Genomic DNA, 57,671 nt, shown 5'->3' on the forward strand with positions numbered 1-57,671 from the left:
GGTGGCATAAAGGCAATAGAAATTCGCGGGGAATGCCCTTCTTCCTTGCGCAAGCTACTCCAAAAAGCAACATCAATAATCTCTTCAATAATTTTTTGATGAGGTCTTGAGGCTAAATCTACTTCCCCCTGCGCCTCTGCGGCATAATGAAGTTTCTCAAAATGTTGCTCAATAGTTGCCGCAATGGTATGTGCTGCTTTGTAGGTAGGCCTGTAACTCATGTTCCGAATTTAAGCCGAATATTTTAATTTTAACGCACCAGAAAGGTTTGATTTAGGTAAAATATTTGAAAACTTAACCCTTTAAAATCAGCCGGTACCCGCAGGCTTTTGCAAAAAACTAAGCCCTGGTTGTTGTTAATCCTTAAAAAAGTTTATTTTTGTTTCAATGAGCAATAACAGCCTTCTATTAGTCAATCCCAATTTCAAAGCTGAAACATCAGAAAAGTGCCATCTATTGTTAAAAATAACAAACGATAGCTTTTCTTATGCTGTAGTGGATAAAGAATCGGAAGAGATTAACATTGTTTTTGATAAACAAGGCTGCGAAGATGTAACAGAAGCAATTAAGGCTGCATTTGAAAATGATGTGCTACTCTCCAAACCTTATGCGGCAATAAAGGCGGCTGTACATACGCCGAATTTTATTTTCATTCCTGACGAGTGGTTTGATGCAGATAATTTATCTGTATATACCAAATTCATAGGTTCATCAGCTAAAATAAATACCAGGCACAATGCATCACAGGGATTTAATACCCTTTTCTGCCTTAATAATAAGGTAGAAGAAAGGTTACCAGAAGCGACGTATTTATTCCCTCAGTCCGAACCCCTCATTGCTTTAGCAAATCACCTATCTGATACAGCTATACTTATTGATTTTACCGCTTCCTCTTTCAATATTCTATATATAAAAGATAAGAAAATCAACTTTCAAAATCATTATGATGCAGAAACACCAGAAGAATTCAACTACTTTCTGTTGCTGATGATAGAGCAGTTAGGCTTAACCGAGTCAATTCCCGTTTACCTGCAAGGCATCATTAATGAAGACGACGATCACTATAATTGCCTTTTGAAATATTTCAATCAATTGTATTTTTTCCTGCCTGCCGGAAAACAGGATAGTGAATTACTGGCCGATATGCCGAAACATTACTTCAGTGGCTTACTTGCTTTAGATTTATGCGAATAATTGGAGGTAACTTAAAGGGAATCCGTTTGCAACCGCCAGCGAATTTACCAGTAAGGCCAACAACAGACATGGCCAAAGAAGCACTTTTCAATATCTTAAATAATAGATTTGATCTGGAAAGCTGCAGCGTGCTGGATCTTTTTTGTGGCACCGGAAATTTAACTTTTGAGTTTGCTTCCAGAAATTCAACCAGTATTATGGCCATTGATATGGACTATGGTTGTGTAAATTGGGTAAAAAGCACCGCAAAAAAACACGAATTTAATCAGGTTGAAGTGCGTAAAGGAGATGTTTTCAAGTTACTTAAGCAAATGACGGGTGCTTACGACCTCATCTTTGCCGATCCTCCATATCACCTTCCAAACATTCCGCAAATCCCTGTTTTAGTAAAGGAACAACAATTACTTAAACCCGATGGCCTATTGATTGTGGAGCATCAAAGTAACATGAAATTGAACAATCTCCCAGGTTACACCGAAACGCGCAAATACGGAAATTCATCTTTTAGCTTTTTTGAATTTAGTTAAATCTTTTTCACCTATACCTTTCTATCATCCAATCGGCTGCTCTTCTTTCTTCTTTGCTCCTCAACTCGCTACTTTTTACTTGATACTTGATACTTTCTACCTGATACTAAATACTCCCAACCCCAACCCCAAACTCCCAACTCCCACTCCAAACTCTATACTTGCTACTTGTTACCCGATCCCCTATATTTGAAACATGAAGATAGCGCTATTTCCAGGTTCATTTGATCCGATTACCATTGCTCATGTTAACATTTTACAGCGTGCAACACCATTATTTGATAAAATAATAGTAGGCATCGGCTTAAACAGCTCCAAACAGAATTTCTTAAGCGCCGATCAACGCGAACTTATTTTAAACACCGTTTTTTCAGGCTATAAAAATATTGAAGTGCAAACTTATGAAGGGCTTACGGTAGATTTTTGCAGAAAAATAAATGCAACATACATGGTTCGGGGTATTCGTTCTGCAGCCGATTTTGAGTATGAAAGGGCAATTGCCCAGATTAACCAAACCATGATGCCTGAAGTAGAAACCATCTTACTCCTAAGTAAACCAGAATATTCAGCCATCAGCTCTACCATTGTCCGCGACATTCTAAGAAATCATGGCGATGTAAGCCCATTTGTTCCCGCTGAGGCCCTCGAATTTCTATAGATCAATAGTCATTATTAAATATAATTGGTTTCTCCTCCCAACCAATGAACCCATGCCTAATACCCAATGAACTAATACCTAATGACCAATGCCCAGTGACCAATGACCATAAAAAAAGCAAAGCTGAAATCTTTGCTTTTTTTATGTAACATTTTCTGCAAGCAGATACTAATGGATTAAATTAGTGATGACGTTCAAATAAATATCAGATGATTAGCGCTATTAAAACTGGGTATTTCAGCAACACGCAACTGTATTTCCTTGACAAACCAAGCTTAAGATGACACCAATCAATCAGGAACAAGAATTTCTTAAGCTTATTGAGGACAATAAAGGCATTATCCATAAGGTATCAAAAATGTACATGGATAAATCTGATGACCGGGAAGATTTATTTCAGGAAATTATTTTGCAGCTATGGAAGGCTTACCCCTCATTTAAAAATAAAAGTAAGTTCTCAACCTGGATGTATCGTGTTGCATTAAATACAGCATTGGTATTTTTCAAAAAAGAAAAACGTAAGATAGATAATACCCCGCTAAATGAACAGGTTGATATCGCTGATTTTAGTGACAGTACCGAGAAAGAAGAAAAGCTCAGCTATTTCTACAGAGCAGTACAAGAGCTGAATGCTATTGAAAAGGCGCTTATTTTCTTGTTTTTGGAAGATCAGTCACACAAGGAAATTGCACACAACCTCGGTATAACTGAAGTAAATGCCCGGGTTAAACTCAACAGAACCAAAGAAAAATTACAATTTATCATAAAAAAGAACGGCTATGAATTTTGATGATTTAAAAAGCGAATGGAATAACGAAAAAACGCCAGAAACTAATATCCCAGGTAATATATTAATGATTAAGGAGGCCAAAACACCTATCGACAGGATAAGAACCAAAATGAAACAGGAGTTCTTTGTTCAGGTGGTAGCTTTATTGATTATGGCGGTAAGTCCAAGAATATTTGGCTTCTCAGCAGAAATGAAACAAGTGTTCTTAATCTTTTATGCGGTTACCTGTGGGTTCACTTCCTATTATTTTTTCAAATTCTACATTTTTTACAGGCATTCATACGATTTAAGCCTCGACACCCGAAAAAACCTGTTATGGTTCTATTATGAAATGAAGTTAAATATAGAACTCTATAAAGCCTTAACTTACATTATAGCCTTTATTTTCTTATCTTTTATTTCCGTATATCTTTTCATGAACCAGGGCACCATACTGCATCAGTTGGTTAATAAAATATCAACTTTTTACATTGTGCTCAACTGTTTTGTCATGATTTTGGTTATCGGCGTGATTACAGAACTTTGGGCGAAATTTTACTATGGGGCAAATTTAGAAAAGATAAAAGTGATTCTGGATCAGTTAGAGGATGAATAAAAACTTTGATCTTCAAGCGCTTTATAACCTGAAGATCAATAATATCAGGCGATAACGCTGCCAGCTTTGAGCACATCCATAATGGAGGGATAAGTATTGGCTACTACCGGAGCAACCTGATTTTTATGTAGCCAAACCGCTTTATCTATCCCCTCTTCTTTTTGAGGAATTAATTTTGGCTCACCTTTTACGGTCATTTTATACCAGTTAGTTTTTTTAATCACCATTTTAGTCCCCAACGGATAAACATGATAGGTTTTACACAGCTTTTCTTCACGTTTTAAAACCTTTATACCACACTCCTCTTCCACTTCTCTAACAGCTGCATCCTTCATATTTTCATCATCTTCTAACTTTCCTTTTGGCAAATCCCATTTTTTATTTCTGAAGATAAAAAGGAAATTTCCATGGGCACTTTCTACCAATCCACCCGCCGCCTTAATGATCTCACAATCCTTCTTCAGCTTCTTAAATGTTTCTTTAGGAGATTTCGTTAAAAAAATGTAGCTTTTTTTAGACCCATTTTTCAGTTTTTTGTAAAATATTTTTAAATCAAAATCCTGAATTTCAAGCTGTTGAATTTTTTCCTTCTGCTCAGGCAAAACATCTGATATAAACAAAGTGTTATCGTTAATATAAATTCTGTAATTTTGGGCCATGTATAATAAAAGTGATATTGAATTAAAGGTAGCTGAATTTTTATTACAAATAAAGGCAATTAAATTACAACCTAATAATCCTTTTACCTGGGCATCTGGTTGGAAATCGCCAATTTACTGCGATAACAGGGTTACCCTTTCCCATCCTCAAGTTAGAACTTACATCCGTCAGAAACTTGCTCAGGCCATTCAGGAAGAGTTTGGGGCAGTTGATGTGATTGCCGGAGTAGCTACTGCTGGTATTCCTCAGGGAGTTTTGGTTGCACAAGAGCTGGGTCTTCCGTTCATTTATGTTAGATCTAAGCCGAAAGAGCACGGAACAGGGAGCTTAATCGAGGGCGAAGTAGTAGAAGGACAGCGTGTAGTGGTAATTGAAGATCTGATCTCTACCGGAAAAAGTAGTTTACAAGCCGTTGAAGCTTTAAGAGCTGCTGGCTTATCTGTTGCTGGTCTTGCAGCCATCTTTACTTATGGTTTCGACAAAGCCGATGAAAACTTTGCTGCTGCGAAGTGTCGCTACTTAACACTTTCTAACTATGGCGCTTTAATTGATTATGCTGCAGAGCACAGTATTATTGCTAAAGGCGATATGGAAATGTTAGGAAAATGGCGTTTAAACCCATCAGAATGGGGACGCGGAGAAATATTGAGCACAGAGTCTTAATCTCTGGTTCGAACACACAAACCAATATAAAATAATGACGATTATTGAAAGCGCAGTAGAAATTAACAAACCTGTAAATGAGGTTTATGCTTTTCTATCTAATATGAACAATCATCAGCAATTGATGCCAGAAAACATCTATAACTGGTCGTCTACAGAAGATGATGCCCAATTTACAATTCAAAACATGGCTAAATTGGCAATCAAAATTTCTAATAGAGTTGAAAACAAAGAATTAACAGCCATTCCTACTGAAAAGGCACCTTTCGATGTAGAACTAAAGTGGACGGTAGAAGATAATGGCAATGGCGGTACCAAAGCCAGGCATATTATTGCCGCCGATCTTAATATGATGATGAAAATGTTAGCTTCCGGACCGCTTCAGAAATTAGCAGACCATCAAACACAGAAACTTAAGGAAGTATTAGGATAACCCTATCCCGCTATAATTCGAGCGAAATACCCTAAAATATTTGTGGCGAAGAACATTCTTCGCCTTTTTTGTATAACAGAATCAAAGAATGTTATCCCTTAGCTCCATGATGGTACTTTCCCCTTTATACTCAATAGCTGTAACCTCTCACTATTACATCAGCCATCTTTAACTTCCTGATGATGGTTTTTCCAGGAGCAACCTGAGTAAAAATTCCATTGCGCTTCTTCAATAGCTTATTAATTTTGATACCTTAGTTTTGGAATACCCCTCAACTATGAATCTGATCACCTTGCGTCAATCTATTTTCTTTGCCTGTTTTGTAGCCGCTACTAACGGTGTTGCTCAAACCAAGGTTAGCAATACCCAAACCGAATACCTCCAAAATCCAATAGGTATCGATAATCCAAATCCACGCTTTAACTGGCAGATGCACGATAACCGTCAGGGAGCAAAACAAACAGCTTACCGCGTTTTAGTAGATACCGATTCCTTGGCTTTAACACGTACACAAGGAAAAGTATGGAATACAGCATGGGTTAAATCTGCTCAGAATCAGCTTATTTTTTCTGGCCAACCACTAAAACCTTTTACTAAATATTATTGGAAGGTAGATATCGCAGACCAGCAGGGCAAAAAAACTACTAATGGTCCTATTTCAAGCTTTGAAATGGGCATGATGGAGATGAAAAACTGGAAAGGATCCTGGATATCAGATACCGAAAATACTAAACTAAAACCCGCCCCCTACTTCCGTTATGCCTTTAATACTAATAAAAAAGTTAAATCGGCAAGAGCATACATTGCAGTTGGAGGACTTTATGAGCTTTCTATCAATGGAAAGAAAATTGGCAACCACCGCATGGATCCCATGTATACCCGTTTTGACAGAAGAAACCTGTATGTAACCTACGATGTTACTCAAAATGTCATTTCAGGCAAAAATGCTATTGGCGTTTTGTTGGGAAATGGCTGGTACAACCACCAATCTACCGCAGTGTGGTATTTTGACAGGGCACCCTGGCGCAACCGTCCAACCTTTTGTCTGGATTTGAGAATTACTTATGAGGATGGATCTGTAGAAACCATCCGTTCCGGTAAAGATTGGAAAACAGAACTGAGTCCCGTTATCTTCAACAGTATTTACACTGCAGAACACTATGATGCCAGATTAGAAAAAAAAGGTTGGGATAAAGCCGATTTCGATGATAGCCAATGGAAAAATGTCATTTATCGTTCGGTTCCCTCCAAAAACATTACCGCTCAAGCCCTTCATCCTATTCGAAATGTAGAAGAAATTAAAGCTAAAAGTATCCGCAAATTTAACGATACCACTTACCTTTTTGATCTGGGCAGAAACATCTCGGGTGTAAGTAAAATTACCCTCGATGGAGCGACGGGTACTACTTTACGACTAAAACACGGCGAAAGACTCTATCCAAACGGCCATGTAGACCTGTCCAATATTGATGCCCATTACAGGCCTACTGATAACACTGATCCTTTTCAAACGGATATCATCACCTTAAGTGGGCAAGGAAGCCAAAGTTTTATGCCTCATTTTAATTATAAAGGCTTTCAATATGTAGAAGTTACCAGTAATAAACCAATTAATTTAGATGTGAATAGCCTGGTGGGATATTTTATGCACAGCGATGTACCGGTAAAGGGGTCTATTCATGCGTCAGAACCGATTATCAATAAAATATATTACGCCACCAATAATTCTTACCTCTCTAACCTTTTTGGTTACCCGACAGATTGCCCGCAGCGGGAGAAAAATGGCTGGACCGGCGATGCCCAAATTGCCATAGAAACCGGCCTGTACGGATTTGATGGTATCACGATATACGAGAAATGGTTAGCAGACCATAGAGATGAGCAACAGCCAAATGGTGTATTACCCTCTATCATTCCTACTGATGGCTGGGGATACGAGTGGGGTAACGGGCCCGATTGGACCAGTACCATCGCCATTATTCCATGGAACGTTTATCTTTTTTATGGCGACACGAAGATCTTAAAAGATAACTACGAGAACATTAAAAAATATGTAAATCACATCGATGAAGTTTATCCAACAGGCTTAACTACCTGGGGTTTGGGCGATTGGATTCCAGTAAAATCGAAGTCGCCAGTAGAATTAACCTCTACCTGCTATTACTATGCCGATGCAGTAATTCTGGCTAAAACAGCAAAAATCCTGGGTAAAACAGCAGATTTTGAGAAATATACAGCCTTATCCAAAAAAATAAAGGAAGCTTTTAATACCAAATACCTCAACAAACAAACCGGAATTTACGCAACAGGCATTCAGACAGAAATGAGTGTTCCGCTTTATTGGGGAATTGTACCAGCAGAAAGCCAGGCCCTGGTTGCAAAAAACCTGGCCAAACGTGTAGAAGCAGATGGTTTCCATCTCGACGTGGGCTTGTTAGGGACTAAAGCCATCCTAAACGCACTTTCTGAAAATGGTTACAGTGATGTAGCCTATAAAATTGCTGCTCAAAAAACCTATCCAAGCTGGGGATGGTGGATGGAAAACGGGGCCACTACTCTTTACGAAAACTGGCCTATTGATGCGAAATCAGATATTTCAATGAACCATATTATGTTTGGTGAAATTGGTGCCTGGCTATATAAAGGAATTGGAGGCATTAAGCCAGATCAAAATGAACCGGGATTTAAACGCATTATACTCGAACCGCATATCGTTAATGGACTTAACTTTTTCGAGGCCAGTCATACTGGTCCTTATGGCCAAATTATCGCTAATTGGAAGCGTGATGGTCAGAAAATCCAATTCGACATTACGATTCCTCCAAATTCAACGGCCACTTTTCATGTACCTGGAAAAGGGAGCGCCCTGGTAAATGGTAAAGTAACAGATGGTCAGGAAATTAAATTATCCTCTGGAAAACACCTCATCATCTGGTAAGCCTGTTTAAGTAAGAAGCGATGAGCCAGTTTCAGGCTCATTGCTTACTTAATTTTTTCGTTCGGTTAAGCCACATACAGGTAACTACAACAGTACAGCACACTTTACTATTCTTCATATCAAAACCCCTATTTCCATTCACTGGCCTATATCAAACGAAACAGTAAGAAAAAGCAGGGAGGTTTCGATCCCGATTGTAAATAGTCTGATAATGAAACATACCAGATTCAGACAAAATTTCAGTACAAATAGCTAATAATCAGTCATTTATTCAGAAACACCAAAACGATACAGACAAAATTTCCGATTAGAAAAGCAAAATCGATGTGGCATTTGTTTTGACTAAAAGGAAAATATGAACTTCAACAATTTTACAATCAAAGCCCAGGAAGCGATTCAACAGGCTTCTGAAATAGCGCAAGGCAATCAGCAACAAGCTATTGAAACAGCACACCTGTTAAAGGGTTTGCTCACTGTTGATGAAAACGTTGTTTCTTATGTTTTAAAGAAACTTAACGTTAACTTAAACATCCTGAACCAGAATTTAGATAACGAGATTACAAAATTCCCGAAGGTAAGTGGCAGCAATGTTTACCTATCTTCTAACACCAATAGCGTGCTTCAAAAAGCGCAATCCTTTTTAAAAGAATTTAAAGATGAGTTTGTATCAGTAGAGCACTTGCTATTGGGTATTTTAGCTGTAAACGATAATACATCCAAGCTGCTAAAAGAGCAGGGGGTAAATGAAAAAGACCTCAAAAAGGCGATCATTTCCCTTCGTGGAGACAATAGGGTAACCGATCAAAATGCCGAAGCTACCTATCAGGCTTTGGGTAAATATGCCCGGAACCTGAATGAATACGCCGAAAGTGGCAAACTCGATCCTGTTATTGGTCGCGATGAAGAAATTAGAAGGGTGATCCAAATCTTGTCCAGGAGAACAAAGAACAACCCTATCCTGATTGGTGAACCTGGCGTGGGTAAAACGGCTATTGCAGAAGGGATTGCCTTCAGAATTATAAAAGGCGACGTACCCGAGAACTTAAAATCTAAAGTTGTATACTCTTTGGATATGGGTGCCCTTATCGCAGGTGCGAAATACAAGGGAGAGTTCGAAGAACGTTTAAAAGCTGTTGTTAAAGAGGTTACGCAAAGCGATGGAGAAATCATTCTCTTTATAGATGAGATTCATACCCTGGTAGGTGCTGGTGCCGGTGAAGGTGCTATGGATGCTGCCAACATCCTTAAACCTGCATTGGCACGTGGAGAATTGCGTGCTATAGGTGCCACCACACTAGACGAGTACCAAAAATACCTGGAAAAAGACAAAGCTTTAGAACGTCGTTTTCAAAAAGTAATGGTAAATGAACCTGATACCCAGGATGCCATTTCTATTCTACGTGGTTTGAAAGAACGTTATGAGACCCACCACAAGGTGAGAATTAAAGATGAAGCCATCATAGCAGCAGTAGAAATGAGTCAGCGATACATTTCTGACCGTTATTTACCAGATAAAGCCATCGACTTAATGGACGAGGCTGCATCGAAACTGCGTTTAGAAATGGATAGCGTTCCGGAGAACGTAGATGCACTCGACAGGGAAATTATGCGCCTTGAAATCGAACGTGAAGCCATCAAAAGAGAAAAAGACGATAAGAAAGTTCAGGATCTGACTCAGGAAATTGCCAATTTATCTGCGGAGCGGGATGAGTTAAAAGCGAAATGGCAGGGCGAAAAAGATCTGGTTGATAACATCAACAATCAGCTAGAGCAGATTGAACAATATAAATTGGAAGCCGACCAGGCCGAACGGGCAGGCGATTATGGCAAAGTGGCCGAAATTCGTTACGGCAAAATTAAAGAGGCGCAGGATACAGTTGAGAAATTAAAAGCTGATCTCGAAAAGCAACAAAGCAATAGCCGAATGTTGAAAGAAGAGGTAACAGCTGATGATATTGCAGGGGTTGTTGGACGCTGGACAGGCATTCCGGTAACGAAATTAATTGCAAGCGAAAGAGAGAAGTTGTTAAACCTCGAAGCTGAATTGCACCAACGTGTGGCCGGCCAGGATGAAGCTATTGAAGCCATCTCAGATGCTATCCGCCGTTCGCGTGCAGGCTTGCAGGATAAACGTAAACCAATCGGTTCTTTTATTTTCCTGGGCACAACGGGTGTAGGTAAAACCGAATTGGCTAAAGCGCTTGCAGAATTCTTATTTAACGATGAGAATGCCCTTACCCGGATAGATATGAGTGAATATCAGGAAAGACATGCTGTTTCCAGATTGATCGGAGCGCCTCCGGGTTATGTAGGCTACGATGAAGGCGGACAGTTAACTGAAGCTGTAAGACGTAAACCATACTCTGTGGTATTGCTTGATGAGATTGAAAAGGCGCACCCTGATGTATTTAATATTTTATTACAAGTGTTGGATGATGGCCGTTTAACGGATAATAAAGGCAGGACGGTGAATTTCAAAAACACCATTATCATCATGACATCCAATATAGGTGCACACTTAATTCAGGATAATTTTAAAGATTTAAGTGATGAAAACCGCGATGAGGTAATTGCAAAAACTAAAAGCGAACTGTTTGAGGTACTGAAACAAACCATCAGACCTGAATTCCTGAACAGGATTGATGAACTGATTATGTTTACACCATTAAATCGCAATGAGATCAGAGATATTGTGAGCTTGCAATTTAAACATGTACAACAAACACTTGCTGAAATGGGCATTGAAATGGAAGCCAGTGATGAAGCCTTAGATTGGCTGGCTCAATTGGGTTATGATCCACAGTTTGGAGCAAGGCCATTGAAACGGGTAATCCAAAAAAGAATCTTAAACGAGCTGTCGAAAGAGATATTAGCTGGAAAGATAGACAAAGACAGCAAAATTAAGTTAGATATGTTCGATCATCAGTTTGTGTTTATTAACCAAAAGGCTGATTAATACAGATCAAAAAAATCCCGCAAGTTAAATCTGCGGGTTTTTTTTTGTTTCGTTTCATGTAACTAACATGATAGTTAGTTTTGTTGTTTTTGGTCTGAATAATCGTTATTATTGATTACACACAAAAAACACACAAATGAAAACTTTATTATTACTGATGAGGCATCTCCTGCCCCATCCCAGAAATATTGCAGCAATATTTCTACTTTTCTGCGCTATGCAGGCGCATGCTCAAACTGAAAATATCGATGTTTATGTTAGTGATGATGGTGAAGCCAGTGTTGCGCTATACGTGAATGGCATTGATATCGACATCACAAACGGAAGAATTCACATCTACCCTAAACGCAATGTTAGTGTGGGTTATGTAACCTCAAATTTCTATCCACAGATAAAAGGTAAAATTTCTTCTGTTGGAAATGTGAGCATCGAATATATTACAAGCAACTTTTACCCCGAAATTAATGGAAGAGTAGCTGCAATAGGCAGCACCGCAATAGATTATTATACCGGCAATTTTTATCCCGAAATCAAAGGAAAAGTCAAATCTATTGGAAATGTATCATTTGAGTACTATACCGGAGATTTCTATCCGGAGATAAAGGGAAAAGTCAAATCTATAGCATCGCAAACCATAACTTATTATACCGGAGATTTTTACCCCGAATTAAAAGGTAAGGTCAAATCTGTTTCTGGCAGTTAGCGACATTTCTATGTTTTTCCCCAGTTAACCTACTGCAACAGCAGTATATTTTAAATCTTATGCTCATCAACCATGAAAAAGCTATTATCGGTTTTGATTGCTTTATGCATCATAACCCTGCATACACATGCACAAACTGAAAAAGGAAAAGGTTTTATCGGCGGCAGCTTTAGTTTTGGAACCTCCAAACAAAATAACGCTGCTCCCAGCCTGAATACTTTTACCTTAACACCACAGGGTGGATATTTCCTCTCCAATAACCTCGCTATAGGCCTTTCCATACCATTAAACCTTTCCAAACTCAGGGGCTTAAATTACACGGTTTGGGATGACGAACAAGGCTTTTATGTTGACACTTACGGACCTAAAGAATTTAGTTTTGGCATCTCTCCTTTTCTCCGGAAATATATTGATGTTAAACCAAGAATTAAAGCCTTTATGCAGGCTAATCTGTTGATGCAAATTAATACCTTCAACCGGGTAGATGATGCAGGCTATCTCATCCGCACAGATGCCAGGGTTAAAGGCCTGGGCGCGAGTGCAAGCCCTGGCTTTGCCTTTTTTATTAGCCGCCATACCAATCTTGAGTTTTCTTTCCCTGTTGTAACCTTCTTTCACCAAAACTATTATGATGCAGAATCGATGTACAATTTCGACAGGAAGAACAATTTAAGATTCGCACTGGATAATTTCACACCAACCTTTGGTATTAATTATCAGTTTTAAGAGACCAATTAAATACAATATTTTATCAATACAGGCCACTCCAAATCAAGGAGTGGCCTGTACAGTTATTTCTTTCTGGTTTCTATGTTTGGAAGAAATCCGGTCAGTAATCCAATCAATGGTAAAAAGGCACAAATATTAAACACATATTCAATGCTGGTAGAATCTGCCAGTTTGCCTAATAAGGCAGAACCTATCCCTCCCATTCCAAAGGCAAAGCCAAAAAACAAACCTGCCACCAAACCTACTTTTCCTGGGATCAGCTCTTGCGCGTAAACCAAAATAGCAGAGAAAGCCGAAGCCAGGATCATCCCTATAGGCACAATCAACACGCCTATCCAGAATAGACTGGCATGAGGTAAAAGCAAGGCAAAAGGCGCTGTGCCTAAAATCGAAGCCCAGATTACATACTTCCTGCCAATTTTATCTCCTATAGGTCCGCCTAATAAAGTTCCGGCAGCTACAGAAAACAGAAACACAAACAGATATATTTGCGATGTTTGTACAGAAACATGAAACTTATTAATCAGGTAAAAGGTAAAATAATTGGTTAAACTGGCCATGTAAAAATATTTGGAGAAAATCAACAACAATAAAATCACAACTGAGCATATTACTTTTCTCCGGGAGAACTTATTTACTACACTCTGAATCGTCACTTTCTTAGCTCTGGCCGCAACAAAACCCTTATACCAGGTACCTACATAGCTTAAAATTAAAATGGCGAGCAATGCGATGATGGAAAACCAGATTACACTAAACTGACCGTAAGGCACTATAATCCATGCCGCTAATAAAGGACCTAACGAACTGCCGGCATTGCCACCCAACTGGAAAACAGATTGCGCCAGCCCTCGTTTACCTCCTGAGGCGGCGTGAGCCATCCTAGAAGCTTCCGGATGAAATATAGAGGAGCCTATCCCAATAAAACTTACCGAGATCAGCATGGTGTAAAAATGCTGCGACTGCGAAAGTGTAACCAAGCCTACTAAAGTGAAACCCATTCCCACGGCCAAAGAATAGGGCTGAGGTTTCTTATCTGTATATAAACCTACAAAAGGTTGCAACAAAGATGCTGCAAGCTGAAACGTAAGCGTAATTAACCCAATTTGAGAAAAGCTCAAATGATAATTTGTTTTTATAATCGGATAGATAGCCGGAATTAATGACTGAATGGTATCATTGAGCAAATGCGAAAAACTTAATGCAAAAAGGATCGGAAAGACGGTTTTTTCAACCAAATTCTGGGTAGTTGTATTTTCAGACATAAAACATATAATTTACTCCAAAGATAGCCAATTAATTTTTTTAGGCTTTGTAACATGCCTGAGCCAAACTTTTTATTTATTCGTTGGTTTGATGTATATGGAAAGAAACAGAAGAATTGTCGGCCTATGCGGTAGCCTCAGAAAAGGTTCTTATAATGCAATGCTCCTTAATATAGCTGGAAATTTACTTCCAGACGAGATTGACTTCGAGATTGCACATTTCGATGACCTGCCGGTTTACAATGCAGACTATGACTTACCTGCAGTAGAAACACGCCCCGAAAGTGTAACTAAATTCAGGAATATCTTAGCCTCTGCCGATGCTTTTATTATCGTTTCTCCAGAATATAATTATTCTATTCCCGGCGGATTGAAAAATGCAATTGACTGGGCAAGCAGAGGCAAAGACTCTCCTATGCTGCATAAACCAGTAGCCCTTATGGGTGCTACGCAAGGTCAATGGGGTACGGTAAGAATGCAAACCGCCTTTCTCCCCGTTTTTACTTTCTTAAACATGAATCCTGTTTTACAGCCTGAAGTACTCATCGCTCAAGCGCAAAATAAATTTGATGAAGAAGGGAATTTAAACGATGAAAGAACATTAGACATCATCAAAAAGAAACTGGAAAACTTAATTAAAGCTTCCAGGGTGTAAAGTACCCGCCGCATTTGTTATTTTCGTTTTGGCATAACCAGACAGCAACTCCCAAATACTGACAACAAATCTGCCAAAAATGCCCTTTTTCAATCCTGACATTTCTACAAAAAAAGTCAGGTTGTCAATTTGACACACCTAAAAATTAATCACCGCTTTACTTTTTGGTCACACGAAAATAATAATGATTTAACAGTAATTTCTTATGTATTTATGAACGAACGAGTTAGCCAAAATCTGATTTTTTGATGACTTTAAGAAGGTTTTTTGGCACAAGTGTTGACTTTTAGCCAAATATAGTCAGATATTAAAAAAGTAAAAACTGACTATAATATTAACAAATAAATATATAATAAGATGAAAAAACTATTATTATCATTAGTGGCAGTTGCAGGTTTAGTTTACAGTGCAAACGCACAAACAGAAAAAGGAAAAATTATTTTAGGCGGTAACGTTGGTTTCAACTCTACAAAAGTAGATGGTGCTCCTAAAGCAGATATTAATTTCAGCGTAATCCCTAGTGTTGGTTATTTCGTAGGTAACAATTTTGCAATTGGTACAGGTGTAGGTTATACTTATGAGAAATCGGTTAGCGACAGAACTCAAAACGGTGCTTTTGAAGTTGCTCCTTTTGGCCGTTACTATGTTAACTTAACTGATCAGTTCAAATTCTTTGGTCAGTTATCAGTTCCTTTAGCTTTCGGTACTCAAAAAGCAGTTGATGCAAATGGAGATACTGGTGCTAAATTAGGTACAACTACTTCAATTGGTGTTAACGTTGCTCCTGGTTTTGCTTTCTTCCCTACTAAAAGAATTGGTATTGAGGTTTCTGTAAACGGTTTAGGTTATGAGAACTTCCAGGTTAAAAACGAAGCAACTGGCGCTAAAGTTAAAAGCAACTCATTTGGTTTAGAAGCGAATACATTCGCACCAAAATTAGGTGTAATGTTCCACTTCTAGTCTTTAAAGACGATTTTGTCTTTAAATCTACTTGACTTTTTTTACGAGATCGCCCTGCCAGAAGCAGGGCGATTTTGTTTTATTTCTTTTCTCTAACCGATTTAAATTCAGAGCCTTCTTTCCATTTCGGATACAGCTCACCTTTGCTTAACTGATATCCCATATCAAAAAGCAGTCGTTCATCCTCAATAATACCGGATAAATCCCAGGTTTTAGGATCAAAATTATCTTGTGGGGAATGGTAACGTTGCTTAGTAAAATCTGCCACTTGTTTCAAGCCCCAGTTTCTCCCATTTGTTACATTATCTACTCCAGAACCTGTAAACAGCGAAGGGACACCCACTTTGGCTAAGTTAAAGTGGTCTGAGCGATAATATAATCCCGATGAAGGAACCGGATCAGGAACAATTACCCTCCCCTGCTTCTTAGCCGATGCTGCCGCTAAATCTTCCAGTTCTGATTGGCCAAAACCATAAACGACCACATCTTTTGTTTTTCCGGCAATACCCATCATGTCCATGTTAATGTTAGCAACCGTTTTGTCTAAAGGTAAAACAGGATGCTTAGCATAATATTCAGACCCCAGTAAACCCTGCTCCTCTCCGGTATAGGAAATAAAAACAACGCTACGTTCGGGTTTCTTACTTAATTTTTTAAAAGCAGCTGCAATTTCTAATAAAGAAGCAACACCAGTGGCATTATCTACAGCACCATTGTAAATAGAATCTCCCAAAACCTTTTCACCGATACCTAAATGATCCCAATGCGCCGAATAAATGATTGACTCCTTTTTTTTTGAGCTGCCAGGAATTGTAGCTAAAACATTAAAAGATTTAGATTTTTTGATTTGTGTTTTAACGCCTAAAGAAGCAGACAAGCCTAAATCAACAGCTTTGAAACCCTTTTTTCTGGCCTCAGTAAATAAAGCTTCCGATTTTCCGGCGAGTTTTAATAATTTATTAGCTACATCAAGGGTAATCCAGCCTTCTACAACAGCCCTCCCCATGTTATTATCGATTGCTTCTAATTGAAGTTTAGATTTTGTCCAGCCACTCCGCACCACACTCCAGGGATAGGCTGCAGGTTCGGTATCGTGAATAATTAATACACCTGTTGCACCTTGCCTTGCAGCTTCTTCGAACTTATAAGTCCAACGGCCATAATAGGTCATATTCTTGCCCTTAAACAGTGTTGAATCGGCAAAGCCCGGATCATTGATCATCACCACAACAGTTTTCCCCTTGACATCTAAGCCTGCATAATCATTCCATCCAAAAGCTGGCGCCACAATGCCATAACCTGCAAAAACCATAGGAGAATTATTGATGTTCACCTGGTTCTGCACCCTGCGGGTACCGGCAACAAAATCAGTCAGATAATTTAAACTAACAGCACCCGATTTCCCCTGGATCAGCATTTTTTCATCTGGATTGGACTTTATTTCTACCATGGGTACTTTCTGAAAGTAACTGGACCCATTACCTGGCGCTAAGCCTAACTTCTTAAATTCATCTGCCAGATAATTAATCGTTTTGGTTTCTCCGTTGGTAAAAGGTTTCCTACCTTCAAAGTCATCAGAGGCGATTTTAGCCAGATAAGCGCTTAGCGAGGTGTCATTAATACTCCGGATGGCTAATGAATCCGGATCACCGGCACTTTCGGTTGCAGATTGCTTACATGAAGACAGGCAAAAGGCAAATGCAGAGAGATAAAGTATTGTTTTCTTCATTTGGGATAAGTTTTGGATGGTAATTTAAGGTTTTTTACTCATTTAGTAACCCAGGAATCGACGGCTACTTTTACTGAATATTTCAGCATCTTAAGAAAAAAGACGCTGAAATAAATTTTACTTCCTGGCGCTCCGCTAAATTCAAGGCCAGCAGTAGAAAAGCTTTAATCTGCTATCTCTTTGATAAACTTACCATCCGCAGTATACCAGACATTTACATCTGGTGTACCCTCAATATCAACTTTATAAGAAATCTTTCCAGCGGTATTGATCCAATCAACATCGTCAATTCGTGCTTTGGGGTATTTAAGTTTAATGTTTTTGGCAATTACTGAAGGAAGTTTAGCATTGGGAATATCTTTCTCTGTAACCAAAACCCGGCCCTGACCTGAATAAGTTACCTTATAATCGGTATTGCCAAAATCAAAATCGGCTACATAGTTTGCTCCCCTCCGCTCCCAATCTACATCTCTGGCATTGGGATATGATTTATTTAAGGCTTGCCTGACAGATGCGGGAACATTCTTTTTATCTACATCCTGAGCGTAAGTACCGGCCGTTGCTCCAGCCAGGAGCAAAATTGCCATCAGTGATCTTTTAATATCCATAATAAAGGAACAGGCTTCAAACCATTTTGTTTCGGGCTTCCGGTAAACAAAAATGCCTTTCGCTTACGAAAGGCATTTTGAATTATTTACCGTTTTTCTCTATGTCCCGATCCATCTCTGCTACATCCACATCACTGGGTTCTGAAAAGTCACCAATCAGGTATTTGTTGAAGTGATCTGCCAGTTTCCAGAAAGCGTACTCTGTCATATCCCCGAAACCATGGCGTTGGCCAGGAATCAAAAGAAAATCGAAACGTTTACCAGCTTTCATTAAAGCGTTGGCAACCCGGATTGAATTGGCAGGATGCACATTGTTATCTACATCGCCATGCATCAGCAACAAATGCCCTTTCAGGTTCTTTGCCAAATCAGGGTTTTTATCAATGCTGTATTTAAAAGAAGTATCTCCTTTTAAAGAGATGATTTCTTTTACCCCATGGTGTTTTTCGCTCCACCAGCGATTGTAAATGCTATTATCGTGATTACCGGCATTAGAAACCGCCGCTTTAAAGAAATCCGGATAAACCAACATGGCTGCTGTAGACATAAATCCACCACCTGAGTGACCTGTAATGCCTACTTTATTTTCGTCAATAAATGCATATTTAGCTGCCAATTGCTCTACCGCAGTCTTTTTATCAGCCAACCCATAATCACGTAAGTTTCCATATCCGTAAGTATGATACCATTTCGAACGTGATGGATTTCCGCCACGGTTACCTACTGTGATTACAATATACCCAAACTGAGCTAAGCGATCGGTACGGTCCATGCTTTTGCTAAAAGTTTTGTTTACTGCCTCAGTTTGCGGGCCTGGGTACACATATTCAATTATCGGATATTTCTTGTTCGGATCAAAATCAAAAGGTTTATACATCACTCCATATAAATCCGTAATGCCGTCATCAGCCTTTACTGTAAAAGGTTCAGGAAACTTATAGCCTGTAGCCATCAATAAGGATAAATCTGTAGTTTCCAGTTCCATCACCTTTAAACCATTGGTATTATACAAGGTTGCTTTGGGAGCAGTATTTACCCTCGAGTAGTTATCTACGAAATAGGTATTATTATCATTTAAACTTACCGCGTGATCAAAGTCCCCGGCGTTCAATAATTTCAGATTAGAACCATCAAAGTTTACCTTATAAAGGTGAAGGTAATAGGGGTCTTCCTTGCCTTCCCGCCCATTTGCGGTAAAGTAAAGCACCCTGTTCTTTTCATCTATGTTTACGATACTTTCGCAATGGAAAGCACCTTTGGTAATCTGATTTTTCAGTTTACCATTCCCGTCGAACAGATAAAAATGAGCCCAGCCATCGCGTTCACTCCAATGAATTAACTCATTGCCATCATTTACCAATCCCGGACGGTTAACCTCTACATAGGTGTTAAATCGTTCGTCAATCAATGGCTTCACTACATTATTGGTAATGTCGACAGTACAAATATCAATGCGTTTTAAATCACGGCTGGTACGGGAAAAATAGAACTTACTGTTATTCCCCAACCATACCGATGGACGGAACTCATTATCCCGATCCTTATTTAATGAAGGTTTGCTCCAAACAGAAATGCTTTGATCCTTAAAAGCAGCGACATTTAATTTGCGATAAGACTTGGCACCAAAATCGAACAATAAAAGTTCATCCTGAGGGGCTTCAGCCTCACCAGGCATTTGATATTTGTAAGTTTCTAAAGTTGGACGACCAGGGGTAACACTATTGATTACCCATAAATCTTTTACTTTACGAGAATCTGTACGATCTAAAACAAAGTATTTTGAATTTGGCGACCACAATACATAAGCACCACGACGTTTCTTGTTATTCTTCTCATTTTCTATATTATTTTCCCCATCCCCGTTACTTCCATAAGAATAGAACTTTACACCGTCTTTGGTTAACTGATGCTCTACAATGGTACTATCATCTTCGTTTTTAACGGCCTTTTTATAGTTCTCTTTATCCATCCAATAAAGGTTATAGTTGCGTGAAAAGATAATGGCCGAAGAATCTGGCGCTACAGAGCCCCAACCTGGCTTAGGTTTCGGTTTGCTAAAATTTGGTATTTCTGTAAGCTTTGCCGAAGCCAGTTCATATTTAAAAGAAAAGATTTTTTTCTGCATTGAATCCGCAGCTTTTTTATCTTTCCTATCTTTTTTCAATTCATCAATTGTACTTTTCACTTCAAAAGTGATGCTTTTTTCATCAGCACTGAATTTCAGGTTTTCCAGTGGTAAATGTTCTGCATCGAACGGGTCGCGTACCACCAGTGTAATCTCTGAAGCCAATTTAGCGTTATCGAAAATTAACTTTTTGCTTTTGGCAGCGGGATCAACGAGGTACCAAAACTTTCCTTTAGGAGTTTCAAAATTGTACCAGAATCGGTTACTTAACTTCAGCCAGTGCGGGTCTACTGATGTAGCGTACACCATTTTCTTTAATTTATTAGGCGAAAAACGTGCAGCCAGCTGATAATTTGCTTTGGGTTGAGCCTGAACCTGCTCAGTAATGGTAAAAGTTTTGGTTTGAGCTAAAGCAGCCAGGCCCAGGAACTGCGTAGCTGTTAATAGTCTGTAAAATTTATTCATCTAGGGTTGGTTTGAATCGGCTAAATTATTCAAAACCCAAAGATTACAATCCTAATATTTGTAATAAATGCGATAGTTTATCAGATTTTAACGCATTTAAATAATTATCAACACCAATTGTATTTTTCAGAAAATAGTTACGGGATTTTATAGTTTTGTAAACATATATCATAACTATGAAGTACAAATTTTTAAGCATCATATCGGCAGGGATAATTTTATTCACCAGCTGTCAGTCCAAATCGCAGGCAGAAAATGCAAGCGTTCAAGATTCTACCGTTCAAACCGCTCAAAATCAAGCAGAAGCTGGCCCGGCCATCGATGTTTCTAAAATAAAAGTAGCCGATGCTAAAACCATTTTAGCACGCAAACAGGTTCCTATTTTATGTTATCACCAGGTAAGAAACTGGAAACCCACTGATGGAAAAGTAGGCAAAGACTATATTGTTGAAATACAAAACTTTAAAGATCAGATGAAAATGCTGGCTGATAGTGGTTACCACACCATTTTACCTGATCAGCTTTATGCTTACCTGAATACAGGTGCCAAGTTGCCAAGCAAACCCATTATGCTTACTTTCGACGATACGGATATGGATCAGTTCACCGTTGTTCGCCCTACCTTAGAAAAATATGGTTATAAAGCGGTGTATTTTATCATGACGGTTTCCATTGGCAGAAAAGGAAAATTTGTAGACTATATGACTAAAGAGCAGATTAAGCAGCTTTCAGATGAAGGCAATGTAATTGGCAGTCATACGTATGACCACAAAAATTTCAAAAAATATGCTGGAAAAGATTGGGAGGAACAATTAGATAAACCAACTAAAAAGCTAGAAGAAATTACGGGTAAAAAGATGACAGAATTCGCCTATCCATTTGGTTTATGGAACGCTGAAGGTATTCCTGAACTAAAAAAACGTGGTTTTAGAATGGCATATCAATTATCAACTAAACGTGATGAGAAAGATCCCTTATTCACCATCCGCAGAATTATTGCGAGCGGTTACTGGAGCCCTAAAACCTTAAGCAACAGCATTAAAAACAGTTTCTAAATAAACACCCGCAGGTTTACAAGCCTGCGGGTGTTACTCTCCTCCTCCACATGAAAAGATACCTGTATCTTGCCGCGCTACCGCTCTCCTTATTATACGCTTGTCAATCCAATTCGGCCACTGAGAGCCCCAAAGCATCACAAACCAACAACATTGACACTTCTGTTGTTAAAAGTGAACCAGCAGACAATAAAACCATTTTAGCACGCAGGGAGGTTCCTGTATTGTGCTACCATCAAATCAGGGAGGCTACCGGCAGTGACAGTAAGCGGGCACATGATGACATCATATCGCCCAGCAAATTCAGCGCGCACATTAAAATGCTGGCAGACAGCGGCTACCATACGATCCTGCCCGACCAACTTTACGATTACCTTGTGTACGGGGCAAAATTACCCGAGAAACCCATAATGATTACCTTCGATGATACAGACCTGGATCAGTTTACCATTGGCGCATCGACCTTAAAAAAATATGGCTATAAGGGCGTTTATTTTATTATGACCGTGTCTATCGGTAAAAAAGGGAGGATTGGTTACATGAACAAAGCGCAGATTAAACAATTATCTGATGAAGGCAACACCATAGCCAGCCACACTTACGATCATAAAAACTTTGCAAAGTTTAGCGATGAAGACTGGAAAACCCAGATAGACGAACCCACACAAAAACTGGAGGAAATTACCGGAAAAAAAGTGGAGTACTTTGCCTTTCCATATGGTGTGTACAAAGCCTCAACGCTCCATAAATTGAAAGAACATGGTTTTAAGGCTGCCTTCATCCTATCGACAGCACGAGACGAAAATTATCCACTCTATACCATCAGGAGAATTATTGATCCGGGAAGATATTCAGCTAAAAACCTTTATTACAGCATTAACAAAAGCTTCAATAAAGTAAAACAATAACCGCTGAAAATTATTTAATAAGTACATATTTAACCGATTATGAAAAGACTTATTTTATTTAGCGCCCTGGCATTATTGGGTCTTGCAGCATGCAACAGCAATAAAAACAACCAATCGAGTACAGAAAGTACAGATACCGCAAAACGGGTTGTGGCAGATTTACCCGAAAAATTTTACAAGCGGCTGGAAGGAGAAATTGCAGGTAAGCCAGTAATCATGAATTTACAGAAAACTGAATATGATTACTCCGGTTCTTACTATTATGATGGATCATGGCTAAGCCTGTCTATTGATACCATTATTGGAAAAGACAGTATTGTTTTGGCAGAAACTGCTACGGAAGGCTATGAATACAATGAAAACTATAAGCCTAACACCCTGGCATTAAAATGGACAGGAAACGGATTTACCGGGAAATGGACCAGCGGTAAGAAGGATAAAACATTTAACATTTCACTCAACGAAAAATACCCTGCAGGAAGTTATGCTTTTGACGTAACAACCTATGCCGATTCTGTATTAGCCTTTCCTGGCAAAGCGAAGTCACCTGCCGCAGAAATCGGATTTAAAGTTTTAACTGCTAACAGCAAATCAGCTGCTGATAGCTGGATTAACCAACAATTACAACTGGCCGCCGGTGTTAAAGGGCAAAACACCTGGGATACCGGATTGAAGCAAGTAGCTCAAAAATATTTTAACGATTATCAAAAAAGCGTTAAAGCGTTAGCACCAGCAGGCGACAACAGCAGCTTTCTGAATTACAGCAATCATACCAATCAGAGCATTGTTTTTAATGATCGCGATTATGTCATTGTAGAACAGCTGGACGATGATTATAGTGGAGGAGCGCATGGCAATTATGCCAGTACATTCTACTGTCTGGACGTGAAGAACAAGAAAAGATTAACATTGGGTGATGTGGTAAAAGCAGATACCCTCTTACTACAACAGTTACTGGAAAAAAATCTGCGCAAACAGTATCACGTAAAAAGTGGCGATCAGTTAAATACTGTCCTTTTCGATAATTTCCTGAAACCCAACCAGAACTTTTATTTTAACCAGAATGGTTTGGCATTTTTATACAACCCTTATGAGGTGGCCAGCTATGCGCAGGGACAAATCATTGTATTTATCCCTTTCACTGAGTTAAAAGGGTATCTAAATCCCGATTTCGCGCAGCGAATGAACATAAAATAAAGTTGCAACCGGCAAGGGCTTAAAGGATCGCTTCGATTTTGAAACCCTTGCCGTTGAAAGTAAAAGTATCATTAACCTGCTTTCCAATCAGCATTTTCCCTATTGGTGCCGCCTGTGAGATGGCAAAATACTTTTGTCCATCTAAGAGCAGTTCGCCGGCACTGATGCTGATATAGAAATTACCTTCGGAAGTAATGACCAGGCTTCCGTTTTTAGATACCGGAACTGCTTCAACGTTTTCTACCTGCTGCAAAGCAATTTTCTGCTGGCCCGCTTCATATAAAAGCTTGCTATTGCGATCCATTTCCTGCTGCATCATTTCACGGGTAGTTTCATACTTATCACCCGCACTGCTCTTGGTATCATCGTTTGATGCCTGACGAGCCTGTTGCAGGGAATATTCGATATTCTCTATCCTTTTTTGAATAAAGTTTAAACAAAGCTGAAAGAGTTGTGATTTTATTGTTTTTGTAGACATGTATAAAAGTAAAATCGCTGCCTTTATGCCCGAAGTGCAAAAGCCTGGGCCAAAATAGACATAATTTTATGCTTTGGAATATCCTGAGCAGGATCGATTAATAATATTTTCATTTTAGCCCTTTTTTCCTGCATTAAATCTTCATGATGCATTTGATTTCCATCAACCCAACCGATGTAAGGCTGCAGATACCGCTTATGTATCCAAAGGTAACAGAACATTTTGCCATTTAGATAATACATGGGCATACCGTATTTCCAATGCTCAGTAATCCCTTCCTGCGAAAGAAAAAAGTTGCGCAGGTATTGCAGGCAGCTTTTAACAGGCTCTGCTTTTTGCTCAAAAAACTGATCTAGCGGATTTAGCATAGACTAATAAACCGGGCTTCAGCCTAAATTTAAGATTCCAGGAACCTAACCTTCTCATCAATTGGTGTCCTGTTCGCCTGCCAGGGTTTCTCATTGTGATACCCCATGTAAAACAGGCCAATGCATTTTTCATCCTCAGCCAATGCTAAAAAATCACCCAGATGATCTATTAAAGGAGGAGAACTCCAATAAGCACCTACTTTTAAACTTTCGGCGGTTAGGGCCATATTCTGTACTGCACAAGCTACCGCAGCAAGCTCTTCCCACTCCGGAATCTTTCCGCTTACCTGCATATTGATGGCAATGATACAATCGGCCTGCTCCGTTTTTTCGGCAAAGCTATCGAACTTCTTTTGCAGGAATTGATGCGAAGGAACCTGCTCCTGATAAATTTTACCCAACTCAGCTCCTAACCTGGCCTTTGCATCCTTTCTAATCACTACAAAACGCCAAGGCTGGGTTAATTTATGTGTAGGGGCGTAATTGGCACTCTCTAAAATCTGGTTAATTACCTCAACAGGAATTTCCTTTTTGATGTAACTGGCAGGAAAAATACTGCGTCGTTCTTTTATTATTTTGGATAGGGTTTCGTAAGCACTCATGGGATAAATATAAGGTAAAAGGTTTAGGGTATAAGGCTGAAGGTAGCAACAGGACAAAGATTTTACGCTTTAATGTTATTTGAGCGGCTGTAAATCACCTTTTAGCACTACTCCTTGTTTTCTCAGCCCGCTTCAACTGCTTCCTGATTTGTTTCACCTTGGCAAAGAATCCGATACTTTCTTTATCAACCAGAAAATCCATGGTTTCTATGAGTTCATCTTTAATCCAGGGGTGCTTGGGAACCAGGTTGGCCAGAATATTTAAGCAATGTGATTTTACCGCTACCGGGATTTGATCACTGATGAGCCAACTGAAAACAATTTCTACTATTGGGTCGGTATTGTAATCTGCAATCATTTTCCTGACTTCTGCAGATGCTTTTCTGTTGGTTAAAAAGGCTAAGATCTTCACATAATGCCGCAAAGCAGAAAGATTAGTCTGGACAGGCAGTTTTGCCAGGAAATATGAAACCTGGGGTAAAAATCGCTCCGAGTAACCGGAATATACATGCTCTAAAATCCATGCCGCTCTAAAACCAATCTGCTCATCAGGGCAAAAGCTTAAATCAATAAGTTCTTTTACCGGGTAGCCACCCTCTGCCGCAATAGCTGCAAGTTTTTCTACTTTAGTTTTTTGCAGGGTACTTTTTATGGCGTTGAGAAGAAGCTGCATACAAATGGGTAATAATCTATGCCGCCTAAATTAATAATTTTATTATTCATTATCCCTGGTCCGTGGCTCAGGGACCAGTTATCAATAAATGGTCTGTGGCTTACAGACCAGCCAACAATATATGGTCCATGACTCGCGGACCAGCTATCAATATATGACCCGTATGTAACAGACCATGGAATCAAAAAGCAAATACTAAACAGCTGTTTAGCTTTCCACTTCAAAATTAAACCGTATCTTTGCGCCTTATTTTATTCACAGCATGATTTCAGTTTCTAATTTATCATTACGATACGGCAAACGCACATTATTTGAAGATGTTAACCTTAAATTTACCCAAGGCAACTGCTATGGCGTAATTGGGGCGAACGGCGCTGGTAAATCTACATTCTTAAAAATTTTATCAGGCGAAGTGAGCCAGACTTCGGGTAGTGTTGCCTTTACTCCAGGCGAGCGTATGGCTGTTTTAAAACAGAACCATTACGAGTTTGATGAATTTCCGGTTATCGAAACCGTTATGATGGGACATAAAGAGCTTTATGCCATCATGAAAGAAAAGGATGCCATTTATTTAAAGGAAGATTTTACAGAAAAAGACGGTGAGCGTGCCGGTGAACTGGAGAATCTTTTTGCCGAAATGGACGGCTGGAATATGGAAAGTAATGCCGCCACTATGCTCAGCAACCTGGGTATCAGCGAAGACAACCATTACAAACTCCTTAAAGAATTAGATAATACCCAAAAAGTACGTGTTTTATTAGCACAAGCTTTATTTGGTAATCCTGATATTCTGTTATTAGATGAGCCTACCAACGATTTAGATATCGAAACCATTGCCTGGTTAGAAAACTTCCTGGCCGATTATCAGAACATCGTTTTGGTTGTATCTCACGACAGGCACTTTTTAGATGCGGTTTGTACACACATCGTGGATATCGATTTTGCTAAAATGAGCATCTACACAGGTAACTATACTTTCTGGTATGAATCTAGTCAGCTTGCTTTGAAACAACGCAGCGACCAGAACAAGAAGATGGAAGATAAAGTAAAAGAGTTGCAGGAATTTATCCGCCGCTTTAGTGCAAACGCTTCCAAATCTAAACAAGCTACTTCACGTAAAAAAGCCTTAGATAAGATTGATATTACCGAAATTAAAGCTTCGAGCAGGAAATATCCGGCCATTATCTTTAACAATACCGGCCGCGAGGCTGGAGATCAGATTTTACAGGTTGAAAATCTTGGTAAAACCGGTAATGACGGGGTTTTATTCGACAAAGTGACCTTCATGGTAAACAAAGGTGATAAAATCGCTATCCTGTCTCAAAATAGTTTAGCTACTGCAGCTTTTTATGATGTTTTAACAGGCAGAGACCAGGATCACCGCGGCGAGTTTAAATGGGGTGTAACCATTAGCACAGCTGATATTCCAAACGATAACTCTGAATATTTTGCCGGCAAAGATGAAAATCTGGTAGACTGGTTACGTGAATATTCGGGTACGGATGCCGACGAGCAGTTTGTACGCAGTTTCTTAGGCCGTATGTTATTCTCAGGAGAGGAAGTATTGAAAAACGTTAAAGTACTTTCAGGAGGTGAGAAAATGCGTTGTATGTTCTCCAGAATGATGTTACAGCAAGCTAACTTATTGATGTTTGATGAGCCAACCAATCACCTGGACTTAGAATCTATTGAAGCATTAAACAATGGCATGAAGGATTTTAAAGGAACAATCTTATTTACTTCCCGAGATCACCAGTTAACAGAAACTGTAGCCAACCGTGTAATTGAGATTACGCCAAAAGGAACAATAGATAAATTGATGACTTATGATGAATACATCAACAGTGATGAGGTTGCCAAACTTCGCCAGGAGATGTATTCTTAAAAAAACATACCTAAATAATAGAAAGCCAGGGATTTAACATCTCTGGCTTTTCTTTTTTCAATAAAAATCGATTTAGTTGTAGCGTTTTAGAGTTGCCCCTCGTTTTACTAGAAAAAATGTTAATGGCCATTTAACTAATAAAACAATAATTCAATTAACTACACATGAAAAAACAGACTTATTTTGGCGTAACATCGAAAATTATATTCTCTCTATTCGCAATAACTTTACTATTTTCTGCTTGTAAAAAAGACTGGGATGATACCCCAATTGAAGCTGCAGGAATCGGATTTATACATGCATCTCCAGGAACAGCGGCCTTAGATTTCGTATTAGACGGACAAAAGATTAAAAGCTTTACCTACACACAAGATTTTGGTTATTATGCAGCTTACCCAGGCAGCAGGTTAGCAGGTGTTGCTAAAAAAGACTCCTTAAAATATTTAGCCACAGCAGCAACAAACCTGGTTGGCGGTAAGTTTTACTCGGTTTTTGTGGCAGATACACTTAAATCTACCAAACTTTTGGTTGTGGAAGATGACTTGAAAGCCCCTGCAACAGATAAAGCAAATGTTCGTTTCATTAACCTGAGTCCGGGTGCACCTGCTTTAGATTTGAGCATCCAGGGAAAAGACGGCGCTTTATTTACAGCAAAGGCTTTTAAAGAATTTACAGCTTTCAGTTCAATTGATCCATCGGAGAGCTATACTTTCGAAGTAAAACAAACCGGAACAACTACCGTTAAAGCAACCCTTCCGGCAGTTAAAATTGAGAAAGGCAAAATTTATACCATCTGGGCTAAAGGATTAAGCAGCAAAACAGATAGTACCCAATTCGGATTATCAATTATGACTAATAAATAATTTCTCTCTACCTGTGAAATAAGAAATGGCACCATCCTGCTTGGGTGGTGTTATTTTCTTAAATTTGGAAAATAACAGGTTAATAAATAGTCCTTTACGGGAGTGATCAAAAAAAGAATTCTCAGCTTTGAGGAAATTTTAAAGGGTTGCGTGAAAAACGACAATGGCTGTAAAGAAATGATGTACAAATCGTTCTATGGCTATTTATTGGGTATTATTTTACGTTATACCAGGAACACATCCGATAGTGAAGAGCTTGTAAATGATTGTTTTATCAAGATATTTAAGCATATCGGAACTTTTAAAGCACCACAAAACCCTGAAGAGTTAAAAAAATCTTTCAAAGGCTGGATTGCCCAGATTGCCTCGAGAACAGCTATTGATAAAATCCGCAGCGCTAAGGCGAAATTTTATGTAGATGATTTAGCTGAGGATGAACATCCGGTTAGCCAGGTATCTGTAGCCTCCGACCTGCATGTGAATGACATCCTGAATTTATTAAACCATCTGCCAGACACCCATCGATTGGTATTTAACTTATATGAAATTGAGGGCTTTGCCCATGATGAGATCTCGAAAATGCTGAATTTTCCTGAAAGTTCATCGCGGGTGTACCTTACCCGAGCCAAAAATAAATTGCGTACCCTTTACCTGAACACCATGGTTAGTTCATACGAGAAAAATGGATAAAGAATTAATTGAACATATAGCCACACAACTCCAAAACCACGAAGAAGCTTATTCGGAAGGGGCCTGGGAGCGCTTTTCTGAAAAGAAGCGCAGAAGAGGTATTGCCTATTGGCCAATGTGGGCCGCTGCAATGCTTGTGTTAACAGCAGGAGCATTATTTTTCACGTTAAACAAAGGTACTGACAGTAATAACCTGGTTAAAGTTCAACCTAAAAAACAATCATCAGAACAAACTGAAGCGGGCAACAACACTACTCAGCAGTCGGCCATAGCCCAAAACATTAAACCTGCCCCCCCTGCTCAGGCCAATTTGAATCCATCACAAACACCAGTTGAAGGAAAGGATAACACGCTATACCATAACACACCGCTAACAAATACAACCATATCCGGCTATCCGGCTAATGCAGAACTTATTCCTGCATCAGTTTTAAACGATCGTCAGCTTGCTGTACAACAGCATAACCCAGCTTTGACATCGTTTACTGAACGCAATTTTGAATTGGCTGTAGACCATAAAAAGCCCAAACCGGTCAAAATGACTTTTGAAGATCTGTTGGCCCAGGATAGTAAGGTGAACCAAATGGCAGCCAGCACAAAAAGTAATCAGGATTCGAAATGGCAGCCGGGAGTGTATGTAGCACCATCTATGGGTAACGATAACAAACTGAATATGAATTATGGCTTCTCGCTATCGTATGCCATTGCCAACAAGGTTTCGATCAGTTCGGGGGTATCTTACTCCAGTATAAGCAGTAAAGAGGTATTAGGGGCCGATGCTCCGCAAACTTTATCGGGTAGAAATCTCGAATCTGTAAATGCCCGTGTGGAAGGTATAAATGTGCCACTGGAGTTAAAATACAACATCAGTGATAAATTATACACCGGAATTGGCGTTTCAGCACTCGCCGTAACCAATAACCGCCAGGAGAACACCTACATCAGTAATCAGGTTCAAAATGCTGCTGCCCTCAATTCGGCAACCGGATCTTATGATGCTAAAACCTTAATTGTGGCAGAAAGAAAAGTTGAACCTCAGCCAGAAGCCGCTATTGGTCCTGATCGGTATATTGGTTTTTATAACTTCTCTTTTGGATACAAGCAGAAATTATCACCTAAGAAGAATATCGCTGTTGAGCCCTTCTTAAGGGTACCCATGAAAACTTTTTCTAAAGAAAATTTAAACCTTACCAATGGTGGTTTAAGGATTAAAGTAGACTTTTAAAACCAGGTTGAATTGACTATATTTGAGTATCATCAACTCGAAATAGTATGAAACCTTATCCAACAGAAGAAGAGCTTCCCCCTATTTCATCCCTTAACGAAATTGATTTTTCAGCCATCTACAGCTACGCAGATTACATGCGGTTCGCTTTCGAAGACCGGCTAGAAATTATTAAAGGCCATTTATTTACCATGAGCGCTCCAGCGAGGGTTCATCAGGAAGTGTTTGGTGTTATTTTTAATCAACTGTATAACTTCCTTAGGAAAAAACCCTGCAAAGTGTATGGGGCACCTTTTGATGTTCGCCTGGCCAAGAGAACGCAATCTGATAAAGAAGTTTTTACCGTAGTGCAACCCGATGTAGTTGTGGTATGTGATGAAAACAAGTTAGACAAACGTGGCTGCATTGGTGCTCCGGATATTGTTGTCGAAATTTTATCACCAGGGAACAACAAAAAGGAACTGGTAAACAAATATGAGGTTTACGAAGAAGCAGGCGTTCGCGAATATTGGATTGTTAGTCCGGCAGAAAAAACCTTTTTCAAGTATGTTCTGGACGAGCAGGGTAAATTCCAACCCGGCAAACTGTTAACAGTGGGCGAAGAAGCCCTTTCTACCGTGCTACCGGGCTTTGCGCTTAACCTGGAAGAGGTTTTTGCAGATTAGCATGATGAGATTATCGATATTGTCGGGATCCATAAGATGCCCCAGGTACCCAAGCAACGGAATTATATGAATACCCTTCTAAGCAATTGGTTTCCTGATTTAGGACACAAAAAAAGCCAGCATCTTAAAAAAATGCTGGCTTTTTATATTTTAAGGAGTCTTAGTGACCTGAGTGACCATCTACACCATGTGCATGACCATGAGAAAGCTCATCCTGAGTAGCTTCGCGAACGTTTAAAATCACTCCGCTGAATAAAAGGTTTTTACCAGCCATTGGGTGGTTTAAATCTACCGCTACAGTTTCATCATGAACAGCAGTTACGCCAGCTCTGAATTGATTACCATTGTTATCTTGAAGTGGAATAACATCACCTACATTAGGAATTTCACCGCCAGCTTCTGTAAACATGGTTTTAGGTAGATCTGCGAAAGCTCCCGGATCAATTTCTCCGTAACCATCAGCAGCAGAAAGTTCAAAACTATATTCATCACCAGTTTTTAAACCAGTTAAATGCTCTTCAAATTTTGGCAACATCATGCCAACGCCATATAAGAATACTAAAGGATTTTGCTCATCAGCTTTCTCTACGAAAACCTGTTGTCCTTCTTCGTTTGTAGTATGCAATTCGTAAGTTAATGCCACTACTGAGTTTGGTGAAATATTCATTTAATTTTTTTTAGTGTAAATACTCTAATGCTTCCTCAACAGTGTTAACCGGTAACTGGCATACTTTATTTCGGCAAATATTTAATTAAAATTATAAAAGCTCTTTTAAATATTGCTGGGCAAAGATAAGTTAATTATTTACCTAACAAAAAAGATGTTCTGATTGTTCAGAAAAGAAAATGTTTTTTAGTGCTGGTACTAAAAGTAGTACCTTTCCCCTTTTGGAAAAAGGTAGATTGACTAGCCGTATTTCAATTTGAATTTCTCACTAATCTTTTCCAGCCTTATTATTTTCTTTCTGTACTTTTGTAATAACATCTTGGTATCGATTAGTTTTAACTATTAACTTTTTTTCACAGTAATCAACATTAATATACCTAAAAGTCAGTTAACTTCAGAGATTGAGCTGTAGATTTCCGTAAACTCTAATATCTCCTTACTATCTAAAATGATGAATAATTTATTGTATGAAGCAGGAAACTTATTATGAGTTGGTATAACATATTCATCCAGTTCTTTACCTGTAATTTCGTGAGAAAGAATATCAAAATATGGAAGCTGTATAACATTCAATAAAATTATTCATTGATTCCGCCTTTAGATTCTGTAAACGTGAATGCCTCAATTCATCCTTTTTGTTGAAATATCTATTAGCAAAAATGAAATTATACCAATTCAGTAGCGAATTGAAAACCATATGTTCTAAAGAGAGTTTCGATAATTAACATATCTGATAGATTTGATAATACTTAGAGTATTTAGACAACAGAAAAAAAAATGGATAAGGTAATAAAAAAGAAAACCCCCAATTAAGGGGGTTTAGTGAGACTGACCAGAATTTTATCCTGCCCTTTGCAAGGCTGTCCAGATTGTTATCCTGTCTCAAATGCTGATACAAATATAAATATTACTTTATATTTTACGTATATTATTACAAAAATATTTGTAATATGTTTTGAAAATATTTTTAAAGCTTAATAAATCTTAAAAATAATTTATCGAAAACTTAATGAGTATACTCACTGACTAATAACAACTTAGTCTTTTCTAAACGCATTAATGTAGAGGTTTCATCTGGATGAAGTATTAGTTGATACTGCCCATCACTCAATTTAAAACCACCAACTTTCATAGCAGTTTTTAGAGTAACTTCAAACTTATTTAGGCCAAGGTAATGGTATTCAGCAACAACATTTAGTGGTAGTTCGCCATCAACTTCTTTGGTCAAAACAATCCTCTCTGGTCTGGGTACAATTTCAAAATTAACAAAAGAAAACGTTTTGTTCTTTATAGAATAATAAAATAAATGCCTTCCAGCTTCAACGAGTAATGATTTGACAGTATCACTTTCAATTCCATGACGTCTACCTTCTTGGTCTCCATGTTGTTGCCTGTCAAAATAATGTTTATCGAAATAAATATCAATTTCAATGTGCTCGGCAGTAGTTGAAATTTTCTTTGCATTTTCCGAACTTTTGTTTTTTACAAATGCTTCAACATCTACAACTACTTCACCAACCTTGGCGGAGTAGTCAATTCTTTTACGTTTGTTTTTACTTTGCACGTTATCATTTAGTCTATGACAAAGATAAGTATAACTTTTAAAACCCTTGGTTGTATAAACTTAAAGTTAAGAAGAAGTTATCTACATTAATACCGCAAATTTTAGAGTTTCCTATCAAAGAATAACTGCTCAGTTTTGAAATATTCAGTTTTTTTTAAAGTAAATACGCTAACGCCTCCTCCACCGTCTTAACCGGCAACTGGCATACTTTATTTCGGCAAACATAAACCTTTGTTTCATTGCTTTGCTTACCATTTAACAGCGGAAGCTTACTGCTTGTGCCACCCAGGATAATTTTATTCGGAATATAATGATTATTTAATGCCAGCTTAATCACATCTGCTTCCAATCCGGTAATGGCGATTTCGTTAATTCCCTGCACCTCATTTAATAACTGAATGGCCCAGTTAGAATATGCAGAGCCATAAGTTTTAATTTTAGCCTGTACCCCGGCAAGCATGGCATCAGCTTTTTCAATGTATTTATCTTCATCAAAAAGCAGGCCCAGGCGTTTTAGGTTCTGTGCCATAACAGAGTTGGCCGCAGGGATTACATTATCCATCACCTCATGTTTGCGGGCAATGAGGTCTTCGCCTTTTGCAGAGGTATAGAACAACATAGGCGATTCACTATCTTCAAAATTCAACAACACATAGTCGGTAAAAGCTTTAGCTTCCACTAACCATTGCTCATCAAAATCAATTTCATACAGCGCAGTTAATGAATCGATTAAAAAGGCATAATCATCTAAAAATGCGACAATGGAAGCTTTACCATTTTTGTAATTGCGATACAGCCCCCCGTCTTCGGCTTTCAGGTTATTTAAAATAAACCTTGCAGAAGCAGCTGCACGCGTGTAATAACTATTTTCGTTCAGTACAGAAGCTGCATCAGCCAATGCGCGAATCATCATGGCGTTCCATGCCGTTAAGCATTTATCGTCTAAACCCGGCCTTATTCTCTTGTTTCTTACCTCCAGTAGCTTTTCTTTAGCAGTATTTACCTTCAGATACAAGGTTTCCAGATCGATGCTATATTTGGCAATCAAATCATCATCTGCCAGTGTTTTCCTCAATATATTCGTTTGTTCCTCCTCCCAGTTCCCCTCTTCGGTAACATTATAATATTCGCCTAACAATGCCGAATCCGCTCCTACTAGCGCATCAAACTGCGTTTTATCCCATACATAAAACTTCCCTTCTATTCCCTCGCTGTCGGCATCCAGGGCCGAATAAAAGAGCCCTTCAGGAGAAGTCATTTCATTAAATACCCAATTAATGGATTGTATAGCAATTTGTCTGAAAGAATCGAATTTAGTGCATTGGTAAGCCTCCAGGTATAAACTGATTAACTGTGCATTATCATAAAGCATTTTCTCGAAATGCGGAACGTGCCATTTATCATCAACAGAATAACGGGCGAAACCACCCCCAATCTGATCATAAATACCTCCCCTGCTCATTTCTTCCAGTGTATGGCAAACAGCCGTAAAAACAGCCTCATCGTCTTTTAAAAAGCCATATCGAAGCAAAAAGCTCCAATTATTGGGCAGCGGGAATTTTGGTGCCCGGTTGTATCCGCCAAAAGCAATATCGAAATGACGTTTCCAGGGTTCAATAATTTCTTTCAGGTGGCTGTCATTACAACCTTCAAGGCTTACGGCAGGAATAATTTTTTCGCTTTCCACAATTCCAGCAGTCAACCTTTCGGCATACTGAATCGCTTTATCCGGCTCATTTGCCCATAAACCGGCAACATTTTCCAGGATATTGATCCAGTCGTTTTTCCTGAAATACGTTCCGCCATAAATGGGCCGCTGATCTGGAAGGCAGATGCAGTTTAAAGGCCAGCCACCACTCCCGGTCATTAGCTGGATGGCATACATGTAAATCTGATCGATATCCGGCCGTTCTTCACGGTCTACCTTAATGCACACATAATGCTGGTTCATCACCTCTGCCACTTCGTAATTCTCAAAGCTTTCGCGTTCCATTACATGGCACCAGTGACAGGCAGAATAGCCTATACTAACCAAAATAAGCTTGTTTTCGGCTTTGGCTTTAGCTAATGCCTCTGGACCCCATTCGTACCAGTTTACGGGATTGTGCGCATGTTGCAAAAGATAGGGAGAAGAAGCTTTGATCAGGTTGTTAGGCGCAGACATAATTTTGAAGTTTATAACAAGGAATTATTGAAGCGGTAAATCTATTAATAATCTACAAACCTGTTTCTATTTAGTTTTTGTTTTTATACTTTAGTTAAAAATCTGTTTGTTATCATAAAAAACCGTTAAAGCAGTACAATTATTGATGTATCCAGGTGCTGAAATTTTATAATTCAGTCATCTATTGCAGCAAACAGGAAAACCGAACCGCACAATTAATAACCTATGAAAATTACCCATACCGAAATTTACCGCTTCAGCATTCCAATGGAGCCTTTTGTAATTGCAACAGGAACCATGCATTTTGCTCAGAATGTATTGGTTAGAATATATACCGATGCCGGGATTCATGGTGTTGGAGAATGTTCGGCTTTTCCGATGATTGTAGGCGAAACACAGGAAACCTGTATTGCCATGGCTAAGGATTTTGCGGCAATTTTAAAGGGTAAAAACCCATTGGAAATTCCGGAAAGAATGAACGATCTTTTGGGCTATGCCGACCATAACAATACCATAAAAAGTGCTTTCGACATGGCTTTGTTCGATATTTCGGCCAAACATGCCAAACTTCCGCTGTACAAGTTCTTAGGTGGACAAAAAAGAACCATTGAAACAGATATGACCATCGGGATTGATACACCTGAAGGGATGGCGGAAACGGCATTGAAGTACAAGAGTCAGGGTTGCAGGATTCTTAAAATAAAGCTTGGGAAAAAAGTTCAGGATGATATTGAACGTGTAAAACAGATCAGAGCTGCAGTTGGGCCAGAAATGACCTTACGCCTGGATGCAAATCAAGGCTGGAATTTTGATGAGGCACTTTTTGCATTAGGAGAACTGGAGCAGTACAACATCGAATTCTGTGAGCAGCCCATGAGAACCTGGTATGATGATAAACTGCCTGAGCTAAATGTAAATTCGCCTATTAAACTCATGGCCGATGAAAGCTGTTACAATCATCATGATGCCCGTAAATTAATTAACAGTCAGGCTACTACCTACCTTAATATTAAATTCTCTAAATCGGGCGGAATATTGGAAGCACAGAAAATCCATGAAGAGGCATTACAAACCGGCGTTAAATGCATGATTGGAAGTATGTTAGAAAGCAGACTTGCCTTAACGGCTAACCTGCACTTCGCATTAGCCAGTCCTAACGTAGAATTCTTTGACCTTGACACTGCACTTTTAGGACACCTTGTTGATCCGGTAGTGGGTGGATTAACTTATAACGGCTATTTTCTGGATGTAACGGATGAAATTGGTATTGGCGCAGAAGCGGATGAGTTTTTCTTAGAGAAATGTGAGTGTTGGGTGGTTTAGGGAAAAGGGGGAACTGGTGAGGAGGTTAACTCACTAATCGTTTAACTGTTGAACTGATAAACTGACTAATTGTAAATTGCTAATTGCAAATTGTTTAACTGACTAATCGTTTAACCGTTGAACTGACTAATTGTTTAACTGTTTAATTGCTTAATTGTTGAACTGATAAACTGACTAATTGTAAATTGTTTAACTGACTAATGGCTACTTAACCAGCATATTATCCAGCGCCAGACTATCTCCATTAAAGGCATTAAAATCGACAACATGGCCGATTCCATTGATTTTGGCTTTATCAGAATGTTGCCAGAATTTCCAGCGGCTTTTATCTAATTTCAACTTCGGTTGATAGTAGTGTGCTACCCACAGTGGATAGTCTTCAAAATGACCGTCTAAATAATCTTCATGAAATTTTAAACCTGTATAAATAATAGGGCGTACCTTGGTTTTCATCTCCACATAGTTGAGAAAATCTGAAAGTTCTGCCCGCATTTTTAAAGGTGAAACACCATCTAAAGATTCAATGTCGACCACTGGCGGCAGATCTCCTTTTTCGATATTAACCACCTGTAAAAAGAACTTGGCTTGTGCTTTCCCATCCTTTTTAGGACGGAAGAAATGATAAGCACCACAGAGGATCCCTGCTTTGGGCGCCTCCCGCCAGTTTCGCTGAAAGTATGGATCAACCAATAAAAGACCTTCTGTAGCTTTAATAAAGGCAAAGCGGATACTCACTTCATCCTCTTTCATTGTTTTTACCTTCGCCCAGTTAATCTTACCCTGATAATAGGATACATCGATGCCATGAATGGTATACTGTTTCGGAATTTTAATATTGAAACTCTCATAGGTACGGTAGTTGGGATCCTGTCCCCAATCTTTTATCCAGCGCCAGGTGCCTACAAAACCTTTTAAGATATAACCATAATAAAGCGGCGAAAGTAACACCAACAGCACAGCAATAAGCGCGAGTTTCCATTCTATTGGAATAGACTTCGACTTCTTTTTACGTGCAGCGGGCTTTCTTGCTACAGGTTTTCTGACCGTAGCAGGCGCTTTTTTGATGGCAGGCTTTTTAGGAGCTGGTGGCATATGATTTTTAACGCTGCTAAGTTGGGCAAAAATCTGTTTAATTTAAACAGAGAATGCTTGTCAATCGATTCAAACAGATTAAACTCATTTACAATCAGCTGTTTATTTATCGTAATTGTCCTTCGACAGGCTCAGGATGACAGATTTATTTAATCAGATCTACACAGATTGAACTATGGGGTGATCCTTCGACGGGCTCAGGATGACAATCTTGATGGGCTCAGGAGGACAGATTTATTTAATCAGGTCTACGCAGATTGAACTATAGGGTGATCCTTCGACAGGCTCAGGATGACAAGGTTCGACAGGCTCAGGAGGACAGATTTATTTAATCAGATTTACGCAGATTGAACTTTAGGGTGATCCTTCGACAGGCTCAGGATGACAATCTTGATGGGCTCAGGAGGACAAAGGTCGAGACGCTCAGGGTGAAGGATTTGTTAAACAAGTCTGCGTAGGGTAATCCTTCGACGGGCTCAGGATGACAAAGCTCAGGGTGACATAGCTGTATAAACAGGGCGCCACCCTGAATTCTTACGTAAATTATACTTTTAATGCTTAGCTCAGCAATTTAATATTAGTATTTTTGCAGCTCTTCATCCAAATCATGTTCAAACTCATTTTAAACACCTACAAAGACTCGTTTAGTGGCCTAAGCAGAGAAACCTGGCTATTAAGCATTGTAATGATGTTTAACAGATGTGGCAGCATGGCTGTACCGTTTATGGGTTTATATGTTACCCAAAGTTTACATCATTCGGAAATGGATGCAGGTTTAATTATTACCCTTTTTGGGGTAGGGTCTATTTTAGGCTCTGCTATGGGTGGTAAGTTAACCGACATGATTGGATTCAGACCGGTTCAGATTTTATCTTCCATTATGGGAGGGCTGTTATTTATCTTATTTTCTACCATCACGCATTTCACTACCCTTTGTGTATTGTCTGTGGTAATCAGTTTTTTTTCTGAAGCTTTCAGGCCGGCAAACTTTACTGCGGTGGCCCATTATGCCAAAGAAGGAACAATAACCCGATCTTACTCATTGAACAGGTTAGCAACCAATATTGGCTGGTCTGTTGGTATCAGTTTGGCCGGAATTATTGCATCGATAAATTATAAACTTTTGTTTATTGTAGAAGGTGGGGTAAGTATTTTGGTTGGTTTTTCTATTCTGGCCTTGTTACCCAAAGTGAAGGGCTTTATTAAACAGGCCAGGGAGAACAAAAATAAAACAGTAATTATGAAACCCTGGCAGGATGCTTTTTACGTAAAATTTATCCTGTTAACCACACTTTTTATCACCTGTGCCTTCTTAATGTTCAGGGTGGTACCTGTATTTTTTAAAGAGCAATGGCACATTGATGAATTTGCAATCGGAATCATCATCGGATTAAATGGCGCCATTATAGCCCTTTTCGAAATGGTTATGATTAATAAGATAGAGCAAAAAAGACCGCCTATGTTTTTCATCATTATTGGTGCAGTCTTTTTTGCAGTATCTTACCTGATATTAAGTGCGCCGGTTATTTTTCACGTGGCGATGGCGGTGTTAACCATCGTGATATTTACCATCGGTGAAATGTTCGTGCTTCCTTTTATTAACACCGTAGTGATTAGCAGAAGCAACGAACATAACAGGGGCTTATATGCCGCCGGATACACCTTGAGCTGGTCATGTGCACAAGTGATAGGTCCGTTTACGGGCTTTTTAATCGCCAAACAATTTGGTTTTAACTGGCTGTGGTTTGGATTGGCCTGTATTCTTTTACTATGTGCCTATGGGTTTAGTTTACTTGGAAAATCGGGAGATAGGTAGTATTGGTCATTGGTCAATAGTCATTGGTCAATAGGCATTAGTCATTAGTCATTAGTACAAATCGCCTATATCAAATGGCCCATATCTTTGCTCCGGTCTTGATACTTGATACTAGCAACTCGATACTCAGCGCTGTTTGCTCCGGTCTTGATACTTGATACTAGCATCTTTATACTTTATACTAGCATCTTGATACTAAACAGTTAAGCAATTAAACAACTAACCACCTTACCTCAGCTTATCCGCCTTTACCCCTTCATTGGTAATCTTTACAGGAAGAATGTTTCCATCAGCATCGAAATTCATCTCATCGATACACGTAACCCGATGATTACCATCAGTTTCGGTTAGCGGGCGACGGTGGTAAACAATGTAATATTTTCCTTTTTTCTCGTTGATAATCACTGAATGATGCCCTGCTCCTGTTGCGATGGCAGCGTCTTGTTTTAAAATCTTCCCAACTCTTTTGAACGGACCAAAGGGCGAATCGCTTACTGCATAGGCCACAGAATAATCAGGGCCGGTCCAGCCACCTTCGCTCCACATAAAATAATATTTACCATTTCTAATAAACATGTAAGGTCCTTCTACGTAATTATCCGGTGTAATTTCTTTGAAAATTGTTCCGTCCTCAAAAGGTACAAATCCATTAAAATCTGCATTGAGCTTGGCAATATTGCAGTGTTTCCAGCCACCGTATATCAGATAGTACTGTCCGTCTTTATCTTTAAACACAAACTGATCTATAGGTTGTGCCCCATTGTGAAACTTATCTACCAGTGGCTTACCCAGGTGATCTTTGTAAGGTCCTTCGGGTTTATCTGCTACTGCCACACCGATACCACCAATTTCTTTATCATTCTGAATATCATTAGCACCAAAGAAAAGATAGTATTTTTTATCTTTTTGCACTATTGCAGGCGCCCACATGGCTTTATTAGCCCATTTTATAGCAGCAGTATCTACAATGCGGGGATGTTTTTTCCAGGTTACCAGATCACCGGACGAAAAAGCATCTAAAAATACCTGCTCTTTGTACCTGGCAGAGTAGGTTGGATATACCCAATACTTATTGTTAAAAATGGCCGCATCTGGGTCTGCGTACCAACCCTGAAAAATGGGATTTCCGGATTGCTTAATCGTTTTAGTACTTTGAGCAAAAGAAAAGCCCCCTGCCAGAATTAAAAGAGAAGAGAATAAATATTTCATGGGTCCAATTTAAAAAAAATAACGGGCTAAAAAAATAACGCTTTGGTTACAAGCAAAGGATGGGATGCCTGGCATTATAAAGAGTTTATACTGGCAGGGAACAAAACAGATAAATAAGAACTGACCATAAGCGGATATGTTTTCGCTTAAAAACAGCATGATTTTTAATGTTTTAGATATTAATCATGTTTGTAAATAAGAATAGAAATGGTTATATTATGTGGAGGAAAGACCAGTATTTGGCTTTGTAATTTTCGACTTACGGAAAGGGTTAGTCCACATCAAGTCCACCGTAAGTCCACATTTTTCCACTGAAGGGTGGAGTAGCCCCGCATTGGATATGTATTTGTATGGCCTCGGTATTGGATAACATACGGATATACTACGCATCAACTGCGAATGAACCCTAGCACGCTTAGCAAGCAACCATTATTTTATTACGGGAAGCGCATTGCGGTTAGTACAGCATGAGGTGGCAGGGCAAAGCAGCCGATGAAAAACTAATGGGACTGGAATAAACCCGACAGCGCCACATAGCCCGGAGTGGAGCACCGCGTAACGAGGACTATAGGCAATGGCGGGGCTGCAGCAGCTATGGAATACGTACTTTCATTTTCAAAAAAAAATGCCTCACTTAAATAAGCGAGGCATTATATTAAAGGTAAATAAACCTTATTTACTTAACTCAGCAAAATACTTGTGGAATAATGGCAAGGTTTCAATGCCTTTGTAATAGTTAAAGATATCATACTTCTCATTAGGAGAGTGCAAAGCATCACTATCTAAACCGAAGCCAAAAAGTACCGATTTAATACCCAATACCTCTTCGAACAAAGCCACGATTGGAATACTACCGCCGCCACGAGTTGGAATTGCTTTTTTACCGAAACTATCTTCAATTGCTTTTTCTGCTGCTTTATAGGCCGCACTATCAGTAGGTGTTACCACCGGCTCGCCACCATGGTGAGGGGTTACCTTAACTTTAACGTTTTTAGGAGCAATGCTTTCAAAATGCTTAGCGAAGATTTCAGAAATTTCTTCAGAACTTTGATTTGGAACCAGGCGCATAGATATTTTAGCATTTGCTTTGCTTGGAAGCACGGTTTTAGCGCCCTCTCCTATGTATCCGCTCCAGATTCCGTTTACTTCTAAAGTTGGGCGTGTACCTGTTCTTTCTAAGGTGCTGTAACCTTTTTCGCCCCATACTTCTTCAATATCAAGGTCTTTTTTATACTCTTCCTCATCATAAGGCGCAGCATTTAAGGCTTTCTTTTCGTCGTTAGTAAGTTCTACTACCTTATCGTAAAAGGCAGGGATGGTAATGTGATTGTTTTCATCGTGCAATGAGGCAATCATTTTGCAAAGGATAGTTGCCGGATTAGCAACCGCACCACCGTAAACACCTGAGTGTAAATCGCGGTTAGGCCCTACTACTTCAACTTCCATATAAGCTAAACCACGTAATCCGGTTTCGATAGACGGGTTTTCCATGCTGATCATAGAAGTATCAGAAATTAAAACCACATCTGCTTTTAAGCGCTCCTGGTTATCCCTTACAAAAATACCCAGGTTAGCTGAGCCCACTTCTTCCTCCCCTTCTATCATGAATTTAACGTTACAAGCCAAAGTGTTGGTTTGCATCATCAGTTCGAATGCTTTAACGTGCATATAAAACTGCCCCTTATCATCGCAGGCACCGCGGGCATAAATTTTACCGTCGCGTACGGTTGGTTCAAAAGGAGGTGTTTTCCAAAGTTCTAAAGGATCTGCAGGCTGAACATCGTAGTGGCCATAAATTAATACCGTAGGAAGCGCCGCATCTACAATCTTCTCGCCATAAACAATAGGATAACCTGCTGTTGGGCATATTTCTACGTTATCTGCACCTGCATCTTTTAATTTTTGGGCAACATAGTCGGCCGTTTTAAGCACATCATCTTTGTATTTAGGATCGGCACTAACCGATGGAAAGCGCAACAATTCAAACAACTCATCTAAAAAGCGTTGTTTGTTCGCTTCTACGTAATTTTTTATTTCTTGCATAACAAAAGAATTTGGGCAAATATAGGTTTTTGTTCAGGAGATGGAAGAAACTGTCTTCAGTTGTAAGTCATAAGTTTCGCATTTTCGACCCTCATCTTTTGGGCTTCAATACTCAAATCTGCCTTAAATCACAGAAAAATAAAAAAGCATAATTCGTCTTATAAAATATACCTTATTTTCGTAACTTGCGGTTTTATAAAATTATCCTTAAACCCTGTTAGAAAGAACATTATTAAATGAAATTAAGCGCGCTCGGCCTTAAATTGCTGCTGCTGTTTTTTTGTTTTAGTTTTTCAGGGTTGGCCCAAAATCAACCACCTGGAAGAGTAAGTTGTCCGGAAGCAGCCCAATACTATGCCAAAGACAGTATTAATATAGTAACCTTTGGAGCCAGTACTGTTGAAGGAGTTAATGGAGTTGGTTTTCAAACCATGCTTAAAAACAACTTCCTCAATTGCTATACCGGCAAAATTGTAGACATTACCAACCACGGTATTGGCGGACAAACCACCAAACAGGGCTTATTGAGAATTGACAATGCCATTGCCAACAGAACGGGCTTTTTTGTGGTTGATATGGGCATAAATGATGCGCTGTCCATAGTACTGAACAAGGTAGGAAGCGTTAAAGAAACAGAAGCCAATATGCGCCTGTTAATTACTACCAGCTTAAAACAAAAGCTAGTGCCTATTATTTGTACTTTACAGTTTATAGATGACCGCAATACCCCCAGTTATGTTGCTGTAAATAACACCATCAGAAGCATTAACACCATGTACAGGAAGCTGGCTGCAGAGTATAAAATCTACCTGGCTGATGTAAATGCCATAATGCGCAGGGATTTTTCTTTGTATCAGGATCCTTTTCATCCCAATGCACGAGGGTACCGGTTAATCAGTTACATCATTTTTGATGCCATTAACAAAGCGATTTTTGATAATTTCTTAATGTTTGTGGTAACTCAGAATTACCCGAATCCGGCATCCAGTCAAACCTATATTGATATTGTACTTCCTGAGGCAGACAAAATCAATTTACAGATTTATGATATTATGGGCAGACTGGTTAAAACTGTTGTTAACGAATATTTGAATACCGGTAAACACACATTGGAGATTAATACGACTACCCTGGTTTCGGGCATTTACTTCTTTAAAATATCTTCTGATTCAGGCCAATACAATAGTGTAAAAAAGTTCATTGTTGCGCGGTAGTGGGAGTTGAAAGCTGGGAGTTCGGAGTTGAGAGTTGAAAGTTGAAAGTGCAAAGTTGAAAGTTTAATGGCCTGTTTGTATGCCATGTGGGTGAATAATGAAAAACATTTTATTCCTCCTAAACATTCCAATTGCTATTTCTCCACAAATTCCATAAAAAGCTTTTGATTTATTATTTTTGAGCCTCAAAAAAAATAGGAGTCGATTTGGATTACTTAGAAGGATTAAACCCACAACAGAGAGCAGCAGTAGAGAACACAAAAGGACCCGTAATGATTGTTGCTGGTGCCGGATCGGGCAAAACCCGTGTAATTACTTTTCGTGTAGCACACCTGATTCAAACCGGGACTGACCCATTCAACATTCTGGTTTTGACCTTTACCAATAAAGCCAGTAAGGATATGCGTGAAAGGATTAGCAAGGTTGTTGGCGCCGAGGCTAAGAATATCTGGATGGGCACTTTCCACTCTGTTTTTGCGAAAATCCTTCGGGTAGAAGCCGAAAAAATTGGTTACCCAAGCAATTTTACCATTTACGATACTGACGACAGTAAAAGTGTAATCCGCGCAATACTGAAAGAGATGCAGCTGGATGATAAATTATATGCCGCTAACTTTGTATACAACAGGATATCATCGGCCAAAAACAACCTGATTTCCTGGGGAGAATACCAGGCCAATGATCAGATCCAGGCAGAAGATATACAGAATAAACGCCCGCTACTGGGGCAGATTTATGAAACCTATACTAAACGCTGCTTTAGGGCAGGTGCCATGGATTTCGACGATTTACTCTTCAAAACGAATATATTGTTAAAGGAACATCCGGATGTTTTGAATAAGTACCAGCAGAAATTCAGGTACTTAATGGTGGATGAGTACCAGGATACCAACTTTTCGCAGTATACCATTGTGAAAAAACTGGCTGCAGCTTACCAGAACATTTGTGTAGTGGGTGATGATGCACAGAGTATTTATGCCTTCCGTGGGGCGAATATTCAGAATATCTTAAACTTTGAACGCGATTATCCGGATTTAAAAGTATATAAACTAGAGCAAAACTACCGCTCTACCCAGAATATTGTTGATGCCGCCAGTAGCATTATTGCCAACAACAAAAACCAACTGGAGAAAAATGTTTTCTCGGATAATGAGCCTGGTGAAAGAATTAAAGTATCGAGGGCTTTTACAGATAACGAAGAAGGAAAGTTAGTTGCCGAATCTATTATTCAGGAACGCAGCACTAAAGGTTATCAGTATCACGATTTTGCCATCCTGTACCGTACCAATGCACAAAGCAGGGCCATGGAGGAAGGTTTACGGAAGCTGAATATACCGTACAGAATTTATGGTGGTCAATCTTTCTATCAAAGAAAAGAGATTAAAGATTTAATTGCCTATTTCCGTTTAACTTTTAATCCGAAAGATGAAGAGGCCATTAAACGGGTAATTAATTACCCTAAGCGTGGTATTGGAGACACTTCGATAGATAAAATTATTGTTGCCGCAGATCAGCATGGTAAAACCATGTGGGATGTAATTTCAAATGCCCATATGTTTGTAGATGGCCGGTTAGCCAATCAGCTGAATGAGTTTGCGCTCATGGTTCAGAGTTTTCAGGCAGAAGCCAAAAAACTTGATGCCTATGACACCGCCTTGTTTATTGCGCAACATGCAGGAATTTTAAAGGAACTTTATTCCGATGACAGTGTTGAAGGTCGCAGTAGATATGAAAATATCCAGGAATTATTAAATGGTATTAAAGAATTTGCAGAGCGAGAAGATATTGAGGAAAAAGGCCTGGATATTTTTATGCAGGATGTAGCACTTTTAACCAACGATGATAAAGACGGAGACAAGAATAAGGATACTGTTTCTTTGATGACCATCCATTCAGCTAAAGGTTTGGAGTTTAAAAATGTATTTATTGTTGGCCTGGAGGAAAACCTTTTCCCTTCACAGCTATCGGTAAATTCGAGGTCAGAATTAGAAGAAGAACGACGTCTATTTTATGTAGCCATTACCCGGGCCGAAGTAAAGCTAACACTCACCTATGCCACTTCAAGATACCGTTGGGGAACATTAACCAACTGTGAGCCAAGCCGCTTCATTAATGAGATTAGTCCGAGGTTTTTAGAGCTGGATGTTAAACCAGCTAAAAGCAACTCATTGGAGGGCAATTTTGATGATGAGCGCAAAACCTGGTCTTCGCAACCAAGAGATTTCTTTAGCAAACCAAAACCTGCCGGAGGTACAACTTCTGCCCCACCTGCACGGCCGAAAACAACTTCTTTACTGGCAAAGGCGCATGTCCCAACACCTGGATTTACGCCTTCTCAACCCCACGAATTTCAAAATGGAATGGAAGTGGAGCATGAAAAATTCGGATTTGGTAAAATTGTAAGCCTTGAAGGAACCATGCCAGATGTGAAAGCCACTGTGTTTTTCCAGGGATTAGGCAATAAGCAATTGTTATTAAAGTTCGCTAAACTAATGATAGTTAGGTAACTGGTCTTGAGTTCTGAGTCTTTAGTCTTGAGTCTATAATTAGTAGGAGTCATTGGTCATTAGTCATTGGTCACTAGTTGTGGGTATTAAGCGACAAACCTTAATGTCAATGTTACATGAAAATAAAAAGCCTAAATACTAGTCTAAACAGCTAAATTATCATGTTCTGTGCTCCTAAAACTTGAAAAACACCTAAATATTCCTTAATATTGGCGTCCGGTTTAGGCCGATAATAAACCATGCAACTTACACGATTAGAAATTAAAGGTTTTAAAAGCTTTGGAGATAAGGTTACGATTAACTTTAATGAAGGTGTAACTGCAATTGTAGGCCCGAATGGTTGTGGTAAATCGAACGTTATTGATGCCATGCGTTGGGTTCTGGGAGAGCAGAGTACTAAGGCGCTACGCTCAGAAAAGATGGAAAACATCATCTTTAACGGAACGAAAAACCGTAAACAGGCACAGCTTGCAGAAGTTTCTTTAAGCTTTGACAATACTAAAAACATCCTGCCTACGGCCTATTCTCAGGTAACCGTTACCCGTAAACTTTACCGCAATGGCGATAGTGAATACCGTTTAAACGATGTTCAATGCCGCCTAAAAGACATAACCGACTTATTCTTAGATACCGGAATCGGCTCAGACAGTTACTCGATTATTGAGCTTAAAATGGTTGATGAAATCATCAACAATAAAGAGCATAGCCGGAGATCTTTATTTGAAGAAGCATCGGGGATATCGAAATATAAACTCCGCAAAAAGCAAACTTTTGGGAAGCTAAAAGATACTGAAGGTGATTTGGAACGGGTTGAAGATTTGCTTTTCGAAATTGAGAAAAACCTTAAAACGCTCGAAAACCAGGCAAAGAAAGCAGAGCGTTATTATAAATTAAAAGAGCAATACAGGGAGCTGAGTGTACAACTGGCTACCCACAGAATCGCTTTTTTCCGTACCGACCTGAATGCACTTGAAGTTCAGGAGCAAAGTCAGCTTGTGGCGCGTACCACGCTTAGCAGCAAAATAGATCACCAGGAATCTGAGCTTCAGAAACTCAAACTGGGTAGCATAAGCGAGGAGAAAAACCTCTCTGTGCAGCAAAAAGCAACAAACGAACTGGTTTCAAAAATCCGTGCTTACGAGAGCGAAAAGAAGGTAAAAAATGAGCAAATGCGTTTTTTACAGGAGAAAGAAACACGTTTAACCGGAGAGCTGGAAAAGGATAAAAATCAGGTAAACCACATTAAATATAATATCAAGCGTTTAAATGAGGAAGTTTTAACAGAAACGGAAGTATTTAACCGCCTGGAAGCCGATTTAAAATTGCTTAAAACTGCGTTGGATGCACTTCGTGAACAACAGCAGACTGAAAAAAACCGGACTGATAATTTAATCAAATCCGTAAATGAGCTTCAAAGTCAGGTTTATCAAGCTCAAAAAGATATTGATATTTTAAATATCCAAAAAGACGCTCTGATACAAGAATCTAACAGAAATGTTGATGATACTGAAACCAAAACATTAGAATTAAAAGCCTTTGATCATGCCCTGGCCGAATTGGATATCCAGATTCGTGAAAAGCAAGCTCATATTAAGCAACTGAGCGAAGAAGAAGAGGTTCTAAAAAATAAACTGGCAGAATCTGAAGCCAATTTAAGTGCCAACAAGGAAAAATTGATGGCCGAAAACCGAAAAAAGGACGCTAAACAAAACGAATATAATCTTACTAAATCACTTGTAGATAGTTTAGAAGGCTTTCCAGAATCTATTCGTTTCTTAAAAAAGAACAGCGCCTTTGCCAAAACCGCCCTCCTCCTGTCAGATATTTTATTCTGTAACGAAGACTTCCGCATTGCCATAGAGAACTATTTAGAACCCGTAATGAACCACTATGTGGTAGATAAATACGCTGATGCTGTACAGGCGATTAACTTATTAACCGATGCAAGCAGAGGCAGGGCTAACTTCTTTATCCTGGAGAATGTGCCCGATAAACAACCTGCCATACGTGAGCATGAAGGATTGGTTTCGGCTTTATCAGTGATTGAGGTAGATAAAAAATATCAGCACCTTTGCAATCTGTTGCTTCAAAATGTATACATCTCGGTTACCGAGCAGGAAAATTTTTTTAAAGTAGCGCCTACCGAAAGCTTAACTATACTGGCTAAAAACGGTAAATATGCACAAACGAAATTCACACTTGCGGGTGGCTCAGTGGGATTATTTGAGGGGAAAAGAATTGGCCGTGCCAAGAACCTGGAAAACTTAGCTAAAGAGGTTAAGAAATCTGATGCCTTAATCAATCAGTATAATATAGCCATCTCTGCAGAAACGGAGAATATCCTGAGCCTGAAAGAAGCATCTAAAACCAATTTAATCAGCGCATTACAGCAGGAGCTTAACAAGTTCATTAATGAGCACATTTCTGTTCAAACCAGAAGGGATCAATATCAGGAGTTTATTACAACCAGTGAAAACCGTAAAACGGATATTGCGCAGAAAATTGTTTCCATAGAAAAAAGTTTATCCGAGAAACTTCCGGCATTGGTTCAGCTACAACGAAATCAACAGGAAGCCCACGTTAACCTGCAAGAGCAGCAATTAAACTACCAGGAAATTGCAGAGCAGGTAACAGAAAGTGCAGGTAAGTACAACCAGGATAACATCAAGTTTCACCAGCAACAAAATAAGTTATCCAGTTTAGAAAAGGATTTAGATTACCGTTTTGTACAGGAAGAAGCCTTAAATAAACGCATTGCCCAAAACGAAAAGGAACTTCAGGAGGCATTAACCGAGATTACAGCGACGCTTCAACATACCGATTTAAGCGATGATACGCTCCTGGAGATGTACAAGCAACGTGAAGACATGGAAAAAGGCCTTGCAGAGATAGAGCAGGGATATTTTTCGATGAAAGGAAAAATCAATGAAGTAGAAGGCGATCTGACCAATATCCGTAAAAACAGAGAAGAAACAGATTTTCTTTTAACCGAAATTAAGGATAAAAAGAACGCTTTAAAAATCGACCTCAATGCCCTGAAAGAGCGTTTAGCTGTCGAATTCAACATTGATATCAACGATCTCTTAGAAACAGAGGAAGAAACCGAAGCTTTAGAGAGCGAATTTGAACTCCGTCAAAAAGTAGACCGGATGAAGCGTCAATTGGATGAGTTTGGCGCAATCAATTCTATGGCAATGGAAGCTTATAAAGAAATGGATGAACGCTATATCTTTATCCAGAATCAGAAAAAAGACCTTCAGGCCGCTAAAGCAGATTTGCTACAAACCATCAAAGAAATTGATGATACAGCGAAGGATAAGTTTATGCAGGCTTTTACCCAGGCCCGCGAACATTTCATTGTCGTTTTCCGCTCTCTGTTTAACGACGAAGATAGCTGCGACCTTATCCTTACCGATATCCACAACCCATTAGAGGCTGATATAGACATTATTGCAAGACCTAAAGGTAAGCGACCGTTATCTATCAACCAATTATCAGGTGGTGAAAAAACATTAACCGCTACTGCCCTCTTATTTTCACTTTACCTGTTAAAACCAGCACCGTTCTGTATTTTCGACGAGGTAGATGCCCCGCTTGATGATACCAACATCGATAAGTTCAACAACATCATCCGTAAATTCTCAGATCAGTCGCAGTTCATTATCGTTTCGCACAATAAGCGTACAATTGCCAGTACCGATATTATTTACGGTGTAACCATGGTAGAACAAGGCGTTTCGAGAGTTGTGGCTGTAGATTTAAGAGAGGTGGCAGCTTAGTTTTGTCCAGAGTCTGAAGTCTGAAGTCACAAGTTGGGAGTTTTCTTTGCCAATAATTAATATCTTTAGGCAGAAATACATTTACCATGAAAATCCTATATATTATTCCCCTGGCGTTAATGCTCAGTTGCTGTTCTTCTGTTAAAAATCAAGGTTCAGATACCACAAAACCAGATGCTCAATTACTAAAAGACGTTGAGATCCTGTCTTCAGATGCTTACCAGGGAAGGAAAACAGGTACAAAAGGTGCTGAAATGGCTCGTGCATACATCAGAGAAAGATTTCAAAAGCTGGGATTAAAATCCTATCCTCAACATGTTAACTATGCACAGGATTTTGATTTTACCTCCAGAAACGGCCAAAAAGTAAATGGCACGAACTTAATCGGCTATATCCCCGGAAAAGGAACGAACGTAATTGTAGTTTCTGCACATTATGACCACTTAGGTGTAGTTAAAGATGAGGTTTTTAATGGAGCCGATGACAATGCCTCAGGAACAGCCGGTTTATTAAAAATTGCCGCTTATTTTGCCAAAAACAAACCCAATAACACCATCATATTTGCTTCTTTCGATGCAGAGGAAATGGGTTTACAGGGTGCGAAAGCATTTGTAGCCAATCCTCCTGTACCCGTAAATACAATAGCAATCAATTTAAATATGGATATGATCAGCCATAGCGATAAAAATGAACTCTATGTTTGTGGCACATTCAAATATCCTGACTTAAAAAAATACATCGTTAATAACAATCCGAATATCAAGGTACTTCTGGGGCATGACGACCCTAAATTAGGTCATGATGACTGGACCAACCAGAGCGACCAGGGGGCATTTAATGCTAAAAACATACCCTTCTTATACTTTGGTGTGGAAGACCATAAAGATTACCACAAAGCCACCGATGAATATTCGAGCATCACAAAAGTATTCTTCAGCCATGCTGCAAACGCCGTTTTAGAGGTTGTTAAAAACGTAGATAAGCAAACTGGTTTACAGCAGTCGTTAAAAGATAAGATGATTATGAAAAACTAAAGATTACTGCGGAACGTAAACCACATACTTTGTTTCGAAGAAATCTTCCTCAAAATACGCTGAAAGCGGATAAAGTTCTGCTTTCAGTTTTGACTCTTTAATCTCTTCTGCCAGATCTCCACCCTTTAAATAAAGAATCCCATTGGGAATAGCATTAATTGATTCCTTTTTGAATTTCCCCTGAATCCATGGATAAAACTCTCCCAAACGGGTTACAGCCCTGGATACAATGAAATTAAACTTACCTTTAATTTGTTCAGCCCTCAGGTGATCTGCCTGAAGATTTTGCAATCCCAATGCTGAGGCTACTTCCTTTACTACTTTAATCTTTTTACCGATAGAATCTACGAGATGGAACTGAGTATCAGGAAATAAAATGGCTAAAGGAATGCCCGGGAAACCACCACCAGTACCTACATCCAATACAGATTCGCCCGCTTTAAACTTACAAACCATTGCAATGCCCAATGAATGTAATACATGACGTTCGTAAAGCTCTTCGATATCTTTTCTGGAAATCACATTGATTTGTGCATTCCAGTAGCTGTAAAGCTCAAATAATTGAGAGAACTGTTCAAGCTGTTTTGCTGTTAAATCAGGAAAATATTTCGTGATGATATCCGGTTTTATATCTGACATAATGTAATAACTTATTTCCAGTTGACTTTTTTCTTGCCAAATTGGGCAAGAATGGCATTCAGGGTTAAAAACAAAAACAAAAGTATATCTAAAATCGGGAACCACCAACGTAATTCACCGTAGTTTAATCTTTTCAATAATTTAGGGTATACCAGGCACCTGATAAAAAGACTCAGAAACAATATCCCGAAGGCAACATATCGTGCTTCCCAGCTCAGAAACATTGATCCTGCAAATGCAGCATAAAACAGGAACTGAAAGGTAATTTGCCAGCTCAAAATAAACTTATGTTTGGGTTTATAAAACTTACCTGCTCCAAAATGACGCTTCTTTTGCCTCAAATAACCTGACCAGGTAGTATTTGGGTTACTCCACACATGGCTATCCGGATGAAGTCTGATTGCTGTATTGTATTTATTGGCATGAGCATTCACGAATAAATCATCATCACCAGATGGGATGTGCATGTGTGCAGCAAAGCCTTTATTTTTAAAGAAAAGTGACTTCTTGTAGGCCATATTTCTACCAACCCCCATATAAGGCATGCCTTTTAAGGCAAAGGAAAGGTAATTGACGGCTGTAAAGAAGGTTTCAAACCGAATCAATGCATTTAACAGATTACGCTTCTTAAGATAAGGAGAGTAACCTAAAACGATTTCTACATTTTCATCTTCGGGTTGCTGCATATTCAGGAGCCAATTTTCGCTTGCAGGTAAACAATCAGCATCTGTAAATACGAGCCAATCGTGTTTTGCTGCTTTAATCCCCATGGTTACAGCGAACTTTTTCCCGGCTATAAACTTATCATTATCTAAAACCTTTACAATCTTCAGCTGGGCATACTCTTTAGCCATTTGCTCTAATAGCTCTTCTGTACCATCCCATGAACGATCGTTAACTACAACCACCTCGAAATTCTGATACTTCTGGTTTAATATGGAAGGTAAATATGCTGTCAGATTAGCCACTTCATTGCGAGCACAGATAATTACGCTTAATGGTTTTCGTTCTTCTAATGGTAGATCTTCAATGTAGACATTGGCCAGCCTAAGGTGCACAAACAGCACATAATAGAGTTGAACCAGGAGGCAAAAAGCAAAAAACGAGAGTATGCAAATCTCGAGCAGGGTTAATATCACGATGTTATAATAAATAGCTGCAAATTTCTCATTTTAAATCAATAATAAGCTTTTATGTTGATAAAAAATTAAACAAAAATATGCCCTCTATTTTTGCTATTTTTGGCAAATTTTTGACTAATAAAAACACACATATGAAATTCAACTTGCAGGCCAATGATCCGCTTTCAAAAGCTAGAGCAGGCACTATAACCACTGCTCATGGTGAAATCCAAACACCTATTTTCATGCCTGTAGGTACAGCCGGAACAGTTAAAGCTGTACACCAAAGAGAATTAAAGCAAGATATTGATGCTCAAATCATTCTGGGAAATACCTATCATCTATATCTCAGACCGGGATTAGACATACTGGAAAGTGCAGGTGGTTTACATAAATTTATAGGCTGGGATCGTCCTATTTTAACGGATAGCGGCGGGTACCAGGTGTATTCTCTAAGTAAAGTTCGAAAAATCAAGGAAGAAGGCGTAACCTTTCACTCTCATATTGATGGTTCCAAGCATCTTTTCACACCAGAATATGCGATGGATATCCAGCGAACTATCGGAGCAGATATCATTATGGCCTTTGATGAGTGTACCCCTTATCCTTGTGATTACACTTATGCAGCAGAATCAGTAAAAATGACCCACCGATGGTTAAAACGTTGCTGCACACATTTCGACAATACGCAGCCTAAATATGGCTTCGACCAAACCCTTTTCCCCATCGTTCAGGGTTCTGTTTATAAAGACCTGAGGATTAAATCTGCTGAATTTATTGCGAGCATGGGGCGTGAAGGCAATGCTATAGGCGGTTTATCGGTAGGCGAGCCCGCAGAAGAAATGTACGCGATGACAGAGGTAGTTTGCGACATCTTACCATCTGATAAACCCCGGTATTTAATGGGCGTTGGAACCCCTGTAAATATTCTTGAAAACATTGCATTGGGCGTTGATATGTTCGACTGCGTAATGCCTACAAGAAACGCCAGAAATGGAATGCTCTTTACCCGAAACGGGATCATTAACATCAGAAACAAAAAATGGGAAAATGATTTTTCACCTCTGGATGCAGAGAGCGATCTACATGCCGATCAGGTAACGAGCAAAGCATATTTACGTCATTTAGTGCATAGCAAAGAGATGCTTGGCGCACAAATTGCTACCTTACACAATCTCCATTTCTATTTATGGCTGGTGAAACAGGCAAGAGAAAAAATCCTGAGCGGTGAGTTTTATGAGTGGAAAAATAAAATGGTAAAAATACTAGGCAATAAGCTCTAAAATGGATTTATTAAAGGGAAGAATTAAAATCATCGACCGGTATATTATCGGCAAATACCTGGGTACATTTGTTTATACCCTGGCCATCTTCGTCATCATTATTGTGGTTTTCGATTTATCGGAAAAGATGGATGATTTTATGAAAAGCGGGCTAAGTTTCTGGGGAATTTTAAGCAAGTATTACGCAGGATCGATTCCTTTTTATGTTAATATGCTCTCACCTTTAATCAATTTTATTGCAGTAATTTTCTTTACTGCGAAGATGGCAGATCAAACAGAAATTGTTCCGATTTTAAGTGGAGGAGTAAGTTTTAACCGCTTTCTTTTTCCTTATTTTGTTTCTGCCTCTATTATTTTCTCCGCTAATCTAGTCAGTAATCTTTACATCTTACCCTATACCAATACACTTAAGAATAAGTTTGAGAATACTTATGTAAAGCGTAATGAAGCCTCGACTAAGTCTTACATCCACATGAAACTGGATAATAAAACGTTTATCTACATTGAGAATTTCGACAACAAAACAAACTCCGGATATCGTTTCACCTTAGATAACTTTGACGGCGATGTACTGAAGAAAAAGATTGTAGCAGACAATATAAAATGGGATTCGCTAAAGCGCAAGTGGCAGCTGAGCAACTATTCTGTACGCACCATCAACGGCTTGAAAGAAACCATGGTTTACGGTACAGGAAAAGTGAAAGATACCATTTTAGATATGCGTCCTGATGATTTTTCTGCCTACGATAACGTGGTTCAAAACCTGACTACGAAAGAGCTTGGAGAGAAAATCAGAAAGGAAAAAATCAGGGGAACAGGCATCATGAATGATCTCCAGTTTGAACGTTATAAAAGGTTTTTACACCCACTTTCTGCATTCGTTTTAACCCTCATTGGGGTAGCCTTATCATCAAGAAAAGTTCGTGGTGGTGTTGGGGTCTCCTTGGGTATCGGGATCATACTCAGCTTCGCTTATATTGTATTTAACCAATTCACCCAGATGTTTTCAACTAAAGGCGGACTACCTCCTTTTATAGCTGTTTTAACACCTACATTAGCCTTTGGAATACTGGGGCTATACCTTTTGAAAAGAGCACCAAAATAAGATGGATGCCGATAAAAAAAACCTCTTTATTTTACACCTTACTGTATTCGTTTGGGGATTTACAGGAGTACTTGGAAAAGTAATTTCTATAGACGCGGTACCAATGGTTTGGTACCGCGTTTTAATTGCCAGCATAACTTTGTTAGCCTGGTTTTGGTTTACCAAAACCTCTATCCGGATTACCAAAAAGCAATTCTTACAATTCTTTTTTACTGGCGCCATCGTAGCGATCCACTGGATATTTTTCTTTCATGCAATCAAGGTTTCTACCGTATCTGTTACATTGGTTTGCTTATCCTCTTTTACGCTCTTCACAGCGATTTTAGAACCTCTGATTAAGCGACAACCGCTCCAGATTGGAGACATCTTTGTAGGCCTTCTAATTATACTTGGAATCTATATGATCTTCAAGTTTGAAGGACAGTATACACTCGGTATTATCCTCGGCATTCTGGCAGCAGTAGCCTCTAGTTTATTTGGCACAATCAACTCTACTTTGGTGCAAAAAGCATCGCCATCTATCATCAGTTTTTATGAATTAGTTGGAGCCCTTTTTTGGGTAAGCCTATATAGAATCTATGATGGTTCATTAATCAATATGCATTTTAACCTTAGTGCAAGCGACTGGTTTTACCTGACCTTATTGGGCACCCTATGCACTTCCGTTGCCTATGTTGCAGGTGTTTCTGTAATGAAAACATTATCTGCTTTTAGGGTTGCATTAGTAACAAATTTAGAGCCCGTTTACGGAATCATTTTAGCCTTTGTTTTCTTTCAAAATAAGGAGCAAATGACTGGTGGCTTTTATGCGGGTGCGGTCATTGTTTTAGCTGCAGTTTTTCTTTATCCTGTTTATAAAAAATGGCGTAACAGAATCTAGTTTTTCACACATATAAAGCTCGGATTCAAACGCACCAAAACCAGCAAAAAACTAAGTATAAACCGATGGATCCTGAGAAAATATTCCAGCGAAAAAATACCTGATTTTCTATCATTTTAGCACGTCTATTCAGGATTATAAAACGAGCGTAAACTCAGCTATTTTAGTCTGGGTTAGTTTGAGCTGATGTGGCACCTCGACAGAAATGGTCTTTTTATATTGCAAGGCCTTGAGCTGGATCACCCAAAATTATCCCTAGATATAGGCTAAAAAACAGCATAAATATTCGCATTATAAGTAGGTTATTCCCGGCTAATTCGCAATTAAAAAGGTTTCACTATGCTTGATAAGCTACTTATCCTTGTTTGAAAACAAAAACGGAAAAAGGCGTAAAAAAGTGCCTTATAGTACCTGAAAACAGCGTTTTTAGGACCTTTTTCATTTTTAACAAAATCGAAAGCAAAACCGAGTCCAGTTCACAAATATTCAATTCTAATGCCGTTACATACCGAATTTGGAGGTATTTCAGGCGTTAAAATCAACTTAAAAGCATACATTTTACGAAATGAGGATCGAGAATTTCGATCAAAAACAGCGTATAACCTTACTGTAAAACCTCAGTTTTATAGGACAGCAACCGGAAAAAAACGCACTCGAAATGGAGACTTTATATCGCATCCGAGTCGGATTATCAAGCTATCGTTAGTACAACATGCCCCTAAGAAAAAGCGCCAAAATGACACAAACCTAATTTTAACTGAATGAGTAAAATGCATCATGAACAACCGATATCTGCCGGGAGGGGATTGAAAATACTCATGATTTAACGGAGAATCCGGGAGGTCAAAACACCTGATTTTCTTCATTTCTGTATAATCCACATTTTGATTTTCTGCACTAAAAATTGTGCTTCCCCTGGAATATCAACCAATGAAATTTATACTAAATAATGGGTAAAAAAAATGAAAA

General features: G+C 39.1%; 48 protein-coding genes (1 of these 48 cut by a window edge). 30 read left to right on the top strand and 18 right to left on the bottom strand.

Annotated elements, in window-relative coordinates:
* Positions 1 to 221 carry the 5' end (the start) of a putative sensor domain DACNV-containing protein gene (locus ACQY77_RS05570; protein WP_421938973.1) on the bottom strand. 919 nt of this gene lie to the left of the window's left edge, so the window shows 221 of its 1,140 coding nt (coding positions 1-221); its start codon is at positions 219 to 221; its stop codon lies beyond the left edge, outside the window.
* A 166-nt stretch (positions 222 to 387) separates the two neighbouring features.
* On the opposite strand from ACQY77_RS05570, the gene ACQY77_RS05575 reads away from it, so the two are divergent.
* The 5 genes from ACQY77_RS05575 (at position 388) to ACQY77_RS05595 (ending at position 3,764) form a co-directional block, all read left to right on the top strand.
* Positions 388 to 1,194 carry a DUF3822 family protein gene (locus ACQY77_RS05575; RefSeq protein ID WP_421938972.1) on the top strand — a complete coding sequence of 269 codons (807 nt, stop codon included), beginning with the start codon at positions 388 to 390 and terminating at the stop codon, positions 1,192 to 1,194.
* Positions 1,185 to 1,721: an RsmD family RNA methyltransferase gene (locus ACQY77_RS05580; RefSeq protein ID WP_421938971.1), complete on the top strand. Its 537-nt coding sequence runs from the start codon at positions 1,185 to 1,187 to the stop codon at positions 1,719 to 1,721. The genes ACQY77_RS05575 and ACQY77_RS05580 overlap by 10 nt, the downstream gene beginning before the upstream one ends.
* A gap of 196 nt (positions 1,722 to 1,917) precedes the next feature.
* Positions 1,918 to 2,379 carry a pantetheine-phosphate adenylyltransferase gene (gene coaD, locus ACQY77_RS05585; protein ID WP_421938970.1) on the top strand — a complete coding sequence of 154 codons (462 nt, stop codon included), beginning with the start codon at positions 1,918 to 1,920 and terminating at the stop codon, positions 2,377 to 2,379.
* Positions 2,380 to 2,659: 280 nt separating this feature from the next.
* On the top strand, positions 2,660 to 3,169 hold the full coding sequence (locus ACQY77_RS05590; protein WP_421938969.1) for an RNA polymerase sigma factor: 510 nt from the start codon (positions 2,660 to 2,662) through the stop codon (positions 3,167 to 3,169).
* Entirely contained in the window at positions 3,159 to 3,764 is a 606-nt protein-coding gene (locus ACQY77_RS05595; protein WP_421938968.1) for a hypothetical protein, read from the top strand. Before ACQY77_RS05590 ends, ACQY77_RS05595 begins: the two co-directional genes overlap by 11 nt.
* A 44-nt stretch (positions 3,765 to 3,808) precedes the next feature.
* Here the strand turns inward: ACQY77_RS05595 and ACQY77_RS05600 are convergent, their stop codons facing one another.
* Positions 3,809 to 4,423: an NUDIX hydrolase gene (locus ACQY77_RS05600; RefSeq protein ID WP_421938967.1), complete on the bottom strand. Its 615-nt coding sequence runs from the start codon at positions 4,421 to 4,423 to the stop codon at positions 3,809 to 3,811.
* Between ACQY77_RS05600 and pyrE the strand changes: the two genes are divergently transcribed.
* The 6 genes from pyrE to ACQY77_RS05630 all read left to right on the top strand — a co-directional run bounded on the left by pyrE (position 4,422) and on the right by ACQY77_RS05630 (position 12,843).
* Complete coding sequence (pyrE, locus tag ACQY77_RS05605) at positions 4,422 to 5,087, top strand: orotate phosphoribosyltransferase (protein WP_421938966.1); 666 nt, start codon at positions 4,422 to 4,424, stop codon at positions 5,085 to 5,087. The two genes, ACQY77_RS05600 and pyrE, sit on opposite strands and share 2 nt — an antisense overlap.
* A gap of 34 nt (positions 5,088 to 5,121) precedes the next feature.
* On the top strand, positions 5,122 to 5,520 hold the full coding sequence (locus ACQY77_RS05610; protein WP_421938965.1) for an SRPBCC family protein: 399 nt from the start codon (positions 5,122 to 5,124) through the stop codon (positions 5,518 to 5,520).
* Between the two features lie 277 nt (positions 5,521 to 5,797).
* Entirely contained in the window at positions 5,798 to 8,458 is a 2,661-nt protein-coding gene (locus tag ACQY77_RS05615) for a family 78 glycoside hydrolase catalytic domain (protein WP_421938964.1), read from the top strand.
* 355 nt (positions 8,459 to 8,813) lie between these two features.
* Positions 8,814 to 11,414 (top strand): ATP-dependent chaperone ClpB, encoded by a 2,601-nt coding sequence (gene clpB, locus ACQY77_RS05620; RefSeq protein ID WP_421938963.1) that lies wholly within the window; start codon positions 8,814 to 8,816, stop codon positions 11,412 to 11,414.
* A gap of 136 nt (positions 11,415 to 11,550) precedes the next feature.
* Complete coding sequence (locus ACQY77_RS05625) at positions 11,551 to 12,117, top strand: hypothetical protein (protein ID WP_421938962.1); 567 nt, start codon at positions 11,551 to 11,553, stop codon at positions 12,115 to 12,117.
* A gap of 72 nt (positions 12,118 to 12,189) precedes the next feature.
* Positions 12,190 to 12,843: a hypothetical protein gene (locus tag ACQY77_RS05630; RefSeq protein WP_421938961.1), complete on the top strand. Its 654-nt coding sequence runs from the start codon at positions 12,190 to 12,192 to the stop codon at positions 12,841 to 12,843.
* Between the two features lie 65 nt (positions 12,844 to 12,908).
* Here ACQY77_RS05630 and ACQY77_RS05635 read toward each other — a convergent pair whose 3' ends face one another.
* Positions 12,909 to 14,111 (bottom strand): MFS transporter, encoded by a 1,203-nt coding sequence (locus ACQY77_RS05635; protein WP_421938960.1) that lies wholly within the window; start codon positions 14,109 to 14,111, stop codon positions 12,909 to 12,911.
* A gap of 91 nt (positions 14,112 to 14,202) precedes the next feature.
* Between ACQY77_RS05635 and ACQY77_RS05640 the strand changes: the two genes are divergently transcribed.
* Entirely contained in the window at positions 14,203 to 14,766 is a 564-nt protein-coding gene (locus ACQY77_RS05640; RefSeq protein ID WP_428430123.1) for an NADPH-dependent FMN reductase, read from the top strand.
* A gap of 357 nt (positions 14,767 to 15,123) precedes the next feature.
* Positions 15,124 to 15,726, top strand: a complete 603-nt coding sequence (locus ACQY77_RS05645; RefSeq protein WP_421938958.1) for an outer membrane beta-barrel protein — start codon at positions 15,124 to 15,126, stop codon at positions 15,724 to 15,726.
* Between the two features lie 79 nt (positions 15,727 to 15,805).
* Here the strand turns inward: ACQY77_RS05645 and ACQY77_RS05650 are convergent, their stop codons facing one another.
* The 3 genes from ACQY77_RS05650 to ACQY77_RS05660 form a co-directional block, all read right to left on the bottom strand.
* Complete coding sequence (locus ACQY77_RS05650) at positions 15,806 to 17,455, bottom strand: M28 family metallopeptidase (RefSeq protein ID WP_421938957.1); 1,650 nt, start codon at positions 17,453 to 17,455, stop codon at positions 15,806 to 15,808.
* Between the two features lie 164 nt (positions 17,456 to 17,619).
* Complete coding sequence (locus ACQY77_RS05655) at positions 17,620 to 18,042, bottom strand: PepSY-like domain-containing protein (RefSeq protein WP_421938956.1); 423 nt, start codon at positions 18,040 to 18,042, stop codon at positions 17,620 to 17,622.
* A gap of 103 nt (positions 18,043 to 18,145) precedes the next feature.
* Positions 18,146 to 20,653: a DPP IV N-terminal domain-containing protein gene (locus ACQY77_RS05660; protein WP_421938955.1), complete on the bottom strand. Its 2,508-nt coding sequence runs from the start codon at positions 20,651 to 20,653 to the stop codon at positions 18,146 to 18,148.
* Between the two features lie 176 nt (positions 20,654 to 20,829).
* On the opposite strand from ACQY77_RS05660, the gene ACQY77_RS05665 reads away from it, so the two are divergent.
* The 3 genes from ACQY77_RS05665 to ACQY77_RS05675 are packed head-to-tail and all read left to right on the top strand — an operon-like array spanning position 20,830 to position 23,813.
* Complete coding sequence (locus ACQY77_RS05665) at positions 20,830 to 21,708, top strand: polysaccharide deacetylase family protein (protein ID WP_421938954.1); 879 nt, start codon at positions 20,830 to 20,832, stop codon at positions 21,706 to 21,708.
* 50 nt (positions 21,709 to 21,758) lie between these two features.
* A complete protein-coding gene (locus ACQY77_RS05670; protein ID WP_421938953.1) occupies positions 21,759 to 22,616 on the top strand; it encodes a polysaccharide deacetylase family protein in 858 nt (285 codons plus the stop codon).
* A gap of 39 nt (positions 22,617 to 22,655) precedes the next feature.
* Positions 22,656 to 23,813, top strand: a complete 1,158-nt coding sequence (locus ACQY77_RS05675; protein ID WP_421938952.1) for an RsiV family protein — start codon at positions 22,656 to 22,658, stop codon at positions 23,811 to 23,813.
* 19 nt (positions 23,814 to 23,832) lie between these two features.
* Here ACQY77_RS05675 and ACQY77_RS05680 read toward each other — a convergent pair whose 3' ends face one another.
* The 4 genes from ACQY77_RS05680 to ACQY77_RS05695 form a co-directional block, all read right to left on the bottom strand.
* Positions 23,833 to 24,291 (bottom strand): 3-oxoacyl-ACP synthase, encoded by a 459-nt coding sequence (locus ACQY77_RS05680; protein WP_421938951.1) that lies wholly within the window; start codon positions 24,289 to 24,291, stop codon positions 23,833 to 23,835.
* Between the two features lie 23 nt (positions 24,292 to 24,314).
* A complete protein-coding gene (locus ACQY77_RS05685) occupies positions 24,315 to 24,659 on the bottom strand; it encodes a DUF1801 domain-containing protein (protein WP_421938950.1) in 345 nt (114 codons plus the stop codon).
* Between the two features lie 29 nt (positions 24,660 to 24,688).
* Positions 24,689 to 25,261 (bottom strand): nitroreductase family protein, encoded by a 573-nt coding sequence (locus ACQY77_RS05690; protein ID WP_421938949.1) that lies wholly within the window; start codon positions 25,259 to 25,261, stop codon positions 24,689 to 24,691.
* 94 nt (positions 25,262 to 25,355) lie between these two features.
* A complete protein-coding gene (locus tag ACQY77_RS05695) occupies positions 25,356 to 25,934 on the bottom strand; it encodes a hypothetical protein (RefSeq protein ID WP_421938948.1) in 579 nt (192 codons plus the stop codon).
* A 262-nt stretch (positions 25,935 to 26,196) separates the two neighbouring features.
* Here ACQY77_RS05695 and ACQY77_RS05700 point away from each other — a divergent pair, with 262 nt between their 5' ends.
* The 5 genes from ACQY77_RS05700 to ACQY77_RS05720 all read left to right on the top strand — a co-directional run bounded on the left by ACQY77_RS05700 (position 26,197) and on the right by ACQY77_RS05720 (position 31,262).
* The gene (locus tag ACQY77_RS05700; RefSeq protein WP_421938947.1) at positions 26,197 to 27,819 is read left to right on the top strand and encodes an ABC-F family ATP-binding cassette domain-containing protein; all 1,623 of its coding nucleotides are present in this window, start codon (positions 26,197 to 26,199) and stop codon (positions 27,817 to 27,819) included.
* Between the two features lie 164 nt (positions 27,820 to 27,983).
* Entirely contained in the window at positions 27,984 to 28,682 is a 699-nt protein-coding gene (locus ACQY77_RS05705) for a DUF4397 domain-containing protein (RefSeq protein ID WP_421938946.1), read from the top strand.
* Between the two features lie 150 nt (positions 28,683 to 28,832).
* Entirely contained in the window at positions 28,833 to 29,372 is a 540-nt protein-coding gene (locus ACQY77_RS05710) for an RNA polymerase sigma factor (RefSeq protein WP_421938945.1), read from the top strand.
* The gene (locus ACQY77_RS05715) at positions 29,365 to 30,597 is read left to right on the top strand and encodes a hypothetical protein (RefSeq protein WP_421938944.1); all 1,233 of its coding nucleotides are present in this window, start codon (positions 29,365 to 29,367) and stop codon (positions 30,595 to 30,597) included. Before ACQY77_RS05710 ends, ACQY77_RS05715 begins: the two co-directional genes overlap by 8 nt.
* 47 nt (positions 30,598 to 30,644) lie before the next feature.
* The gene (locus ACQY77_RS05720; protein ID WP_421938943.1) at positions 30,645 to 31,262 is read left to right on the top strand and encodes a Uma2 family endonuclease; all 618 of its coding nucleotides are present in this window, start codon (positions 30,645 to 30,647) and stop codon (positions 31,260 to 31,262) included.
* Between the two features lie 160 nt (positions 31,263 to 31,422).
* On the opposite strand, the gene ACQY77_RS05725 is transcribed toward ACQY77_RS05720, so the two are convergent.
* From ACQY77_RS05725 to ACQY77_RS05735, 3 genes are all read right to left on the bottom strand, one after another.
* Positions 31,423 to 31,929, bottom strand: coding sequence for an FKBP-type peptidyl-prolyl cis-trans isomerase (locus ACQY77_RS05725; RefSeq protein ID WP_421938942.1), 507 nt, complete (start codon positions 31,927 to 31,929; stop codon positions 31,423 to 31,425).
* A gap of 1,006 nt (positions 31,930 to 32,935) precedes the next feature.
* On the bottom strand, positions 32,936 to 33,493 hold the full coding sequence (locus ACQY77_RS05730; RefSeq protein ID WP_421938941.1) for a hypothetical protein: 558 nt from the start codon (positions 33,491 to 33,493) through the stop codon (positions 32,936 to 32,938).
* Positions 33,494 to 33,647: 154 nt separating this feature from the next.
* The gene (locus tag ACQY77_RS05735) at positions 33,648 to 35,657 is read right to left on the bottom strand and encodes a thioredoxin domain-containing protein (RefSeq protein WP_421938940.1); all 2,010 of its coding nucleotides are present in this window, start codon (positions 35,655 to 35,657) and stop codon (positions 33,648 to 33,650) included.
* 225 nt (positions 35,658 to 35,882) lie between these two features.
* On the opposite strand from ACQY77_RS05735, the gene ACQY77_RS05740 reads away from it, so the two are divergent.
* Entirely contained in the window at positions 35,883 to 36,980 is a 1,098-nt protein-coding gene (locus ACQY77_RS05740; RefSeq protein WP_421938939.1) for a mandelate racemase/muconate lactonizing enzyme family protein, read from the top strand.
* A 204-nt stretch (positions 36,981 to 37,184) separates the two neighbouring features.
* Here ACQY77_RS05740 and ACQY77_RS05745 read toward each other — a convergent pair whose 3' ends face one another.
* Complete coding sequence (locus ACQY77_RS05745) at positions 37,185 to 38,072, bottom strand: GH25 family lysozyme (RefSeq protein ID WP_421938938.1); 888 nt, start codon at positions 38,070 to 38,072, stop codon at positions 37,185 to 37,187.
* A gap of 607 nt (positions 38,073 to 38,679) precedes the next feature.
* Here ACQY77_RS05745 and ACQY77_RS05750 point away from each other — a divergent pair.
* Positions 38,680 to 39,888, top strand: a complete 1,209-nt coding sequence (locus ACQY77_RS05750; protein ID WP_421938937.1) for an MFS transporter — start codon at positions 38,680 to 38,682, stop codon at positions 39,886 to 39,888.
* A 228-nt stretch (positions 39,889 to 40,116) separates the two neighbouring features.
* Here ACQY77_RS05750 and ACQY77_RS05755 read toward each other — a convergent pair whose 3' ends face one another.
* Together ACQY77_RS05755 and ACQY77_RS05760 are read right to left on the bottom strand one after the other, a co-directional pair.
* Positions 40,117 to 41,097, bottom strand: a complete 981-nt coding sequence (locus tag ACQY77_RS05755; protein WP_421938936.1) for a glycoside hydrolase family 43 protein — start codon at positions 41,095 to 41,097, stop codon at positions 40,117 to 40,119.
* Positions 41,098 to 41,769: 672 nt separating this feature from the next.
* On the bottom strand, positions 41,770 to 43,140 hold the full coding sequence (locus ACQY77_RS05760) for a dipeptidase (RefSeq protein ID WP_421938935.1): 1,371 nt from the start codon (positions 43,138 to 43,140) through the stop codon (positions 41,770 to 41,772).
* A gap of 299 nt (positions 43,141 to 43,439) precedes the next feature.
* Here ACQY77_RS05760 and ACQY77_RS05765 point away from each other — a divergent pair, with 299 nt between their 5' ends.
* From ACQY77_RS05765 to ACQY77_RS05780, 4 genes are all read left to right on the top strand, one after another.
* On the top strand, positions 43,440 to 44,354 hold the full coding sequence (locus tag ACQY77_RS05765) for a GDSL-type esterase/lipase family protein (RefSeq protein WP_421938934.1): 915 nt from the start codon (positions 43,440 to 43,442) through the stop codon (positions 44,352 to 44,354).
* Positions 44,355 to 44,560: 206 nt separating this feature from the next.
* A complete protein-coding gene (locus ACQY77_RS05770; RefSeq protein WP_421938933.1) occupies positions 44,561 to 46,861 on the top strand; it encodes an ATP-dependent helicase in 2,301 nt (766 codons plus the stop codon).
* A gap of 239 nt (positions 46,862 to 47,100) precedes the next feature.
* On the top strand, positions 47,101 to 50,640 hold the full coding sequence (smc, locus tag ACQY77_RS05775) for a chromosome segregation protein SMC (RefSeq protein ID WP_421938932.1): 3,540 nt from the start codon (positions 47,101 to 47,103) through the stop codon (positions 50,638 to 50,640).
* An 86-nt stretch (positions 50,641 to 50,726) separates the two neighbouring features.
* Positions 50,727 to 51,674 carry a M28 family peptidase gene (locus tag ACQY77_RS05780; protein ID WP_421938931.1) on the top strand — a complete coding sequence of 316 codons (948 nt, stop codon included), beginning with the start codon at positions 50,727 to 50,729 and terminating at the stop codon, positions 51,672 to 51,674.
* Positions 51,675 to 51,677: 3 nt separating this feature from the next.
* Here the strand turns inward: ACQY77_RS05780 and rsmG are convergent, their stop codons facing one another.
* Both rsmG and ACQY77_RS05790 read right to left on the bottom strand, forming a co-directional pair.
* Positions 51,678 to 52,313, bottom strand: coding sequence for a 16S rRNA (guanine(527)-N(7))-methyltransferase RsmG (gene rsmG / locus ACQY77_RS05785; protein ID WP_421938930.1), 636 nt, complete (start codon positions 52,311 to 52,313; stop codon positions 51,678 to 51,680).
* Between the two features lie 11 nt (positions 52,314 to 52,324).
* A complete protein-coding gene (locus ACQY77_RS05790) occupies positions 52,325 to 53,452 on the bottom strand; it encodes a glycosyltransferase (protein ID WP_421938929.1) in 1,128 nt (375 codons plus the stop codon).
* Between the two features lie 134 nt (positions 53,453 to 53,586).
* Between ACQY77_RS05790 and tgt the strand changes: the two genes are divergently transcribed.
* The 3 genes from tgt to ACQY77_RS05805 are packed head-to-tail and all read left to right on the top strand — an operon-like array spanning position 53,587 to position 56,702.
* Positions 53,587 to 54,717: a tRNA guanosine(34) transglycosylase Tgt gene (tgt, locus tag ACQY77_RS05795; protein ID WP_421938928.1), complete on the top strand. Its 1,131-nt coding sequence runs from the start codon at positions 53,587 to 53,589 to the stop codon at positions 54,715 to 54,717.
* Between the two features lies 1 nt (position 54,718).
* Positions 54,719 to 55,822: an LptF/LptG family permease gene (locus ACQY77_RS05800; RefSeq protein WP_421938927.1), complete on the top strand. Its 1,104-nt coding sequence runs from the start codon at positions 54,719 to 54,721 to the stop codon at positions 55,820 to 55,822.
* A gap of 1 nt (position 55,823) precedes the next feature.
* Complete coding sequence (locus ACQY77_RS05805; protein WP_421938926.1) at positions 55,824 to 56,702, top strand: DMT family transporter; 879 nt, start codon at positions 55,824 to 55,826, stop codon at positions 56,700 to 56,702.
* Positions 56,703 to 57,671: the final 969 nt, after the last annotated feature.

This window comes from Pedobacter sp., assembly GCF_965279535.1.
Taxonomy (GTDB): domain Bacteria; phylum Bacteroidota; class Bacteroidia; order Sphingobacteriales; family Sphingobacteriaceae; genus Pedobacter.

What these genes read in the sequence shown, in the direction of transcription:
- ACQY77_RS05750 (WP_421938937.1), top strand. Translation starts at nt 38,680, where the DNA reads ATGTTCAAACTCATTTTAAACACCTACAAAGACTCGTTTAGTGGCCTA.
- ACQY77_RS05640 (WP_428430123.1), top strand. Translation starts at nt 14,203, where the DNA reads ATGTATATGGAAAGAAACAGAAGAATTGTCGGCCTATGCGGTAGCCTC.
- ACQY77_RS05805 (WP_421938926.1), top strand. Translation starts at nt 55,824, where the DNA reads ATGGATGCCGATAAAAAAAACCTCTTTATTTTACACCTTACTGTATTC.
- ACQY77_RS05635 (WP_421938960.1), bottom strand. Translation starts at nt 14,111, where the DNA reads ATGTCTGAAAATACAACTACCCAGAATTTGGTTGAAAAAACCGTCTTT.
- ACQY77_RS05630 (WP_421938961.1), top strand. Translation starts at nt 12,190, where the DNA reads ATGAAAAAGCTATTATCGGTTTTGATTGCTTTATGCATCATAACCCTG.
- rsmG (WP_421938930.1), bottom strand. Translation starts at nt 52,313, where the DNA reads ATGTCAGATATAAAACCGGATATCATCACGAAATATTTTCCTGATTTA.
- ACQY77_RS05670 (WP_421938953.1), top strand. Translation starts at nt 21,759, where the DNA reads ATGAAAAGATACCTGTATCTTGCCGCGCTACCGCTCTCCTTATTATAC.
- ACQY77_RS05690 (WP_421938949.1), bottom strand. Translation starts at nt 25,261, where the DNA reads ATGAGTGCTTACGAAACCCTATCCAAAATAATAAAAGAACGACGCAGT.
- ACQY77_RS05695 (WP_421938948.1), bottom strand. Translation starts at nt 25,934, where the DNA reads ATGCAGCTTCTTCTCAACGCCATAAAAAGTACCCTGCAAAAAACTAAA.
- ACQY77_RS05610 (WP_421938965.1), top strand. Translation starts at nt 5,122, where the DNA reads ATGACGATTATTGAAAGCGCAGTAGAAATTAACAAACCTGTAAATGAG.
- ACQY77_RS05665 (WP_421938954.1), top strand. Translation starts at nt 20,830, where the DNA reads ATGAAGTACAAATTTTTAAGCATCATATCGGCAGGGATAATTTTATTC.
- ACQY77_RS05680 (WP_421938951.1), bottom strand. Translation starts at nt 24,291, where the DNA reads ATGTCTACAAAAACAATAAAATCACAACTCTTTCAGCTTTGTTTAAAC.
- smc (WP_421938932.1), top strand. Translation starts at nt 47,101, where the DNA reads ATGCAACTTACACGATTAGAAATTAAAGGTTTTAAAAGCTTTGGAGAT.
- ACQY77_RS05575 (WP_421938972.1), top strand. Translation starts at nt 388, where the DNA reads ATGAGCAATAACAGCCTTCTATTAGTCAATCCCAATTTCAAAGCTGAA.
- ACQY77_RS05725 (WP_421938942.1), bottom strand. Translation starts at nt 31,929, where the DNA reads ATGAATATTTCACCAAACTCAGTAGTGGCATTAACTTACGAATTGCAT.
- ACQY77_RS05625 (WP_421938962.1), top strand. Translation starts at nt 11,551, where the DNA reads ATGAAAACTTTATTATTACTGATGAGGCATCTCCTGCCCCATCCCAGA.
- ACQY77_RS05755 (WP_421938936.1), bottom strand. Translation starts at nt 41,097, where the DNA reads ATGAAATATTTATTCTCTTCTCTTTTAATTCTGGCAGGGGGCTTTTCT.
- ACQY77_RS05800 (WP_421938927.1), top strand. Translation starts at nt 54,719, where the DNA reads ATGGATTTATTAAAGGGAAGAATTAAAATCATCGACCGGTATATTATC.
- ACQY77_RS05715 (WP_421938944.1), top strand. Translation starts at nt 29,365, where the DNA reads ATGGATAAAGAATTAATTGAACATATAGCCACACAACTCCAAAACCAC.
- coaD (WP_421938970.1), top strand. Translation starts at nt 1,918, where the DNA reads ATGAAGATAGCGCTATTTCCAGGTTCATTTGATCCGATTACCATTGCT.
- ACQY77_RS05685 (WP_421938950.1), bottom strand. Translation starts at nt 24,659, where the DNA reads ATGCTAAATCCGCTAGATCAGTTTTTTGAGCAAAAAGCAGAGCCTGTT.
- ACQY77_RS05760 (WP_421938935.1), bottom strand. Translation starts at nt 43,140, where the DNA reads ATGCAAGAAATAAAAAATTACGTAGAAGCGAACAAACAACGCTTTTTA.
- ACQY77_RS05655 (WP_421938956.1), bottom strand. Translation starts at nt 18,042, where the DNA reads ATGGCAATTTTGCTCCTGGCTGGAGCAACGGCCGGTACTTACGCTCAG.
- tgt (WP_421938928.1), top strand. Translation starts at nt 53,587, where the DNA reads ATGAAATTCAACTTGCAGGCCAATGATCCGCTTTCAAAAGCTAGAGCA.
- pyrE (WP_421938966.1), top strand. Translation starts at nt 4,422, where the DNA reads ATGTATAATAAAAGTGATATTGAATTAAAGGTAGCTGAATTTTTATTA.
- ACQY77_RS05745 (WP_421938938.1), bottom strand. Translation starts at nt 38,072, where the DNA reads ATGCCACCAGCTCCTAAAAAGCCTGCCATCAAAAAAGCGCCTGCTACG.
- ACQY77_RS05650 (WP_421938957.1), bottom strand. Translation starts at nt 17,455, where the DNA reads ATGAAGAAAACAATACTTTATCTCTCTGCATTTGCCTTTTGCCTGTCT.
- ACQY77_RS05615 (WP_421938964.1), top strand. Translation starts at nt 5,798, where the DNA reads ATGAATCTGATCACCTTGCGTCAATCTATTTTCTTTGCCTGTTTTGTA.
- ACQY77_RS05720 (WP_421938943.1), top strand. Translation starts at nt 30,645, where the DNA reads ATGAAACCTTATCCAACAGAAGAAGAGCTTCCCCCTATTTCATCCCTT.
- clpB (WP_421938963.1), top strand. Translation starts at nt 8,814, where the DNA reads ATGAACTTCAACAATTTTACAATCAAAGCCCAGGAAGCGATTCAACAG.
- ACQY77_RS05705 (WP_421938946.1), top strand. Translation starts at nt 27,984, where the DNA reads ATGAAAAAACAGACTTATTTTGGCGTAACATCGAAAATTATATTCTCT.
- ACQY77_RS05735 (WP_421938940.1), bottom strand. Translation starts at nt 35,657, where the DNA reads ATGTCTGCGCCTAACAACCTGATCAAAGCTTCTTCTCCCTATCTTTTG.
- ACQY77_RS05590 (WP_421938969.1), top strand. Translation starts at nt 2,660, where the DNA reads ATGACACCAATCAATCAGGAACAAGAATTTCTTAAGCTTATTGAGGAC.
- ACQY77_RS05660 (WP_421938955.1), bottom strand. Translation starts at nt 20,653, where the DNA reads ATGAATAAATTTTACAGACTATTAACAGCTACGCAGTTCCTGGGCCTG.
- ACQY77_RS05600 (WP_421938967.1), bottom strand. Translation starts at nt 4,423, where the DNA reads ATGGCCCAAAATTACAGAATTTATATTAACGATAACACTTTGTTTATA.
- ACQY77_RS05700 (WP_421938947.1), top strand. Translation starts at nt 26,197, where the DNA reads ATGATTTCAGTTTCTAATTTATCATTACGATACGGCAAACGCACATTA.
- ACQY77_RS05675 (WP_421938952.1), top strand. Translation starts at nt 22,656, where the DNA reads ATGAAAAGACTTATTTTATTTAGCGCCCTGGCATTATTGGGTCTTGCA.
- ACQY77_RS05580 (WP_421938971.1), top strand. Translation starts at nt 1,185, where the DNA reads ATGCGAATAATTGGAGGTAACTTAAAGGGAATCCGTTTGCAACCGCCA.
- ACQY77_RS05595 (WP_421938968.1), top strand. Translation starts at nt 3,159, where the DNA reads ATGAATTTTGATGATTTAAAAAGCGAATGGAATAACGAAAAAACGCCA.
- ACQY77_RS05780 (WP_421938931.1), top strand. Translation starts at nt 50,727, where the DNA reads ATGAAAATCCTATATATTATTCCCCTGGCGTTAATGCTCAGTTGCTGT.
- ACQY77_RS05645 (WP_421938958.1), top strand. Translation starts at nt 15,124, where the DNA reads ATGAAAAAACTATTATTATCATTAGTGGCAGTTGCAGGTTTAGTTTAC.
- ACQY77_RS05740 (WP_421938939.1), top strand. Translation starts at nt 35,883, where the DNA reads ATGAAAATTACCCATACCGAAATTTACCGCTTCAGCATTCCAATGGAG.